Here is a 56,637-nt window from a genome sequence, read left to right as displayed (position 1 = left end):
GCTTGGCGCGGAAGCCCGCGTGCCCCAGCTCCTTCAGCCGCTCCTGGCGCTCGGCGAGGGTGAGGTCGGCCAGGTGGACCGGAGGCTGGCTGACCCGCGGCGACTTGAACTGCAGCAGGGGCCTGCCGTCGCTGGAGACGATCGGCTGCGAGCCCTCCACTTCGGGACGCACCTGCGGGCGCGGCGAGGAGGGGGCGAGGGCGGGGGTAACCGTAACGTCGGACATCCTTATCATTCTTTCACGGATGGTGCCAACGACCCAGCCGGAGAGCTGTCGCGTCCGACACGTCTCATGCGACGCCCCCGTGACACATTGGGTCGGCGCGGCACACTCTCTGGCGGCGGGCGCCGCGACGGTAATAGTGTGAAACCGCATGGCCCGCGCAGAGAACCACCGGAGCACCGGCATCTGCAGCGCCACCCCACCCGCTGACGAACGACGGAGAACACATTGAGCGCACAGATCGGTGTCACAGGCCTGGCAGTGATGGGGGCGAATCTCGCCCGGAACCTGGCCCGTAACGGCTACACCGTGGCCCTGCACAACAGGTCGGTGGAGAAGACGGACGCGCTGCTGCACAAGCACGGCGGGGACGGCGACTTCATCCGGACCGAGACCCTGCAGGAGCTCGTCGACTCCCTCGAGAAGCCCCGCCGGGTCCTGATCATGGTGAAGGCCGGCAAGCCCGTGGATTCGGTGATCGACCAGCTCACCCCGCTGCTGGAGCCGGGTGACATCGTGATCGACGGCGGCAATTCGCACTATGAGGACACGCGGCGGCGTGAGGCGGCCCTGTCCGAGCACGACCTGCACTTCGTCGGGGTGGGCGTCTCGGGAGGCGAGGAGGGCGCACTGCTGGGCCCGTCGATCATGCCCGGAGGTTCCCGGGAGTCCTACGACTCCCTCGGACCGATGCTGGAGAAGATCTCCGCGAAGTACGACGGCGAGCCGTGCTGCCGCTGGATCGGCACCGACGGGGCCGGGCACTTCGTGAAGATGGTGCACAACGGCATCGAGTACGCGGACATGCAGGTCATCGGCGAGGCCTTCGATCTGCTGCGCTCGGGTGCCGGGATCGAGCCGGCGGACCAGGCGAAGATCTTCACGGACTGGAACGCGGGCACGCTGTCCTCGTTCCTCATCGAGATCACCGCGGAGGTGCTCGGGCACACCGACGCACGCACCGGCAAGCCGTTCGTCGACGTCGTCGTCGATGCCGCCGGGCAGAAGGGGACAGGCCGCTGGACGGTGGTCTCCGCGCTGGAGTTGGGCAGCCCGACCTCGGGCATCGCGGAGTCGGTCTTCGCCCGTGCGCTGTCCTCGCAGCTCGAGCAGCGCCTGGAGGCGCAGGACGCCCTGCAGGGCCACGAGGCCACCGTCGAGGTGCCGGAGACGTTCGTGGAGGACGTACGGCTCGCCCTCTACGCGTCCAAGCTGGTCAGCTACGCCCAGGGCATCGACATGCTCACGGCGGCGGCGAAGGAGTACGGCTGGGAGCTCAATCTCGAGGAGATCGCATCGCTCTGGCGTGCCGGGTGCATCATCCGCGCGGAGCTGCTCGACGACATCATGAAGGCCTACGCCGTGGCCGACGAGCGCCCGGCGAATCTCCTGCTGGCCCCGGCGTTCACCGAGGCGATCGCGGGCGCGATCCCGGCGTGGCGCCGCGTGGTGGCCACAGCCGTGCAGCTGGGCATCCCGGTCCCGGTCTTCTCGGCCTCGCTGGCCTACTACGACGGGCTGCGCCGCAAGCGCCTCCCGGCAGCCCTCACGCAAGGCCTGCGCGACCTGTTCGGCGCCCACACCTACCACCGCGTCGACACCGACGGCACGTTCCACACGCTGTGGGGCGAGGACAAGTCCGAGATCGAAGCCGTCGACACCCACTGACGGACGCCGGACACACAGGAAGCCCCGGACCGAGGTCCGGGGCTTCTCTGTGTGTGTCGCCTGTCCCGTCCTAGATGTAGAGGGCGGGATCCACGTACTCGGCCGGATCCACGGCCGGCTGCGTCTCACGGCGGGAGTCGCGGTGGCGGAACGTCGCGGGGATGCCGGTCACGATCGAGTCCGGCGGCGTGTCCTTGACGACGACGGCATTCGCGCCCACCGCGCTCCCGGCGCCGATGGTGATCGGACCGAGCACCTTCGCTCCCGCGCCGATGGTCACGCGGTCACCGATCGTCGGATGGCGCTTGACCTTCTCGAGCGACCTGCCGCCCAGGGTCACCCCCTGGTAGAGCATGACGTCGTCGCCGATCTCCGCCGTGCTGCCGATCACGATCCCCATGCCGTGGTCGATGAAGAACCTGCGCCCGATGGTCGCCGCCGGGTGGATCTCGATCCCGGTCAGCGCCCGGGCCAGCTGCGACATGACCCGCGCGGGGAAACGCAGCCTCTCGTCACGCCACATGCGGTGGGTGAGCCGGTGGACCCAGATGGCGTGCAGCCCCGAGTACACGAGCGTGTTCTCCAGGGACCCACGGGCAGCCGGATCGTGGGTGCGCGCGGTGTCGAGGTCCTCACGCAGTCGTTCTAGGAAGCTCACCGGCTGTACCCTCTCGGGGGAATCGTCAGGAACGGGTCAGGGACGGGGCGGCGTCAGCCGCGGATGTCGTCGAAGAGCACCGTGGAGATGTAGCGCTCGCCGAAGTCGCAGACGACCGCCACGATGAGCTTACCGGCGTTCTCGGGTCGCTTCGCGAGTTCGAGCGCGGCCCACACGATGGCACCCGACGAGATGCCGCCCAGGATGCCCTCCTGGGTGCCGAGGGCGCGGGCCACGCGCACGGAGTCCTCGACGGTGGCGTCGATGACCTCGTCGTAGGCGTCGCGGTCGAGGTTCTCGGGGATGAAGTTGGCGCCGAGTCCCTGGATCTTGTGCGGACCGGGTGCGCCGCCGTTGAGGATGGGGGAGTCGGCCGGTTCGACGGCGACGATCCGCACACCGGGCTTGCGCTCCTTCAGCACCTGCCCGACGCCGGTGATGGTGCCACCCGTGCCGACGCCGGCCACGAAGATGTCCACCTCGCCATCCGTGTCCTCCCAGACCTCTTCGGCCGTGGTGGCCCGGTGGATCGCCGGGTTCGCAGCGTTCGCGAACTGCTGCGCCCAGATGGCGTTCTCCGTCGTCGCGACGATGTCCTTGGCACGCTCGACGGCGCCGCGCATGCCCTCGGAACCCGGCGTCAGGACGATCTCGGCGCCGTAGGCCCGCAGCATGACCCGACGTTCGGTGGACATGGTCTCCGGCATGGTCAGGAGGACCCGGTACCCGCGTGCCGCACCCACCATGGCCAGGGCGATCCCGGTGTTCCCGGAGGTGCCCTCGACGATCGTCCCGCCCGGGCGGAGCGCCCCGGCCTTCTCCGCCGCGTCGATGATGGCCACGCCGATGCGGTCCTTCACGCTGTTGGCGGGATTGTAGAACTCGAGCTTGACGGCGACCTGCGCGTCGAGGCCCTCGGTGAGGCGGTTGAGGCGGACGAGGGGCGTCCTGCCCACCAGCTGGGTGACGTCGTCGTAGATCTTTGCCATGGGGAGCCTGCCTGTTCGCAAGAGGTGGGAGTGATCGGGTCGGTCGTGGCAGGGCGGATGACCGCCCCCGGACCGACGGCGGTCAGCTTAACGGGTGGGCACCTGCCGACCTAGGCGGCGAGCCACTGGGCGTAATATTTGCGGGCCTTGGACAGCTTCGGATTGATGATCACCTGGCAGTAGCCCTGCTCGGGGTGCTTGGCGTAGTAGTCCTGGTGCCAGTCCTCCGCGACGTGGAACAGCGGGAGCCTGCTGACCTCGGTGACGATCGGGTTCTTCCAGTTCTCCTGGTTGCGGCGGATCGCGTCCTCGAACAGTGTTTTCTGCTCGGCGTCCTGGTAGTACATGACGCTGCGGTACTGCGTGCCGACGTCGTAGCCCTGCCGGTTCAGGGTGGTGGGGTCGTGGGACACGAAGAACATGTCCAGGATCACGTCCTCGGGGATGACGGACTCCTCGAACGTCACCGCGACCACCTCGGCATGCCCGGTCATCCCGGAGCAGACGGAATCGTAGTCGGGGTGCCTCGTGTGGCCGCCGGTGTAACCGGACACCACCTCGGTCACGCCGCGGGTCTTCTGGTAGAGGGCATCGAGGCACCAGAAACAGCCACCTCCGAGCACAAAAGTCTTCATGTCTGTGTCAATGCACGGTGCGCCCCGATGATTCCCGTCCGGAATCCGCCCCGGGCGAACCTTGGAGGCTTGGAGGGGCGGTCGGCGGCGGGTATTACTGGTGTCATGGAACAGAACGAGCAGAGGGCCGTTGCCGGCCTGTCGGGTCTCGCGGTGGCCACCCTGGAGGGTGGAGGATCCGGGCAGGCCGTCCGGGTCCCGACCGTGGGCGACGTCCTGGTGGCGATCGAGGAGTTGTGGCCGGAGAGCCTCGCCGAGGGCTGGGACGCCGTCGGACTCGTCGCGGGCCGGTCGGAGAACCCGGTGGGGAAGATTCTCTTCACGGTCGATCCCTCCGGTGCCGTCCTCGACGAGGCGCTGGAGTGGGGTGCGACGATGATCGTCTCCCATCACCCCCTGCTCCTGAAGCCCGTCTCCACCGTCGCGGCGTCGGGTTTCAAGGGTGACGTCGTCCACCGGCTGATCGAGGCGGGCTGCGCCCTCGTCACGGTCCACACCAACGGTGACAGCGCCGTCGGCGGTGTGTCCGACGTCCTCGCCGACGCCCTGGGTCTGCAGGACGTGAAGCCCCTCGCTCCTGCCGCGAACGGGCTGCCCGAGGAGGGGATCGGGCGGGTCGGCGACCTGGCGACGCCGGTGGCGCTCGGCGACTTCGCCGAGACCGTCTTCTCGATCATGCCCGCCGTCGCCGGGGGAGTGCGTGTCGCGGGCGACAAGGACGCCCTGGTGCGCCGGGTCGCCGTGTGCGGCGGGGCGGGTGACTCCCTGTTCGACCGCGTCCGCTCGAGCGACGCGGACGTCTACGTGACCGCGGACCTCCGTCACCACCCGGCCTCGGAGGTGCGGGAGGCGGCGGCCGGAGGAACGCCCTACCTGATCGACGTCTCGCACTTCGGCAGCGAGTGGCTGTGGCTCACGCCGGCGGCGGACGCCCTGGGGGCAGTGCTCGCCGACCAGGGATTCATCACCGACATCCGCGTCAGCGGGGTCAATACGGACCCCTGGGACTTCGTCCTGACCCCCGGCCACTGACCTGCCCCCGAGCCGCGGCTGACCGTCCGGGTCGTCGTGGTGGCCTAGGCTTGGACGACGCCCCTGCCCGCCCGTCGAGCCCCACCCGTCCTACCCTGGAGGTTAATCCGTGGCCAAGGCTGCACCCGAGGAACAACGTCGCCTGCTCGACCTGCAGGCCCTCGACTCGACCCTCAACAAGCTCTCCCGCCAGGCCGTCGCCGCCCGCGGGAACCCCGCGCTTGCCGCCGTCGCCGCGCGCGTGGCCGAGGTGGACGCCGAGCTTGTGCGGGCCGGCACCGCACTGGGGGACCTCGAGCGTGAACTGACACGCGCCGAGGACGAGGTGCAGTCCGTGGTGACCCGCCTCGAGCGTGACGAGAAGCGCCTCAACAGCGGGACCGGGACGTCGAAGGACCTCACGGCGCTGCAGCACGAGGTGGGCACGCTGACCAAGCGGCGGTCCGACCTCGAGGACATCGAACTGGACGTCATGGAACGCGTCGAGGCCGCCCGCGCCGCCCGCGCCGAGGTCGAGGAGCGCACGGACGCCGTCCGGGCCGAACTCCGCGGACTCGAGGAGGCACGCGATCTCGAACTCGCCGACATCGAGGTGCAGCGCGCCGACGTCCAGGCCCGCCGCAACGAACTGGCGTCCACCTTCGAGGCCGGACTCCTCGCCCTCTACGAGCGGATCCTCGTGAAGCGCGGTGTCGGTGCCGCGCGGCTCTTCCACGGCAAATCGGAGGGCTCGGGCATGCAGCTGAGCCCGGGCGACCTCCGCGACATCGCCGACTCGGCTCCCGACGACGTCGTGCTGTGCCCCGACTCGGGGTGCATCCTCGTCCGCTCGAGCGACTGGGGCACTGCGCAGCCGTGAACCACCAGCAACTGTTCGACCCTTATGAGAACGACACCCCCGAGCACGAGGATCCGGCGGACGGGCCGTCCCGCCTCGTCGTCGAGGCCGACGGCGGCTCCCGCGGCAATCCTGGGCACGCCGGGTACGGCGCCCTCGTCCGCGATCCCTCGACCGGGCGGATCCTCGTCGAGAAGGCCGCGTACATCGGAAAGGCCTCCAACAACGTGGCCGAGTATTCCGGCCTCGTGTCCGGGCTGGAGCTCGCCCGCGAGATCAACCCCCGGGCGACCGTCCACGTGAAGATGGACTCGAAGCTCGTCGTGGAGCAGATGTCGGGCCGGTGGCAGATCAAGCACGCCGACATGAAGGTGCTCGCAGCGAAGGCCCGCAAAGTCCTCGACCCTCGGCGCGTCACCTACGAGTGGATCCCGCGCGAGCGCAACAAGGACGCCGACCGGCTGTCCAACGAGGCGATGGACGCCGGCATGGCCGGCGTCCCGTGGAAGCCCCGCACCCCTGCAGCCCCGGCACCCGGTCAAGGTTCCGGGACAGGTGCCGGTTCCCCCGCCGGTGCGGCCGCCGGATCCCCGGCGGAGGCGCCGCGGCCGGCGGGCAGGCTCCACCACCTCGAGGTGTGGACCACGGACCTCCCGGCGGCGGAGGCGAGCCTGGGCTGGCTGCTCGAGCGGCTCGGCTTCCCGCGCAAGGAGTCCTGGAAGGACGGCGTCAGCTACGGGTCCGACGAGTTCTACCTCGTGCTGGAGAGCGGTCCGGACGTGGCGGACGGGCGTCACGAACGCCGTCGTCCCGGCGTGAACCATCTCGCCTTCCGCGCCGGCTCGCGCTCGGCCGTGGATCTGCTGGCGCGGCGCGCCGCGAGTCACGGCTGGTCCCTGCTCTTCGCGGACAGGCATCCCTTCGCGGGGGGACCGGAGCACTACGCCGCGTACCTCGAGAACGCCGAGGGGTTCGAGGTGGAGCTGGTCGCCGACTGACGACCGTCAGTCGAGCACGATGTCCAGCTGGGCCGGCTTCCTCGCCGTCGCAGGTCGGAGGTCGGCCGTCCACTTCTCACGGGCCGCTCCCAGCAGGGCTTCCGGGGTCGCCGGGGCCGCACCCCGCCGGGTAAGCAGGTGGCGCGCGAACTCCCCGCGCGTGTGCTTGGCGAAGTGGGACACCACCGTCCGCCTGCCGTCGCGCACCTGGAACACGTTGACGGCGGCGCTCTGCCGCGTCGGCGGGGTCCAGGCGGCCGCATAGGTGCTCGAGCGGCAGTCGACCACCAGGCCGGCGCCCGCACGATCCGCGAGGGGCTGGGTGAGGTGTTCCTTCCAGTAGGAGGCCAGGCGGCCCGTGCCCGGCAGGTCCACCGACATCGACAGGCGGTAGGCGGGGATCCGGTCGCCGAAGGCGATCGCGCCCCAGAGGCCCGACACCACGATGCACTGCTCCCGCGCGCGGCGCTTCTGTCCGGGCGTCAGCGAGGCGTAGCCGAGGGCGTCGTACAGGACCCCCGAGTAGACGTCGTGCGCCGGAGCAGCCGGCGCGACGTCGAGCACCAGATTCCGCTGCACGTCCTCGACGAGGGACGCGCCGACGCCGAGGACAGCGTGCGCGTCGTCGGCGCCGCTGGCGTCCTTCAGCGCTGCGAGCACGGCCCTGCGGGCCGGGTTGAGTGCGGGGAAGTGGAGGTCCTCGAGGTGGACGGGGGTGCCTCGACGGGCTGCGGACTTGCCTTCGGACGGGGGGAGCAGGATCAGCACCGATCAACCCTACCCAATGTGCGCGGCCCTCCCGTCGCCGTCCGGGCGGGCGCTTTCTCCGACTAGAATGGAGAACGGATGGGTCGACCAGGCGGCCGCGTTGGACGGGGCATCAGCCCGATCCACCGAGGAACGTCCGGGCTCCGCAGGGCAGGGTGGTGGGTAACGCCCACTCGGGGTAACCCGCAGGCCAGTGCCACAGAAAAGAGACCGCTTCCCGCTGCAGGCTTCGGCCCGCGACGGGCAGTAAGGGTGAAAAGGCGGTGTAAGAGACCACCAGCATGCCGGGTGACCGGCATGGCTCGGTAAACCCCACCCGGAGCAAGGCCAGACAGTGCGCGTCATCAGGGCTGCCCGCCCGAGTGCACGGGTAGGCCGCTGGAGGGCGTCGGCAACGGCGTTCGTAGATGGATGGCCGCCACTCGCGCGCCGGCAACGGCGCACGATGACAGAACCCGGCGTATCGGTCGACCCATCCCTCGGCCCAGGCCCGAAGCCGTCGGCGCGTCGTTCGTCATCGAACGGTGCCCGCCCGAATAGTCTGTGATCACCGTCGTGGGTCTCCTCGATGAGCACGACGGTACGGACGGGTCGGCCTACTGCTGGGGCTTGGGGCTGACCCGTTCACCTTCCCCTCACGCCGCGAGGAAGCACGCCCGGCCTGTAGGTTTAAGCGGTCCCCCGTACCCGGTCTCAAGAGGTAGGGGGACCGCCCGGCGTCTATAGCCGCCTCGGGAGCCGGTCGACCGCGATACTGCTGGGGGAACGATCGCGGGACCCACTCCCGATATTCATTCTCCGCTTCTCCCGTGGGGTCGGCAATCTGCGGGGTGCCTCTAAGCCAACGGAGAACGCGGGAACTTTCGCAGACGGTGCCGTAGGCAACGAATTATCGGACGGCACGCCGGGTCCGTCAAGACGCGGTGAAGTCGTTCGGGTCTTCCCCTCGAGGCGCCTCGGGCTCGTCCGCACGCTCGGCTAGGGTGATCGGATGAGCGCTGGGAGTACGGGGGAGGGGCACCTGCTGGCGCGCAACTCCAATTTCCGCTCCCTGATGATCTCGAGCACGGTCGGCGTCCTGGGGAATGCCGTCGCCGCGGTGGCGCTTCCCGTCATCGCCGCCGTGGAACTCGAGGCGAGCAACTTCGCGGTCGCCACGCTGGCCGGTATGACCTTCCTGCCCTGGCTCCTCTTCGGTCTGGTGATCGGCACCTGGGTGGACCGGTTGCCCCGCCGCCCCGTGATGCTGTGGGCGTTGGCCGTCCGCATCGCCACCCTCGCCCTCCTGCCGCTCGGCTTCTGGCTGGGCTTCCTCTCGACACCGCTCCTGTTCGGGGCGGCCTTCACCGCGGGGCTGGCCTCCGTGTTCTTCCAGCTCGCGGATGCCGCAATGGTGCAGCAGGCGGTGACGCCCGACGAGTTGATGGAAGGCAACGGCCTGATCACCGGAGCCGGGGCCGCGGCGGACGCCGCCGGCCGTTCCGTCGCCGGATGGCTCGCGGGAGCTGCGGGCGGATCCAATGCGCTGATCGTGCAGCTGGTGGCCTCGGTGGTGTCCCTCCTGGCTCTCCAGCGGCTCGACGTGAAGGAGATCGTGCAGCCGCAGAGCAGGCCGCACATCCTCCGCGAGATGCGGGACGGGCTGCGCTACACCTTCAGCACAGCTCCACTGCGCGCGATCCTGCTCAATGCGGCACTCTGGAACCTGGGCGGCAACATCGCGGCGTCGCTCCTGGTGGTGCTGGTCCTGAGGACGCTGGGGGAATCGGAGGTGTGGCTCGGGTTGCTGCTGGCGGCAGCCTCGGTGGGTGGCGCGATCGGCGGCACGACGGCGCATTGGATGGGGAAGCACTTCGGGTCCGGGCCGCTCTGGCGCTGGTCCATGGTGCCCGGGGTCTTCGGCTACGCCTCACTGCTGGTCCTCGCCCCCGGCTGGGGGATGCTCTGGGGAGTCATCGGCCTGTTCGTCATGGGCGCGAGCGTCGCGTGGAACATCGTGGTGGGCACGAGTTTCCGCCAGCGGGTGTGCCCGCCCGACATGATGGGGCGCCTCGGAGCGGCGTCGCGCATGGTGAGCTGGGGCATGCTCGCGCTCGCGAGCCTGCTGGCGGGCGTCCTCGCGGAGACGATCGGCATCCGCGAGGCGGTGCTCGTCGGCGTTGTCATCGCCTGCCTGGCGCCGCTCGTCGCCCTGCTCGGGCCGCTGCGCGGCATCCGGCGCCTCGAGGACCTCGTCGAGGTCCCCGCGCCCGGCCGGTTGAATGTCGCCGAGAACCTCTGACCACTGCCGGCCGAAGCCTTCGCGGCAGCGGTCGCGCACGTGTACCGCGGTCGCGCGTACCAGGCGCGTCCGGTGCTCCCAGGCCCTAGTGGCCGAAGGGATCCGGATCGACGCCGGGCATCCACGTCAGGCCCGGAACACCCCAGCCGTGGTTCTTCACGCTCTTGCGGGCCTTCCGCGACTGGCGCGCGTCGAGCCGGTCGACGTACAGCTTCCCGTCCAGGTGGTCGTACTCGTGCTGAAGGCAGCGGGCGAACCACCCCGTGGCCTCGAACTCGACGGCAGCGCCGTCGCCGTCGAAGCCCGTGATCCTCGCCCACTCGGCACGCTTGAGGGGGAACGCCTCCCCGGGGACGGACAGGCAGCCCTCCGACTCGTCGTCCGGGTCGGGAGCGGATCCGGGGACCTTGGAGGTGACGAGGGTGGGATTGACGAGCACGCCACGCGGCGCCACGTCGTCGTCGTTCTCCATGCCGTACACGAAGACCCGCAGTCCGACGCCGATCTGGGGCGCCGCGAGCCCCACGCCGTTCGCGGCGTCCATGGTCTCGAACATGTCGGCGATGAGCATGCGCAGCCCGTCGTCGAAGGAATCGACCGGCAGGGCCCGCCGGTGGAGGACGGGTTCCCCCGAGATCACGATGGGATGCACTGTCATGGGACCTACCTGTTCTGCGTGGGGCTGTCGGCGATCGACCGGCCGATGGATTCGCGCATGATCTCGCTGGTCCCGCCGAAGATGGTCAGCAGACGCGCGGCCAGGAAGGCCTGCGAGACCGGGTATTCGAGGATGTAGCCGTAGCCGCCGTGCAGCTGCAGGCAGCGGTCCGTGACGGCCTTCGCGCGTTCGCTCGCCCACAACTTGGCCTGCGCGGCGGCGGTAGGGGTCAGCGTGCCGGCGTTGAAGGCGAGGACCGCCTGATCGACGAAGGCCTCGGTCACCTCGATCTCGGTCAGGAGATCGGCGAGCACGTGCCGGATGGTCTGGAAGTCGAGCACGCGCTCCCCGAAGGCGCTGCGCTCGGTCACGTACCGCAGGGTCTGCTGGTAGGTGGCCCGCGCGAGGGCCGCAGCGGCGACGGCGATGCCGAGGCGGCCCTGGGGGATCTGCTCGAGGCTGTAGCGCAGGCCCTGGCCGACCTCGCCCACGAGGTCGGCCCCGGGTACCCGCACGTTGTCGAAGAACAGCTCGGCCGTGTCCGAGGCCCGCAGCCCCATCTTGTCGAGCTGGCGGCCGGGGGTGTAGCCCTCGCCGCGTCGCACCATGAACAGGGAGAAGGAGTCACTGGCCCCGCGGCCCGTGCTGCCGTCCGTGCGGGCGAGCACCAGCGAGGCGTCACCGCTGATGCCGTTGCCGATGAACACCTTCTGGCCCGTGATGAGCCAGTCGTCACCGTCGCGCACGGCGCGGGTGCGGATGCCCCGCAGGTCGCTGCCGGCTCCGGGCTCGGTCCAGGCGCAGGAGGTCACGATCTCGCCGGAGACCATGCCGGGCAGCCACCGCTGCTTGAGGTCCTCCGACCCGTGGGCCAGCAGGTGCGGGAGCACGAGGTCGTCGTGCAGGTGGAACGCGAGCCCGACGGCGAGGTGGTTGCTCCGTGCGAACTCCTCGTCCAGGACGGCGCGGAAGCGGTAGTCGGGCATCCCGGCTCCACCGAACTCCTCGGGGACCGCCAGTCCCAGCAGTCCCTGTTCGCCGGCGGCGGTCCACACCGACCGGTCCATCATGTGCTGCTGGTCCCACCCGGCGTAGTGGGGGGCGACGGCGCGCTCGTTGAACTCGCGGGCGACGTCGCGGAAGAGCTCGTGATCCTCGTCGAACACTGTGCGTTCCATGGTCTGGTCCTTCGGTGCTGTCAGCCGGCGGGCGCAGACCGAGGGCTGGCGTCCGGGGCTGGGCTTGATGGGGCCGCAAATGCGTATGCCGCCCCGGATGATCTCCGGGACGGCATCTGCGGCCGGGATGTCTCCCGGCATCTGAGGGTGAGTAACGGGGGTTGAACCCGCGACCTCCTGGACCACAACCAGGCGCTCTGCCAACTGAGCTATACCCACCATGCGCCTAGCCGGACAACCCGGGTCGAACTCGATCCGGGCCGCCTGCGACAGGCAGCGGATACAAGTTTACACACATTTCGGTGTGCTCCCGACAGGGCGTGCCTCAGGTCGCGACGGTACCCGCGACGGTGCCCGCGATGGCCTTGCTGGTGGCCGAGTCCGGCCCCGGGGAGGGCACGAAGACCGCGGCGCGGTAGTAGCGCAGCTCCGTGATCGAATCCTCGATGTCGCCCAGGGCCCGGTGCCCGCCCGTCTTCGCCGGTGACTGGAAGTAGGCGCGGGTGTACCAGCGGCGTGCGAGTTCCTTGATGGTGGACACGTCGATGACCCGGTAGTGCAGATGGTCGACGACGAGCGGCATGTCGCGGACGAGGAAGTTCCGGTCGGTGCCGACGGAGTTGCCCGCCAGCTGCGCCTTCCGCGGCTCCGGGACCCAGGTCCTGATGTACTCCAGGACCTGCTGCTCCGCCTCGCCCATGGTGATACCGCCGTCGAGCTCCTCGAGCAGTCCCGAGGTGGTGTGCATCTGCCGCACGAAGTCGCCCATGTGCGCGAGCGCGTCGGTGGGAGGCTTGATCACCACGTCCACGCCGTCGCCCAGGACATTGAGCTCGGAATCCGTCACGAGGACGGCCACTTCGATCAGGGCGTCGTTGACGAGGTCCAGCCCCGTCATCTCGCAGTCGATCCAGACGATGGGGTCATTCGATATCGGCATTCGACCAATGTACCGTCCGTCACCGACGGCGCCCTGCGTGAGCCCGGCACCCTGTCGGCGCGCCTGCGCGGACCGGCGCGTGCACTACCCGCGAAGGGGCCCGGTGCTAATATTCGAACAGTTCGCTCACGGCTGCGGGGAGATCTGGGTGACCCCGCCGCTTCCGGCACGGGCACCGCGGAGTCCGCCGTCAGGCCGCCCCGGCGGCCCGCGACGACGGGCGTGCGACGCCGACCCCCTGCTTGCCGACGATTGGAATCGCCCCGATGCCCGCCCAGGTCCCGCTCACGAAGGTCGAGACGCAGCCGGGCCCACACCGCCCCGACGTCGCGGTCGTGCAGGGGTTCATCGGTTCCCTGCTGATGTGGATGGGGTCCCTCGGCGTCGGCTGGCTGTCGCTCGCCTCCGCCGAGCTGAGGCGCAATCCCGTCATCATCTGGCTCCGCTTCGAGCCTGCCGGGGCCGTGCTGTCGGTGCTGCTCCTGGCGCTGGGCGGCATGCTCCTGATCCGGGCGTGGCTCCGCCTGGGCCAGAGACTGAACGGGTGGTCGGACGACACCAGGCCCTACCTGATGAAGGCGATCATCGCCTGGACCATCCCGCTCGCTGCCGCGCTGCCGCTGTTCAGCCGTGATGTCTTCGCGTACATCGCGCAGGGCCAGGTCATGGTCGCCAAGCTCAATCCGTACGTCGACGGCTACTCGCAGATCTCCAACTACCTGCAGATCGGGGCCGACGACCTCTGGGCGCAGAGCCCCACGCCCTACGGGCCGGTGTTCCTGTGGATCGAGGAGGCCATCGTCAGGATCACGGGCGGGCACCCCGACACCTCGATCATCCTCTTCAGGGTCGTCGCGCTCATCGGGGTGGCCCTGTGCGTGTACTACGTCCCCAAGCTGGCGGAGCTGCACTCCATCAACCCGAACCGCGCCCTGTGGCTGTCCGTCGCCAACCCGCTGTTCCTCGTCAACTTCGTGGCAGCCATCCACAACGACTCCCTGATGATCGGCCTCGCACTCGCCGGGCTGTACCTCGCCGCGACCCGGCGACCCGTCCTCGGGATCCTGCTCATCACCCTGTCGGTGGGCATCAAGCCGATCACCCTCATCTTCCTGCCGTTCATCGGACTGATGTGGGCGGGCAAGGGCGCCTCCTGGCCGCGGCGCTTCCTGTACTGGTTCCTCACCGCCGCCCTGTGCCTCGGGGTCCTGGCGGTCATGGGGTACATCAACACCTTCGGCTTCGGCTGGGTGGGGGCACTCAGCACGCCGGGCAGCGTGTGGATCTGGTACGCACCGGTCGGGTTCCTCGGCCTCGTCATCGCGACGCTCGGCGACGCCGTCGGGCTGAGCGGCTGGGACATCGCCAACGGCTTCCACACCCTCGCGCGCCTGGCGTCCCTGGCCATCATCGCGCTGCAGGTCTTCCGCGGCGACCACAGCCGCCTCGTGCGCCGGCTCGCGATCGCCTTCGCGGCGATCGTGCTGCTCTCGCCCATGATCCAGTCCTGGTACGTGGTGTGGCTCATCCCGCTCTTCGCCGTCACCGGTATCCGGGACGACTGGCAGGTGAAGTTCCTCTACTTCACGGTCGCCTTCTTCATGGTCTACGCGATCACCGACCAGCTGGACATCTTCCCGTACTTCGACTTCAGCCTCATGATGGCGCGTCAGGTGGCCGCCGTCGTCGCCCTCGGATTCGCGCTCTATCTCGTGTTCGTGGACCCGCGGACCAAGGTCCTGTTCCGCAGGCGATACCGTCCACTGGAGCCGGGGCAGCTGCACTGACCGGCCCCGCGAGGGTGCGAACGGGGCACTCATCAGCGAAACCGGACATGCGGGACGGGCGCCGAGCGGCGATACTGAGCAGATGATTGAAACAGGAACGACGACGTACACCGGCGAGTTCGAGATCACCGGCTGGGATGCCGAACCCTACACCGAGCCCGGGAGTACGGGTGAGCTCTCCCGGGTGCGCGCCGAGAAGGTCTTCGAGGGCGAGATCAGCGGGACGAGCACGGCCGAGCTCCTCATGGCCGGCAACGACATCGGTGCCGGCTACGTGGCGTCCGAACAGTTCGTCGGGACGGTCGGGGATCGCACCGGGTCGATGACCGTCCAGCACTGGGGGGTCGCCGAGGGAGCCGAGGCCGCGAGTTCGGGCCACATCATCCCCGGCTCCGGCACCGGGGGACTGCGCGGCATCTCGGGCAAGGCGGTCTACTCGCAGGACCCCGACGGGCAGCACCGCCTGGAACTGCGGGTGAGCTTCGCCGAGGAGTAGGCCGCCGGCGGGCGGTACCGATCGGTGGCAGGTGCCCATAGTAAACTGGGGGAACTGCCTCCGTAGCTCAGGGGATAGAGCAGGGGCCTTCTAATCCTCTGGTCGCAGGTTCGAATCCTGCCGGGGGCACCACACGAAGGGCCGGACGCCGGGCGTCCGGCCCTTCGGCGTCCGCGGCGGCCTCGAACCGGCCCTGCAGCTGCGGGCCGCCGCCGTCATGCAGAGCCGGGGCCACCTCCGCCTGTCGGCCCAGCGGTTGTCAACATAGCGTCCCCTCCCGCGATGCCGCCGCCGTATTCCGCCGAGACTGGCTGGAGGCCGGCACCCACCGCCGTCCTGGTGACCTAGGGAAGGACGAATCATGACTGACAGCATCACCGTGCGGGGCTACGTCGCCACGGAGGTACGGCTGACCTCGGCGCAGAGCGGGCTCGCGATCGCCGGCTTCCGCATGTGCACCACGGAGCGTCGCCTCGACCGGGAGACCAACACGTGGGTGGACGGGCACACCAACTGGTATTCGGTATCGCTGTTCCGCCAGCTCGCGACCAACGCCGGAGCCAGCCTCAAGAAGGGCGATCGCGTGATCGTCACGGGGCGGCTGAAGATCCGACCCTGGAGCACTGCGGACGGCCGGACCGGCACCTCCGTGGAGATCGACGCCGACACGGTGGGCCACGACCTGATGTGGGGTACGGCGAACTACAGAAGGACGACAGCCGACCGATCCGACGCCCACCCCGTGTCCGGCTTCGACGGGCACGGGGTGGGTGTCCCGGCCGACGACATGCCCGAGGGTGTGGACGCCGCAACGGGCGAGGTCTACGACACGGCGTCGGACTTCGGCTCGGTCGACAGCGAGGTCCTCGGCGAAGTACACGGCGAGGTCGATGGTGTGGACGATGGTGCCTCGATGGACGGTGCCTCGAACGGACACGGGACCGGACGCGACCACGTCCCGGAGGCGGAAGCCGTTCCCTTCTGAGCGGATGCAGGCTGGTTGCTGATGCGTCCGCGAGGGTGTAGTTCCGGTGCGTACGGTACGTCCTTCGAGTCCGGTGGGTCCGAGGAGTCCCGGGGGAGTTCAGGGCGTCCAGCACTTCCGGGGAGATCGAGCGGCGGGCCGCAACCGACGAGCGGCGTGATGACCGGGAGGGCACTCGGGCGCATGGCAGGATGGGCTCGTGATGACAGCAGCCCCGGCAACCCCGCACCGCCGGATCCACGGCCGGCGTCCCACCGCCACCGCTTCGATCCTGGCGACGGCCGCGGTGGCCGTCCTCGCCCTCGGGTCCTGCTCCGCCCCCTCGACGGAGGCGGGCCGCGGGACGTCCTCGAGCGCGACGGCTGACCAGGCCGCGGAGTCCCTTCCGCGCGACCAGGGCACGGCCGTTCCGGCACCGCCCGCCTCGACAGCCGACCCGGCAGCGCCGGGGACGGACATCGCGAGGGTCGCCGCTTCCGTCGAGGCCGCCGTACGGGCGCTCGCAGGCAGCCAGGAGTCGGTCACCAGCGACCAGGTCCGGGGTGCCGTGGCGCAGGGGTTCACCGATGCGGCTGCGGTACCGGAGTCGCTCGAGGTGTCGATCGACCGCACCCCGACAGGCCTGGACGTCGACGCGATCCAGGGCGCCGGTCTCCTGCAGGGGAGCTGCGTGTTCGTCGAAGTACGCGAGGGGACGGTCTCGGCGTCCGTGCTGCCGGTCCTGGCATCGGGGCGGTGTTTCGTCGGCGACCAGCGCTAGCGCTGTGACGTGCCGGTGACGATCGGCTGAGCTGGTCCCTCGGGGGAGGACGGGCCGCCGAGTGTGGAAACGCGGCGGGCAGCCACTAGCCTTGAGGGTATGGCGGAATTTATCTACACAATGACCAAGGCCCGCAAGGCCGTCGGCGACAAAGTCATCCTCAACGATGTCAGCATGTCGTTCTTCCCGGGAGCGAAGATCGGCGTCGTCGGCCCGAACGGGTCCGGCAAGTCCACCATCCTGAAGATCATGGCGGGCCTGGATACGCCCTCGAACGGTGAGGCCCGTCTGAGTGCCGGCTACAGCGTCGGTATCCTCCTGCAGGAACCGCCCCTGAACGAGGAGAAGACCGTCCTCGGCAACGTCCAGGAGGGCGTCGGGGAGATCTACGCCAAGATCCAGCGCTTCAACGAGATCTCCGAGGAGATGGCCAGCCCGGACGCCGACTTCGACACGCTGCTCGACGAGATGGGCAAGCTGCAGGAAGCGATCGATGCCGCTGACGCCTGGGACCTGGACTCCCAGCTCGAGCAGGCCATGGACGCCCTGAGATGCCCGCCGCCGGATGCCGACGTCACCGTCCTCTCCGGTGGAGAGCGACGCCGGGTGGCGCTCTGCAAGCTGCTGCTGCAGAAGCCCGATCTGCTGCTCCTCGACGAGCCCACCAACCACCTGGACGCCGAGAGCGTGCTCTGGCTCGAGCAGCATCTCTCGTCGTACGCCGGCGCAGTCCTCGCCGTGACCCACGACCGCTACTTCCTCGACCACGTGGCCGAGTGGATCGCCGAGGTGGACCGCGGCAACCTGTACCCCTACGAGGGCAACTACTCCACCTACCTGGAGAAGAAGCGCGCGCGCCTCGAGGTCCAGGGCAAGAAGGACCAGAAGCTCTCCAAGCGCCTCACCGAGGAACTGGAGTGGGTCCGCTCCAACGCCAAGGGACGCCAGACGAAGTCCAAGGCACGCCTGAACCGCTACGAGGAGATGGCTGCGGAGGCGGAGCGCACCAGGAAGCTCGACTTCGAGGAGATCCAGATCCCGCCGGGCCCCAGGCTCGGCAGCCAGGTCATCGAGGCCCACGACCTGCGCAAGGGCTACGACGAGCGCATCCTCATCGACGGGCTGTCCTTCTCCCTCCCGCGCAACGGCATCGTGGGCGTCATCGGCCCGAACGGCGTCGGCAAGACCACGCTGTTCAAGACCATCGTGGGCCTCGAGCCCCTCGACGGCGGAGAGCTGCGCATCGGCGACTCGGTGAAGATCTCCTACGTCGACCAGTCCCGAGGCGGCATCGACCCCAACAAGAGCCTCTGGGAGGTCGTGTCCGACGGCCTCGATTTCATCCAGGTGGGCCAGGTCGAGATGCCGTCGCGCGCCTATGTCTCGGCGTTCGGCTTCAAGGGACCGGACCAGCAGAAGAAGGCTGGGGTGCTCTCCGGCGGTGAGCGCAACCGCCTGAACCTCGCGATGACCCTGAAGCAGGGCGGCAACCTGCTGCTCCTCGACGAACCGACCAACGACCTCGACGTGGAGACGCTGTCGAGCCTGGAGAACGCCCTGCTGGAATTCCCGGGCTGCGCCGTCGTCGTCTCGCACGACCGGTGGTTCCTCGACCGGGTGGCCACGCACATCCTGTCCTACGAGGGCACCGAGGAGGACCCGGACAACTGGTACTGGTTCGAGGGCAACTTCGACGCGTACGAGCAGAACAAGGTGGAGCGCCTGGGCCCCGACGCCGCCAAACCGCACCGCGTCACGCACCGCCGCCTCACCCGCGACTAGCGGCAGGAGACCGGCCCCGGAGGTATCCCGGCCGGCGCGCGACACAGCAGAGGGACACGGCGGATGCCGTGTCCCTCTGCTGTGCGGTGTCCCGCAGTCCGGTCGTAGCCCGACCGCGTCACCCTTGCGTGGAAGCGCCCAGGACGTGCCGGCCGGATCAGGTCGACGGGATGCGGATCATGCCCTCCTGCGCGACGCTGGCCACGAGTTCGCCCGCCCGGTTGTAGATGCGCCCGGCGGCCAGGCCGCGTGCGCCGGAGGCGCTCGGCGAGCTCTGGACGTAGAGGAGCCACTCGTCCACGCGCACGGGACGATGCCACCACATGGCGTGGTCGAGGCTCGCGACGCTCATGCCCGGCTGGACCCAGCTGAGCCCGTGCGGCCGCAGGATCGATTCGAGGAGGGTGTAGTCGCTCGCGTAGGCCAGGGCCGCCCGATGGAGGTCGGGGTCGTCGGGCAGGGGTCCGAGGCTGCGCATCCAGACGGCGTTGCGGGGTTCGCGCGGGCCCTCGTTGGTGAGGTAGATCGGCGCATCCACATGCCGGATGTCGAACGGGCGCTCGAAGGCCCATGCCCTGGCCACCGGGTGGTCGAGCGAGCCGAGCAGGTCCGCGGTCGTCGGGAGGCTCTCCGGGTCCGGCATGCCCTCCGGCATGGTGTCCTGGTGGACGACGCCCTCATCGGGTTCCTGGAAAGACGCGATCATCGACAGGATGGGGACGCCGTTCTGGTAGGCATGCGTCCGGCGCGCGGAGAAGGATCGACCGTCCCGCAGCCGCTGCACACCGAAGGTGATCGGCTGCTCGGCGTCACCGGCGCGCAGGAAGTAGGCGTGCATCGAGTGGACGTCGCGGGAGGAGTCGACGGTGCGCATCGCCGCGATCAGTGACTGGGCGAGGACCTGCCCGCCGAACACGCGCCGGCCCGGCTGACGGGCGGAGGAACCCACGAAGATCTCCTCGTCAGTCTGCGCCCCTTCCGCGCTGCTGAGATCGAGCAGCCCGAGGAGCGTCTGCGTCGGATCGGTGGCGGGCTCGGCGGCAGCGGCAGGGGCCGCGTGCGGCTGGTCGGTCATGGGGTCCTCGCGGTGGTGTCGGCGGAGCGTCGGGTGGAAACGATTACCCCCGACACTAGACGGACGCGTCCGTCATGCTCAAAACCACCTTCCCGCGGCCACCGCGGGGACCCACTGCGCGCCGACAGGAGCCGCGGTGAAGGGCCGCTCGAATTGTTGAGAGGATTGCACCATGCCCCCCGTGAACACCTTCCCCCTCCACCTGCGCTTCGGCGACGAGGATTCGTACGGCCACGTCAACAACGTCCGCTTCCTGCAGTTCCTCGAGGACGCTCGCGTCCAGCTGATGAGCGAGGCGCACCCGGGCGGCTCCTTCCTCGAACTGGTCGATCCCGATCACTACGCCCTCGTGGGACGGCAGGAGATCGAGTACCGGGCGCCGCTGAACTTCAGCACGCAGCCCGCCGCCGTCGAGATCTGGGTCACCGCGGTCGGCGCGTCCAGCTTCGACCTCGGCTACGCCGTCCGCGACCGGATGGAGACCGAGGGAAGCACCACGACGGCGATCGCGGCGACCACCATGGTCCTGGTCAGCCGGAGCACGGGGCGGCCCGTCCGCCTCTCGGACACCCAGCGGGCCGTCCTCCTGTCATGGCAGGGTCCGGCCGTCCCGTTCCGCCGGTCCCGGGGCAGGTAGGCGCCGTGTCATCCGCGGAGCTGCGGTTCTCGGACACGCGGACGGTCGCAGATTTCAGGACCTTCACCGCCCGGGCGCGGGCGAACGACGACGGCGGGATGCGGGTCGTGGCGGTCGGCGCCGTCGCAGCGGCGTACGTCCGCGTCCTCGGCCCCACGGTGCTCGGCGAGCCGCTCCCGACCGTGCTCGGACTCAGGACGATGGCGCTCGAGGAGGAGGCGCACGTCGACGTCACGGTCTCCCTCGGGTCCGTCCTCGACAGACTCGCGCGCATGCCCTCCGATGCCGTGGTCTTCCCGGTGCCCGCCGTGACGGTCACCGAGACCTGGGCGGGGATCCTTCCGCCACGCTCCGGCTGGACCCGCGCCGGCCAGGTGCCCTGCGACGTCCTCGACCGCGCGGCGAAGGACGGGATCGGGGAGGTGGCGCGGACCCTGCCCGAGCGTCCCGGCGCGCCGCTCGTGAGCAGCACGCGGGCGGCGGTGTGGGGCCGGCCCCTCGACGGCGTCGCGGGGCCGGTGCCGGCGGGAGCCGCCTTCGGCGCCTACAGTCTGGGGTTCCTCGTGCCGGACGGTACGGCGACCGTCCACGTCAACGGGCGCTGGTCCCGTGTGAGCACGAGCCGCGGGCATGTGCTCGTGCGGGCGGCGGCCCTGCTCTGACCCGGCGCGGGACCGGCCGGCCTAGTCCGCGGCGTTGACCATCGAGTGCGCGGCGCGCTCGAGGTAGTCCCACAGTGTCGCCTCGTGCAGGGGTGCGAGCTGGAGGGTGTCCACGGCGGCGCGCATGTGCTGCAGCCAGTGGTCGCGCGCCAGCGGCCCGACGCGGAACGGCATGTGCCTCATCCGCAGCCGCGGATGCCCGCGCTGTTCGCCGTAGGTCCTGGGCCCGCCCCAGTACTGCTCGAGGAAGAGGAGCAGGCGCTCCTTGGCGGGCTCGAGGTCCTGCTCCGGGTACATGGGGCGCAGGACGTCGTCGTCCGCGACGCCGTCGTAGAACGAGTCCACGAGCTTCACGAACGTCTCGTGACCGCCCACGGTCTCGTAGAAGTTCTCCGTGTACTGGGGCTGGCTGAAACCCTGGCCGGCGGCGACGAGCCGCTCGACGGGCAGCGCCGACCGCGCTCCGGCCGACGGCGGGGACAGCTGCGTGGAGGACTGGTCCGGCCGGGCCGTCGGGGCTCCCGCCGCCGGCTCCTGGTCGGTTCCGGGGTGCTCCATGCCGGCGCGATCCTGCTCGCTCATGCCTGGCTCTCCGCAGCAGCGGAGGAGGGCTCGGGGGGAGGGGCGATGTAGTCGCCCTGTGAGCGGTTGCCCACCTTCGTGATGTCTCCGTTGCGGACGTACCAGACGGCCCCGTGCTCGTCGACCATGCGCGTGATCCTCAGGCCCAGCGACTGCACCACCCCCACGGTCTCGCCGATCTCGATCGTGTCCCCGATGCCGTACTGGTCCTCGATGGTGATGAAGAACCCGAGGAACGCATCGCGGATCACCTCGCGGGCGCCGAAACCGATGGCGATCCCGACGATCCCGACGCTGGCGAGGATGGGGCCGATGTTGAACCCGAGTGTCTCGATGACCATGAGGATCGCGATGACGGCGATCGTCCCGGCGGCGACGCTGGAGAGCAGGCCCCCGATCGTCTCGGCGCGCTGGACGCGCCGTGCGCTGTCGAACGGCCGCAGGGCGGGCTGGGCCCACTTGAAGTGCGGCTTCTTGAACACGCTGTAGCCGTTCTGGACGCGCGTGACGGATCGCGCGATCAGGTAGCGGACCACGAGCCACAGCAGGAGCGCGCCGATCAGGATGATCAGGGCGGCGATGACCTGGCCGCCGTAGCCGAGAGGGGTAAGGAATTCCATGTCGTCACTTTCATGCAGGCATCCGGGGGAGTCCACCCACGAGGGCGCAGGGGCGCGCGGGGATGCCTTAATAGGCTACAGCGGCGTACACGCCCCTGGACCTCCGGGGGTTCCTGCTCAGTCGGCGGGACCGGCCGAGGTGGGTTCATGACGGACGGGGAAGGCCAGCGACCGGGCGATGAAGCAGAGCCGGTTGGCCTCCGCGTGCAGGGAGTCCGCCAGGGCGGACTGGCCGGCGTCGGCCAGCTCGACGACGGGGCGCAGCACCATGCCGGTGAACTCGCCGCTGCCGTCAGGGTTGAGGTGCAGGGTTCCGGTCGCCGCGTCGCTGTACCCGGTGACGACCACTCCTGCCCTCACGGCGACGTGCAGGTAGGACAGCATGTGGCACTGCGCGACGGCTGTCAGCAGCAGCTGTTCCGGGTTCCACCGGTCCTTCGAGCCGTGGAACGTGGGGTCCGCGGTGCCGAGGAGGCGGCCCGGGCCCTCCACGTCCACCTCGTGGTCCCGGCTGTAGGACCGGTAGCCCGAGGTGCCCGTGCCGAGATTGCCCGTCCAGCGGATCCGCGCCGCGTAGGAGTGCTCCTGCAGGTTCATGCTCCGACCCTAGTGCGGTACGGGCGGGGAGCGGGGAGGACCCGCGGAGTCCTCCCCGCTCGCTTCCGCCTACCTGTCGGCGGCCTGCGCCTTCAGCGCGCGCACGATCCCGTCGCGGCTCTCGAGCACGAGCCGGCGAAGCGACGGCGCATCGGCGCCGAGTTCGGCGAGGAACGCATCGGTCCGGTCCAGGGTGTCCTGCGTCGTCAGGAGCGAGGGGTACAGGCCCACGACGATCTGCTGGGCGATCTCGTGCGTGCGGGTCGACCAGACCTCGCGCAGCGACGCGAAGTAGCGCTCGACGAACGGCTCCAGCAGCGCGCGGTCGTGCACCCTGGTGAAGCCCGCGATCATCGAGCGCTGCGTGGCGTTGGGGAGGTCCGTGGCATCCACGAGCGCCGCCCAGGCCGCTTCCTTCGCGTCCGCCGTCGGCAGTGCCGCCCTCGCGGCGGCTGCGGCGAGCTCGCCCGTCGCCGTCGAGTCCTGCACCAGTTCGGCGTCGATCTCGGCGGCGCCGGCACGGCCGCCCACCACGAGGCTGGTCAGCAGCTCCCACCGCAGGTCCTGGTCCACCGAGAGGCCCTCGGGGACGTTCCGGCCCGTCAGCATCGCCTCGACGACGTCCAGCTGTGCTGCGGTGCGCGCGTGCGCCGAGAACGCCTTCGTGAACTGCAGCTGGGCGTCCGACGCGGGGTCCGCGGCGAGGGCGAGCTCCAGCAGGCTGTCCGCGGCGGCATCGCCCATGGCCTCCCGGTCCGCGGGATCGACGTAGAACGCGAGGGTCGAGGCGAGCTGCCGGAGCAGGACCAGCACCACCGACGAGTCCGACTCCGCGCCGATGTTCCGCAGCACGAGTTCCACGTAGTCGCGGGCGGGCGTCTCGCCGTCACGGGCGGCGTCCCACGCGGAGGCGAGGACGAGCGTGCGGGGGAGCGAGTCGCGGAAGTCCTTGACGTGCCGCACCGAGGTCCGCAGGGACGCCGGGTCGAGGCGGATCTTCGCGTAGGCGAGGTCGTCGTCGTTGAGCAGCACCAGCGCGGGCCGCTTCCGTCCCACGAGGTCCGGCACGTCGGTGCGCTCGCCGTCGACGTCGAGCTCGAGGCGGTGCACGCGGACCAGCGCGCCGTCGTCGTCGTGGTCGTAGAAGCCCACCGCCAGGCGGTGCGGGCGGATGGTGGGGAACGCCTCGATCGCCGTCTGCAGGATCGTGAAGGAGGCGATGGTGCCGTCGTCGTCCGTGCCGATCTCGGGACGGAGCGTGTTGACGCCGGCCGTCTCGAGCCACAGGGCCGACCACTGCTTGAGGTCGCGGCCGCTGGCAGCCTCGAGTTCGGACAGGAGGTCCACGAGCTCGGTGTTCTTCCAGGAGTGCTTGGCGAAGTACTGGCGCACGCCCGCCATGAACTGGTCCTGCCCCACCCAGGCCACGAGCTGCTTGAGCACCGAGGCACCCTTGGCATAGGTGATGCCGTCGAAGTTGACCTGGACGTCCTCGAGGTCGTTGATCTCCGCCACGATGGGGTGCGTGGACGGCAGCTGGTCCTGGCGGTAGGCCCAGCCCTTCTCCAGGATCGCGAACGTCGTCCAGGCCTGCTCGAACTCCGTGGCCTCGGCGGCGGCGAGGGTGGACATGAACTCGGCGAAGGACTCGTTCAGCCAGAGGTCGTTCCACCAGCGCATGGTCACGAGGTCGCCGAACCACATGTGGGCGAGTTCGTGGAGGATCGTGATGGCGCGCCGCTCCACGGTGGCATCGGGCACGCGGGACCGGAAGACGTAGGTCTCCACGAAGGTGACCGCGCCGGCGTTCTCCATCGCGCCGGCGTTGAACTCGGGAACGAACAGCTGGTCGTACTTCTCGAACGGGTAGGGCGCGCCGAACTGCTCCTCGTAGAAGGCGAAGCCCTGCCGGGTGAGCGCGAAGATGTTCTCGGCGTCCATGTACTTCATGAGCGACTTCCGGGCGAAGACGCCGAGCGGGATGGTCCGCCCGTCGGAGCTCGTGAGCTCGCTGCGCACGGACTGGTACGGGCCCGCGATGAGCGCCGTGACGTAGGAGGACATGACCGGCGTCGGCTCGAAGTACCAGGTGGAGCTCTCCCCGCCGTCGGCGGCGGAGTCCGCCGGCACCGGTGCGGGCGTGGGGCTGTTGGAGATGACGTCCCAGTGCGACGGCGCCGTGACGCGGAAACGGAACGTGGCCTTCAGGTCCGGCTGTTCGAAGACCGCGAAGACACGGCGGGAGTCGGGGACCTCGAACTGTGTATAGAGGTACACCTCGCCGTCCACAGGATCGGTGAAGCGGTGCAGGCCCTCACCCGTGTTCATGTAGGGCATGTCCGCCTCGACCACGAGGGTGTTGCTCGCGGCCAGCGACGGCAGCTGGATGCGCACGCCGTCGGCGACCTCGGAGGCGTCCAGCCCGACGCCGTTCAGCTCGACGCGGTGGACGGTGTCCGTCACGGCGTCGATGAACGTGGAGGCACCCGGCTCGGCGTCGAAGGACACCACCGTCGTGGACCGGAAGACGCGCTCACCCCGCGTCAGGTCCAAGGTGACCTCGTAGGAGTGGACGGTGAGCAGATCGGCGCGCGTGCGTGCTTCATCGCGCGTCAGGTTCAGACCGGGCAAGGATCGCCTCCAGGGTGGGAATCGGGTTCCGCGCGTGTGATGGGGGTTACGCGCGCTTCGTATTCTCTCACTCCGTCCGGCGTCGCCGGGCGATCGGCCGCCGGCCGTCGGGCGCACTAGGCTGGAACCCGTCCTGCCCCGGGCCGGACAAACCCTGCATCATCCCAGTCGTCGCCGGCTCCTCCCGGCATCCTTGAAAGGAACAGATGTCCATGCGCGTCCACCTCGCCACAGACCACGCCGGCATGGAGCTGAGCGCCCACCTGCTCGCGCACCTCACGGCGGCCGGGCACGACGTCGTCGACCACGGTCCGACGGCGTACGACCCCGAGGACGACTACCCCTCCTTCTGCATCCACGCGGCGCAGGCCGTCGTGGCGGACCGGGCGGCCGGCACGGAGGCGCTCGGCATCGTGCTCGGCGGGTCCGGCAACGGCGAGCAGATCGCGGCGAACAAGGTGCCGGGGGTGCGCGCGGCCCTCGCCTGGAACCTGGACACGGCCCGGCTCGCGCGGCAGCACAACGATGCGAACGTGGTGGCCGTCGGCGGCCGCCAGCACTCCGTGGAGGAGGCCACGGCCCTGATCGAGGCGTTCCTCGCCGAGCCGTTCAGCGGCGCCGAGCGGCACAGCCGCCGCATCGCGCAGATAGCACGCTTCGAGGAGACCGGGACTCTTGCCTGAGGGCCACTCGGTTCACCGGCTGGCGAAGCAGTTCGGCTCCGTCTTCGCCGGCGAGCAGCTGGCCGTGTCCAGCCCCCAGGGCCGCTTCGCGGCGGGTGCCGCCCTGCTCGACGGCTGTACCCTGCTGAGCGCCCTCGCCCACGGCAAGCAGATGTTCCTGCGGTTCGACGGCGACCGCGTACTGCGCGTGCACCTCGGGCTCTACGGGGCATGGAGCTTCGGGGGCGACGCCACGTTCCGCGGCGCCTCGAGCATCGGGGCGCCACGCCGGGTGGGGGAGTCGGAGCAGCCGACCGGCGACGCCGGCGCTTCGACCTACGCAGGCCCGCCCGAGCCCGTCGGAGCGGTCCGGGTACGGCTCGTGTCACCCCACGGCTGGGCCGACCTGCGGGGACCGACGGCCTGCGAGGTCATCACGGCCGCCGAGGAGCAGGCAGCGCGGGCGAGGCTCGGCCCCGATCCGCTGCAGCCGGACTCCGACGCCACCGTCTTCGTCAGCAAGGTGACCTCCAGCATCACCCCGGTCGGCGTCCAGCTCATGAACCAGGCCGTGATCGCCGGGATCGGGAACATCTACCGCGCCGAGGTGCTGTTCCTGCAGGGGATCAACCCCTGGCGGCCGGGGAAGCAGCTGCGCGACGACGAGGCCGGCGGCATCTGGGCCGACACCGTGCGGCTGATGAAGGACGGTGTGCGCGAAGGACGCATCATCACGACCACGCCCGAGGCCCGGAACGGTCGGCCCAAGCGCTCGGCGCCGAACTACGTGTACAAGCGGACGGGGGAGCCGTGCCGCCGCTGCGGCACGCCCATCCTGACCGCGGAGATGGCCGCGCGGAACGTCTACTGGTGCCCGCAGTGCCAGGCGGACTGACCCGGCCGCTTAAAGCAGAACACCCGGACGCGTCGGTCCGGGTGGGGTCCCTGCCGAAGCCGGGAGGAGAGGGGCTGACGAGAATCGAACTCGCATCATCTGTTTGGAAGACAGAGGCTTTACCACTAAGCTACAGCCCCGCGGGAACACTATTAGGGCCCCGTGGAACGCCTACAACTACACCACAGCAGCCGCGTGATCGCCAAATGTGCGAGGTGCGCGCAAAGGTGCGTAGACTGACACTCGCACTTACGGGGTGTAGCTCAGCTTGGTAGAGCGCCTGCTTTGGGAGCAGGAAGTCGCAGGTTCAACTCCTGTCACCCCGACTCTGTCGTGTGATGAGGAAAGTGCCTCCGCTGCAGAACCAATCCCAATCATCTCAGGAGTCCTACGCTGTGAAGAGCGCTGTTGAAACCCTTTCCCCCACCCGGGTGAAGCTGAACGTCGAGGTCCCCTTCGAGGAACTGAAGCCCAGCATCGACGAGGCCTACAAGACCATCGCCACCCAGGTGCAGGTTCCCGGGTTCCGCAAGGGCAAGGTTCCCCAGCAGCTCATCGACCAGCGCGTGGGCCGCGGCTACGTGATCGAGACGGCCATCAACGACGGCCTGAACGGTTTCTACCAGAGCGCCGTGCAGGAGACCGGGATCCGTCCCCTCAGCCGCCCCGAGGTCGAGATCACCGAGGTCCCCGACCCCGCGAAGAAGGACGGCCAGCTCACCTTCAACGTCGAATTGGACATCCGTCCCGAGATCGAGCTGCCCGACTACAAGGGCCTCGAGGTCACCGTCGAGCCCGTCGAGGCGTCGGACGAGGACGTCCAGAAGGCCATGGACGAGCTGCGCGGGCGCTTCGGCACCCTCACCACCGTCGACCGCCCCGCCAAGGACGGCGACTTCCTCACGATCGACCTCACCGCGTCGGTGGACGGTGAAGAGGTCGATGCGGCCCAGGACCTGTCCTACCAGATCGGCTCCGGCACCATGCTCGAGGGCATGGACGAGGCAGTCACCGGTCTCTCCACGGATGAGGACGCCACCTTCGAGACCACGCTGGCCGGCGGCGAGCACGCCGGTGCTGCCGCCCAGGTCAAGGTCTCCGTGAAGGCCGTCAAGGAGCGCGAGCTCCCCGAGGTCGACGACGAGTTCGCCCAGCTCGCCAGCGAGTTCGACACCGCCGAGGAGCTGCGCGCCGATCTCGCGAAGCAGGCCTCCGAGTCCAAGCTCATGGACCAGGGCGTCGAGGCGCGGGACAAGGTGCTGGACAAGCTCGTCGAGCTCGTCGCCGTCCCGGTCCCAGAGAGCGTCATCGAGGAGCAGCTCGAGCAGCACTTCAACGGCGAGAACGCCCACAGTGCCGGTGAGGACCACGACACCGAGGAACACCGCGCCGAGATCCGCACCAACACCGAGCGCGCCTTCCAGAACGAGGTGATCCTCGACGCCGTCGCCGAGAAGGAGGAGGTGGGCGTCAGCCAGAGCGAGCTGATCGACTACATCGTCTCCACCGCCGGCCAGTACGGCATGGAGCCGAACCAGTTCGCCCAGATGCTCGATTCGAGCGGCCAGGTCCCGATGATCGTCGGTGAGGTGCGCCGCCGCAAGGCCCTCGCCAAGGTCCTCGAGTACGCGACGGTCACCGACACCACGGGCACCTCGATCGACCTGAGCGAGTTCGTCCGTCCTGCCGGTGACGAGGGCGAGACCTTCCAGGTCGACGACGCCGAGGTCGAGCAGGACATCGAGGCCACCGAGGCCACGGAGTCCGACGTCATGGCGGATGCCGCCGAGTCCGAGACTGCCGAGACGGAGGCCGGTGATCCCGAGGAGCTCGAGGCCGCCGAGGCGCCCAAGAAGAAGCGCGCGCCGCGGAAGAAGCCGGCGGCCGAGTAGCCCCCACCAGTGCGACCAGCGGTGCCGCAGCCTTCGGGCGGCGGCACCGCTGCCGCGTTAAGCGGCGTCCTCCCCCGATCCGGGGGTCCGCACGGACCCGTGATGGGCGGGCCGGCGACCGTGCGCCGTCAGCGAACAGTTCCGCGCGCGGGAGCAATTCGGCGAGTCAGCGGGTTAGTGTCCAAGAAGAGACAAAAGGACGGGTAGGCCGAAGAGGCATCCACCCGCCAGAGTGAGAGGTCAACGTCAATGGCAACCGAACCACGCACCCCGAGCATGGCAGGCCCCGATGCGGGCGGTCGTGACGAGTACATCTACAACCGGCTCCTCAAGGAGCGCATCATCTGGCTCGGTTCCGAGGTCCGCGACGACAACGCGAACATCATCTGCTCCCAGCTGCTCCTGCTGTCGGCCGAGGACCCCGAGCGCGACATCTACCTCTACATCAACTCTCCCGGCGGCTCGGTGACCGCGGGCATGGCCATCTACGACACCATGCAGTTCATCCCGAACGACGTCGTCACGGTGGCCACGGGCCTCGCCGCGTCGATGGGCCAGTTCCTGCTGTCCTCGGGCACGAAGGGCAAGCGCTACGCGACGCCCCACGCCCGCATCCTGATGCACCAGCCCTCGGGCGGCATCGGCGGAACGGCCACCGACATCCGCATCCAGGCGGAGCTCATCCTCCACATGAAGCGCGTCATGGCCGAACTGACGGCGGAGCAGACGGGCCAGTCCGTCGAGACGATCCTGAAGGACAACGACCGCGACAAGTGGTTCACCGCCCAGGAAGCCCTCGAGTACGGGTTCTTCGACCACATCTCCGCGAACTCCGGTTCCGTCGCAGGCGGCGGCGGCACCGAGCAGACCGCGTAGTCCGCGCAGCAGTCCACTCCTCACCAGTCGTCCTACAGGAGACACCATGAACCACGATTTCCAGGCAGCAGCGGGATCCACGGCGCGGAACCTTCCGACCAGCCGCTACATCCTGCCCCAGTTCGAAGAGCGCACGCCCTACGGCTTCAAGCGCCAGGACCCCTACACGAAGCTGTTCGAGGACCGCATCATCTTCCTCGGCACGCAGGTCGACGACGCCTCCGCGGATGACGTCATGGCCCAGCTGCTCGTCCTCGAGTCCACGGACCCCGAGCGCGACATCACGCTGTACATCAACTCGCCGGGCGGGTCCTTCACCGCCATGACGGCGATCTACGACACCATGCAGTTCATCCGGCCCGAGGTGCAGACTGTGTGCCTCGGCCAGGCCGCCAGTGCCGCCGCCGTCCTGCTCGCCGCCGGGGCGCCCGGCAAGCGCCTCGCACTGCCGAACGCACGGGTGCTGATCCACCAGCCGGCCCTCTCCGGCGGACAGGGCGGACAGGCGTCCGACCTCGAGATCCAGGCCAACGAGGTCATGCGCATGCGCACCTGGCTCGAGGACACCTTGGCCCTGCACTCGGGCCGCACCACGGAGCAGGTCAACCTCGACATCGAGCGCGACAAGATCCTCACCGCCGCCGACGCCGTCGAGTACGGCCTGGTGGACGAGGTCCTGAACTCCCGCAAGATCACCCCTCCGAAGATCAACACCCCGTAAGCCGGGGCAGGCGCATCCGCGGTTCCACCGACCATCGGATGCGCCGCCCGGCCCGGTCACCGCCCGTGGCGCCGCAAGGCACCACGGGCATTTTGATACTGGCTCCCGGGACCATGTGGCCTAGAGTGGTCATAGCAATCGTGTAATACCTAAGGGGATTGAACCATGGCTCGCATTGGTGAGAGCACCGATCTGCTCAAGTGCTCCTTCTGCGGAAAGAGCCAGAAGCAGGTCCGGAAGCTCATAGCCGGCCCCGGCGTGTACATCTGCGACGAGTGCATCGACCTGTGCAACGAGATCATCGAGGAGGAGCTCTCCGAGGTGGCGGATCTCGGCTCGTTCGAGCTGCCCAAGCCCCGCGAGATCTTCGACTTCCTCCAGGAGTACGTGGTGGGCCAGGAGCCGGCCAAGCGTTCGCTCGCGGTCGCCGTGTACAACCACTACAAGCGCATCCAGTCCGGCAACGGCCCCCGCGCCGCCGGGACCCTCGCCGACGCCGCCGAGGCCGAGGACGTGGAGATCGCGAAGTCGAACATCCTGCTCATCGGCCCTACGGGGTGCGGCAAGACCTACCTCGCGCAGACCCTGGCCCGCCGGCTGAACGTGCCGTTCGCCGTCGCGGACGCCACGGCCCTCACCGAGGCGGGCTACGTCGGCGAGGACGTCGAGAACATCCTCCTCAAGCTCATCCAGGCCGCCGACTACGACGTCAAGAAGGCCGAGCAGGGCATCATCTACATCGACGAGATCGACAAGATCTCCCGCAAGAGCGAGAACCCCTCGATCACCCGCGACGTGTCCGGTGAGGGCGTGCAGCAGGCACTCCTGAAGATCCTCGAGGGCACTGTCGCCTCCGTGCCTCCGCAGGGCGGACGCAAGCACCCTCATCAGGAATTCATCCAGATCGACACCACCAACGTGCTGTTCATCGTCGCGGGCGCCTTCGCCGGTCTCGAGGAGATCATCGGGTCGCGGGCCGGACGCAAGGGGATCGGCTTCGGTGCGCCGCTGAGCTCGCTGAAGAACGAGGAAGTCAGCTACGGGGACGTCATGCCGGAGGACCTGCTGAAGTTCGGGCTGATCCCCGAGTTCATCGGCCGCCTGCCGGTCATCACCACGGTCACGCACCTGGACCGTCCGGCGCTCATGCAGATCCTCACCGAGCCCAAGAACGCCCTCATGAAGCAGTACCAGAAGATGTTCCTGCTCGACGGCGTCGATCTCGTGTTCGAGCCCAAGGCCCTCGAGGCGATCGCCGACCTCGCCCTCGACCGGGGCACGGGGGCCCGCGGCCTTCGGGCGATCATGGAGGAGGTGCTCCTGCCGGTCATGTTCGACCTGCCCAGCCGGGAGGACATCGCCACCGTGGTCATCACCGACGACGTCGTCGGCCGGCGCGCGGAGCCCACCCTCATCTCGCACGAAGTGGTGGCCAAGCGCCGCAACAAGTCGGCCTGACCGGCCACACCGACGGGAAGGGCCCGACCGTATGGTCGGGCCCTTCCCGTCGGTGGACGTCCCTCACACGCGGGCGGCCACCTCGGCCCCGGCATCCGCGGCGGGGTAGGTCGGTGGGTGGACGGCGGCCATCTCCTCGAGGACGCGGACGACCTGGCAGCTGTAGCCGAATTCGTTGTCGTACCAGACGTAGAGGACGGCGTGGTGCCCGTCGGCGATGGTGGCCAGGGCGTCGACGATGCCGGCGCGGCGTGAGCCGACGAAGTCGGTGGAGACCACTTCGGGGCTGTCGATGTAGTCGATCTGCTTGCGCATGGTGGAGTGCAGGGACACCTCGCGCAGGTACTCGTTGATCTCGTCCTTGGTGGTGGGGTTCTCGAGGGTGAGGTTCAGGATGGCGATGGAGACATCCGGGGTGGGGACGCGGATGCTGCTGCCGGTGAGTCTGCCGGCCAGTTCGGGCAGGGCCTTGGCCACGGCGGTCGCGGCCCCGGTCTCGGTGAGGACCATGTTCAGGGCGGCGGAGCGGCCGCGGCGGTCGCCGCGGTGGAAGTTGTCGATGAGGTTCTGGTCGTTGGTGAAGGAGTGCACGGTCTCCACGTGCCCGTGGACGATGCCGTACCGGTCGTTGACGGCCTTCAGCACCGGGGTGATGGCGTTGGTGGTGCACGACGCGGCGGTGATGATCCGGTCGGTGTCCTCGATGGTGGTGTGGTTGATGCCGTGGACGATGTTCTTCAGGGTCCCCTTGCCGGGGGCGGTGAGCAGCACCCGGGCCACCCCTGTGCTTCGGAGGTGCTGGGACAGGCCTTCCTCGTCGCGCCAGCGGCCGGTGTTGTCGACCACGAGGGCGTCGGAGATGCCGTAGGCGGTGTAGTCGATGGTGGCGGGGTCGTCGGAGTAGATGACCTGGATGCGGTTGCCGTTGGCGGTGATGGTGTTCGTGGCCTCGTCGACCTGGATGGTGCCCTCGAAGGAGCCGTGCACGGAGTCCCGGCGCAGCAGGCTGGCGCGTTTGGTGAGGTCGTTGGCGGAGCCGCGGCGGACCACGACGGCGCGCAGCCGCAGCCCGTGGCCGCCGCCGGCCTTCTCGATGAGCAGGCGGGCCACGAGGCGCCCGATCCGCCCGAAGCCGTAGAGGACCACGTCGGTGCTGGTGCGCTCGTCGCGACCGCCCTGGCCCACGATCGCGGCGAGCTCGGCGCGCAGGAATTCCTCGAGGGTGCGCTCGTCGCCGGCCTCGACGGCGGTGTCGTAGGCGTTGCGCAGGCGTCCGACGTCGATCGCGGCGGCCCCGAGGTCCAGGCCCGCCAGCAGCTGCAGCACCGGGGCGGTGTCCTCGAGGTGGAGTTCCTTCGTGGTGATGCGGCGGGCGAAGCGGTGGGCCTTGAGGATGTTCATGGTGGACTTGTTGATCAGGCTGCGCCCGTGGATGCTCGTGACCACGTTGTTCTCGCGGTACAGGCGCCCGATGAGCGGGATCATCGCCTCGGCCAGCGCCTCACGTTCCAGCCACGTCTCATGCGACCCGGCATCAGTCCCGGTATCGGCTCCGGCGTGGTTCTCGGTCCTGTCGTACTGCAAGGCGGCGTCCTTTCGGGCACCGGGGCACCCCGGTGCGGACTCATCCAGCCGGGCGGCGACGCAGGGATAGCGCCAGGCAACAGCGACTGGTCGTGTCCCTTCATTAGACCGTCCCGCACTGCCCTGCACCAACTTCATGCTGAGTACGGCGGAATATGGAGCACGCGGCCCCGGTTGCATCGGAGAGACGACCCACCCACCACAAGGAGCACTGCATGAGCGAGTCCACCACCGTCGAGAAGGCCGATTTCTGGTTCGACCCCCTGTGCCCCTTCGCGTGGATCACCTCGCGCTGGATGGGGGAGGTGGAGCAGGTCCGGGACATCTCGGTGGACTGGCACGTCATGAGCCTGTCCGTCCTCAATGAGGGACGCGATCTGCCGGAGGACTACCAGGCCCTCATGGAGAAGGGCTGGGGGCCGGTCCGCGTCATCATCGCCGCGGCCGAGCAGCACGGCGAGGAGTACGTCAAGAAGCTGTACGACGCCATGGGCACGCGCATCCACATCGGTCAGAACAAGGACTTCGACGCGGTGATCCGCGAATCGCTCGACGAGGTGGGCCTGTCGGCCGAGCTGGCCCGGTACGCGCACTCGGACGAGTACGACACGCAGCTCCGTGCCTCCCACAAGGACGGCATCGACCGCGTCGGGGACGAGGTGGGGACGCCCGTCGTCGCCTTCAACGGCACGGCCTTCTTCGGGCCCGTCCTCACGAGGATCCCGCGCGGCGAGGATGCCGGTCGGATCTTCGACGGCGCCGTGCTGATGTCCGGCTTCCCGGAGTTCTTCGAGCTCAAGCGCTCCAGGACGTCCCGGCCCACGTTCGACTAGATCTGCCGGAACGTGAGCAGGGGACCTACCATCCGGTGGGTCCCCTGCTCGTGGTCGGGCCGGGAGCTACTCCGCGGGCTGCGGCACCAGCTCGACGTCGGAGACGGTCAGGACACCCTCGCCCTCGGCGAACCGGAGGTCCTTCGCGTTGCCCGCGGCCAGCAGGTCCGCGATGCCGGCCCTGACCTGCTCCACCTGGGCGGCAGGGGCGGTCACGACGGCCGTCTCCACCTCGGTGCGCTGCTTGACCTTGGCCTCGGACTTCGCCTTCCGGATGCCGCCGAGGGCCAGGGCCACCGAGGTCAGGACGCCGGCGTCGGACGAGTCGGGCAGCGCCGAGAGCGCGTCGGCACCCGGCCACGCGGCCTGGTGCACCGAGCCCTCCCGCCACCAGCTCCAGACCTCCTCGGTCGCGAACGGCAGGAACGGTGCGAAGAGGCGCAGCAGCGCGTCCAGCGTCGTCGCCAGCGTGATCTGGACCGACTGCGTCGCCGCATCCCCGGCGTCTCCGTACGCGCGATCCTTGACCAGTTCCACGTAGTCGTCCGTGAAGGTCCAGAAGAAGGACTCCGTGAGCTGGAGCGCCCGGGCGTAGTCGTACTTCTCGAACGCGGCCGACGCCTGCTCCGTCACGGTGCGCAGCTGCGCCAGCAGGGACAGGTCCAGCGCCTCCGTGACCCGTCCGAGCATGCCCTCCCCGACGGATCCCTCGGTGATACCGAGGTTCAGCACGAACTTCGAGGCGTTGAGCAGCTTGATCGCGAGCCGGCGCCCAATCTTCATCTGGTTCACCTCGTACGCGGTGTCCGCGCCGAGCTTCGCCGAGGCCGCCCAGTAGCGGACGGCGTCGGCGCCGAACTGCTCCAGCACGTCCGTGGGGACCACCACGTTGCCCTTGGACTTCGACATCTTCTTCCGGTCGGGGTCCAGGATCCAGCCGGAGAGGGCCGCGTGCTTCCACGGCACGGAGTCCTGCAGCGCGTCTGCGCGGACCGCGGTGGAGAACAGCCAGGTCCGGATGATGTCGTGCCCCTGGGGGCGCAGGTCGAACGGGAACACCTTCCCGAACAGGTCCTCGTCCCGCGCCCAGCCGCCGACGATCTGAGGGGTCAGGGACGACGTCGCCCACGTGTCGAGGACGTCGCTGTCGCCGATGAAGCCGCCGGGCCGGTTCCGGGCGGACTCCTCGAAGCCCGGGGCCGGATCGGCGGCGGGATCGACGGGCAGGGACTCGAGCGCGGGGAGGACGGGGTCCTCGTACTCCGGCTCGCCGTCGGCATCGAGGCGGTACCACACAGGCACGGGCACGCCGAAGAACCGCTGGCGGGAGACGAGCCAGTCACCGTTCAGGCCCTCGATCCAGTTCTCGTACCGCGAGCGCATGAAGGCCGGGTGGAAGTCGATCTCCCGGCCGCGCTGGATCAGGGCCTCGCGCTTGCCGGCGTCACGTCCGCCGTTGCGGATGTACCACTGGCGGCTGGTCACCACTTCGAGGGGCTTGTCGCCCTTCTCGTAGAAGTTGACCGGGTGCGTGATCTTCGTCGGTTCGCCGTCGAGGTCCCCGCTGTCGCGGAGCAGGGCGACGACGGCCTCCTTGGCGCTGAAGATCGTCTTGCCGGCGAGCTGCGCGTAGTTCCCGCGGGCGCGCTCGGTGGCGATCCACTCGGGTGTCTCGGAGCGGAGGCGTCCATCCCTGCCGACGACGGCGCGCGTGGGCAGTTGCAGCTCACGCCACCAGGTGACGTCGGTGAGGTCGCCGAAGGTGCAGATCATGGCGATACCGCTGCCCTTGTCGGGCTTGGCGAGCGGATGCGCCTTGATCTCCACCTCGACGTCGAACAGGGGGGAGGTGACCGTGGTCCCGAACAGCGGCCTGTACCGCTCGTCATCGGGGTGCGCGACGAGCGCGACGCAGGCGGGCAGCAGTTCGGGGCGGGTCGTCTCGATGTGGATCGGTGTGCCGTCGGGCGCGTGGAAGGCGATCCGGTGGTAGGCGCCGGGCTGCTCCCGGTCCTCGAGCTCGGCCTGGGCCACGGCGGTGCGGAACGTGACGTCCCACAGGGTCGGTGCCTCGGCGAGGTAGGCGTCCCCGGCCTTCAGGTTCTCGAGGAAGGCGCGCTGCGAGACGGCACGGGACGTGTCGTCGATGGTCCGGTAGGTGAGGTCCCAGTCGACCGACAGCCCGAGGGTGCTGAACAGGTTCTCGAAGACCTTCTCGTCCTCGACGGCCAGCTCCTCGCAGAGCTCGATGAAGTTCCGGCGCGAGACGGCATCGAAGTCGCGCTGGTTCCTGGCCGGTTCGGCCGGCGGCCGGTAGTCGGCGTCGTAGGCCACCGAGGGGTCGCAGCGGACGCCGTAGTAGTTCTGGACGCGGCGCTCCGTCGGCAGGCCGTTGTCGTCCCACCCCATCGGGTAGAAGACGTTCGCGCCGTTCATCCGCTTGAAGCGGGCCATCACGTCGGTCTGCGTGTAGGAGAACATGTGCCCCACGTGCAGGGAGCCCGACGCTGTGGGCGGGGGAGTGTCGATCGAGTAGACCTGCTCGCGTGTGGTGTCGCGCCGGAAGGTGTACGTGCCGTCCTCGCGCCACTGCCGGGACAGCCTCTCTTCGAGGCCCTCGAGGGCGGGCTTGTCGGGAACGGAAACGGGCTGGGGGGAGGGCGTGTCTGTGCCCTGGGTGGTGTCGGCCATCCCTCCATTGTTCCCTACGTTGCATCCCGCACTCTCCGCGGGACGGGGTCACGACACCCCCGGCCGTCTCAGGGCTCGGAGATGAGCGTGGCGCTCGGCCGCTCGAGCGATGGGGCCAGGGCCCTGATGACGATCGCGGCGCCGATCAGGGTGGTCCCCATCGGGATCAGCGCCCAGCGGACGAGCGTCATGACGATGTCCACGAGCCCGACGCCGATGGCTGCCGACGGCCCTGCTGATGCGGCGAGCAGACCGATCAGGTGCGGGAGCAGCACGAGGACGAAACCGCCCGCGATGACCAGCGTGATACCCCAACGGACACATCGTCGCGCTGTTGATTCCATGGTTCCCCCCGATGACGGACGACTGCGTGTCCGTGCAGTGTAATCGCGGCCGGGCGCCGACCGACGATTCCCGCGCCGCCGCTCGGGTTCCGGCCCCGCCGACCCCTCCTGGTCGCTGCTGCGTCAGGGTCGACAGCCGGCCCGGACGCCCGCGGCCCATGATCGCCGCCCCCTCGCTACAGTGGCTCCATGACCCCGACACCGCCCGCCACGCTCGGCGCCCCCGTGAATCCCGCCCCTCCTGCCCTGCGTGCGATCGTCACCGGGGCCAGCTCCGGGATCGGCGCAGCGACGGTGCGCGCCCTGCGCCGCGACGGGTGGGACGTCGTCGCCGCGGCCCGTCGCCTGGACCGCCTCACGGCGCTCGCGGACGAGACGGGCGCGACGCCGGTGGCCCTGGACGTCACCGACCAGGCGTCGGTGGACGCCTTCGCCGCCGAGGTCACGGCGGCAGGCCCGGTCCACGCCCTCGTCAACAACGCCGGCGGTGCCTTCGGCGCGGACCGCGTGGCGGACGCGGTCACGGCGGACTGGGAGTGGATGTACAACGTGAACGTGCTCGGCTCGATGCGCATGACGCGCGCCCTGCTGCCCGCACTGCGCGACGGCGGCCAGGGCAGTGTGCTGTTCCTGACCTCCACCGCCGCGCTCGCGGCCTACGAGGGCGGGGCCGGGTACTGCGGGGTGAAGGCGGCGCAGGAGTCGATGGCACGCTCGCTCCGGCTCGAGGAGGCCGAGAACAACATCCGGGTGATCGAGGTGTCCCCGGGCATGGTGCATACGGAGGAGTTCTCGCTCAACCGCCTCGGCGGGGACCAGGGGGCGGCCGACAGGATCTACGAGGGCGTCGGACACCCGCTGACCGCCGACGACGTCGCCGGCGCCGTGGCCTTCACCCTCAATGCGCCGCACCACCTGAACATCGACCAGCTCGTGCTGCGTCCGCTCGCGCAGGCCGCGAACCACAAGGTCCTGCGCGGCTGACACCCCGCTCGGATACGAGGGCGGAGCCTCAGGCCCGGGCCGTCACGCCGAGCCGTACGGAGTAGTTGTCCATGGTGCCGGGCAGCGGGTTGCCCGGATCGAGCGCCTGGCCCTCCTCGATGCGGAAGTCGTGCCCGTCGACCAGCGAGGCCAGGGCGGCGCTGGTCAGGAGCAGCACCAGCTGCTTCCCGGGGCAGACCACCGGTCCGCCGCTGAAGGGCACGAGCGGCCAGCCGTCGTCCTCGTCCGTCAGCCAGCGCTCCGGGGCGAAGTTGTGGGCGCTGCGCAGCGAGCGCTCGTCGCGGTGGAAGTACGGCGCGTAGATCAGGATCCCGCAGTCGGCCGGCATGAGTCCCTGCGCCCACTGGACGGGCTGCGTGGTCTGGCGGAGGATCATCGGGGTGGTCGGCCACAGGCGCAGCGCCTCGAGGACGCTCGCGCGCAGGTAGGGGAGGTGGCGCCGCCCCGAGGTGTCGGCGTCGATCTCGCGCCGCGCCGCCGCCATGGCCTCGGGGTGGGTCGCGAAGACGGTCAGGGCGCGGAAGACCGCCATCCCGGCGGGGTCGAAGGCGAACAGCCACTGCGGCACCTGGTGCGCGGGCTCGGCGTCGTCGCCCTTGGGGGCCGCCGCCATCACGGAGGCGAGGCTCCCCGGCTCGGCGTTCGCGAGTTCGTCGCTGATGCCCTTCAGGAACCGGGCCCGCGTCTTCCTCCGTACGGGCTTGAGGAAGGACCAGTTCCCGTCCTTGCGCAGCCGGATGATCATGGCCGTGAGGTTCTTGTCATCGCGGGCGTGGTCGCCGAAGACCACCCGCCGGACCACGCGGTACCAGGCGTCGAGGAAGTCGCCCCACGGGAGGGACCCGGTGCGCATCGCCTCGTCCAGCAGCCCCTGCATCTCCTCCTCCACCACGGGGACGAACGTGGCCGCCAGGTGGTGCACGGGGTGGTCCGTGTCGAGCACCTGCTCCTGGAGCGCGCGGCGCACCGTGCGGACGGGTCCCCGCGAGATCAGGGAGTTGTAGGGCTGGAAATGCGAGAGCGCGGCCTTCTTCTCGCTGCTGGCGGGGGAGAACGGCTCTGGCGAGCGCGCCAGCACGGTGTTCGCGTCCCCGGGGGCGAGCACCATCGCCTGCTTACGCACCGGCAGTTTCAGCATCAGGGGACCGTCGGGGTACCGGGCGTGTACCTTCTTGACGATGCCCACGGCCCTCGTGTCCAGATCCAGGCGCGCGGTCAGGCCCACCGCCCACGGCCGTCGGATGATGGGTCCCTTGGCGACGGTGGGCAGGAAGACGCCCATCAGCAGCCGCGCGGTGTCGAGCGCGGACGCGGTGGGGAGGCCGGTGGTGGGCATGCGGTATCCATCCTGTTGCGGTCGGGGACCCCTCCAGCCTGCCAAGCCCACGCCGCGACCACAACGCATTTCCGTACCGGTCACGGGCCCCGGTTCTGTGCAGCGGCGCTTTCGACAACGAATTGACCGCGGCGCTAGACTTGGCGTACAGGCTTCGACCCGGCGATCACCGGTGAGCCTCCGGAAGAAAGGCCGGCCTTCGCGGCGGCCCGTAGAACCGGACGGGACGGCCCGTCACAGCCGGGAAACGAGCGGCGGCCCCGCCCGCAGTGCCCGCGAGACGCGGCACGGCGGACGACGGCGGCAAGTGAGGTGGTACCGCGGGTCCAGTCCCCGGCAACCGGTCAGGCAACCGGTGGCAGGCGGAACGGATGCCCGTCCTCACGGCAGGATTCCTGCTCCACCCGACGCCGCCGTACACAGGATGAGAACCATGCCGCAGATCTACCCCAAAGCAGTGTCGCCCGACGATGCCGGTACCCCGGCCACGGGGACCAGTGCCTCCCCGCGCTTCCCCGAACTCGAGGAGCGCGTCCTGCGCTACTGGCAGCAGGACGGCACCTTCCAGGCGTCCATCGACAGCCGTGAGGCAGGAGCGGACGGCTCCAACGAGTTCGTGTTCTACGACGGTCCGCCGTTCGCCAACGGGCTGCCCCACTACGGGCACCTGCTCACCGGGTACGCCAAGGATCTCGTGGGGCGCTACCAGACGCAGCGCGGCCACCGGGTGGAGCGGCGCTTCGGCTGGGACACGCACGGGCTGCCCGCGGAGCTCGAGGCGATGAAGCAGCTCGGCATGACCGACAAGCAGCAGATCCTCGCCATGGGCATCGACAAGTTCAACGACGCCTCCCGCGCCTCCGTCATGAAGTACGCGGGGGAGTGGCGCGACTACGTCACCCGCCAGGCACGCTGGGTGGACTTCGACAACGACTACAAGACCCTCAACCCCGAGTACATGGAGTCCGTGCTCTGGGCCTTCAAGACCCTGCACGAGAAGGGCCTCACCTACAGCGGCTACCGCGTACTCCCGTACTGCTGGAACGACGAGACGCCGCTGTCCAACCACGAGCTGCGCATGGACGAGGACGTCTACCAGGACCGCCAGGACCAGACCGTCACGGTGACCTTCCCGATCCTCGCCGGCACCACGGGGCTGTCGAAGGAGCTCGCCGGCGTGCAGGCCCTCGCCTGGACGACCACGCCCTGGACCCTGCCCACCAACGCGGCGCTCGCGGTGGGGCCGGACATCACGTACGTGGTGGTGGAGGGCGAGCGTGACGGCGAGGCCGGCCGCTATCTCCTCGCGGAGGACCTGCTCGGCAACTACGCCAAGGACCTCGGCTTCGCCGACGCCGCAGCCGCCCGCGACGCCGTCACCTCCCGGCATCGCGGCTCCGAGCTGGAGGGCCTCACCTACGAGCCCCTGTGGGACTACCTCGCCGATCCCGAGGAGGGCGGGTACCGCAACGGGTTCCGGATCCTCGTGGCCGACTACGTCACGACGACGGACGGTACCGGGCTCGTGCACCAGGCACCGGCCTACGGCGAGGAGGACCAGAAGGTCTGCGAGGACGCCGGCATCCAGGTGATCCTCTCCGTCGACGAGGGCGCGAAGTTCCTGCCCCTGTTCGGTGCAGGGCCGCTCGCGGAGATCGTGGGCCTGCAGGTCTTCGACGCGAACCGGCACATCACCCGTGCGCTGAAGTCGGCGGGGCGCCTCGTGCGCCAGGCCAGCTACGTGCACAGCTACCCGCACTGCTGGCGGTGCCGCAACCCCCTCATCTACCGCGCCGTCTCCTCCTGGTACGTGGAGGTCACCAAGATCCGCGACCGCATGGTCGAGCTGAACCAGGACATCACCTGGATCCCCGGCAACGTCAAGGACGGCCAGTTCGGCAAGTGGCTCTCCAACGCACGCGACTGGTCCATCAGCCGCAACCGCTTCTGGGGCAGCCCCATCCCCGTGTGGGAGTCGGACGACCCCGAGTACCCGCGCACCGACGTGTACGGGTCGCTGGCCGAGCTGCAGGCCGACTTCGGACGCCTGCCCCTGAACAAGCAGGGCGAGGTGGACCTCCACCGGCCCTTCATCGACGAGCTCACACGCCCCAACCCGGACGACCCGACCGGGCGCTCCACCATGCGGCGGGTCGAGGACGTCCTCGACGTCTGGTTCGACTCCGGGTCCATGCCCTACGGCCAGGTGCACTACCCGTTCGAGAACGGGCAGTGGTTCGACACGCACAACCCGGCTGACTTCATCGTCGAGTACATCGGGCAGACCCGCGGCTGGTTCTACATGCTGCACATCCTGTCCACGGCCCTGTTCGACAGGCCCGCGTTCCGCAACGTCATCAGCCACGGGATCGTGCTCGGCTCCGACGGGCAGAAGATGTCCAAGAGCCTGCGCAACTACCCGGACGTCTCCGAGGTGTTCGACCGCGACGGCTCCGACGCGATGCGCTGGTTCCTCATGGCCTCCCCGATCCTCCGGGGCGGGAACCTCGTGGTGACCGAGCAGGGCATCCGGGACGGTGTCCGCCAGGTCATCCTGCCGCTGTGGAACGTCTGGCACTTCTTCAGCCTGTACACCAATGCGGCGAACGGCGGCGCGGGCTACGAGGCGAAGACCGTCACCCCGGAGGCGGCCGGGCAGCTGGCGGAGCCGATCGACCGCTACATCCTCGCGAACACCGGCAACCTGGTCCGGGACCTCACGGAGGCCCTGGACGCGTTCACCATCAGCGACGCGTGCGAGTCCCTGCGCCGCTACCTGGACACACTGACCAACTGGTACGTCCGGCGCAGCCGTCAGCGGTTCTTCGACGAGGACACCGACGCGTTCGACGTGCTCTACACCTGCCTCGAGGCGGTGTGCCGGGTCGCGGCCCCGCTGCTGCCCCTCGTCACCGAGGAGATCTGGCGCGGCCTCACCGGGGGCCGCTCCGTCCACCTCACCGACTGGCCCGACACGGCGTCGTTCCCGGCCGCCCCCGAGCTCGTGGAGCAGATGGACCGCACCCGGCAGATCTGCTCCGTGGGCTCCAGCCTGCGCAAGGCGGCGAACCTCCGGGTGCGCCTGCCCCTGCGCGAGCTGACCGTCGTCGCCCCCGGCGTCCAGGGCCTGTCCGGCCAGTTCCAGGCGATCATCGCCGACGAGCTGAACCTCAAGGGCGTCCGCCTCATCGATTCCGCCGACGCCGAGCCGGCCGAGTTCGGCATCACGCAGCGCCTCGTCGTGGATGCCCGCGCGGCCGGTCCGCGCCTCGGCAAGAACGTGCAGGCCGCCATCAAGGCCGCGAAGTCCGGGGACTGGTCGGTGGACGACGACGGTGGCGTCACCGCGGGCGGCCTCGCCCTCGAGCCGCACGAGTACACCCTGGACACCGTGGTGGAGGGCAACGACGCCGCGTCGAAGGCCGTCACCGTGCTGCCGGGCGGCGGGTTCCTCGTCCTCGACACCGAGGTCACCGCCGAACTCGCGGCCGAGGGCACCGCACGGGATGCCATCCGCGCCGTCCAGCAGGCGCGCCGGGATGCCGGCCTCGAGATCAGCGACCGCATCGTCACCACCATCCGTGTCGCCCCCCACCAGGTCGCCGCGCTCGAGGCGAACGCCGACCTGATCGGCGCGGAGACCCTGACCGTGGAGCTGCGCATCACCGCGGGCGAGGATGCGGACAGCGACTTCACCATCACCGTCGGAAAGCAGGAGCAGCAGCATGGATGAGATCAACGGCACCGGGGAAGCAGCAGCCGGTTCCGGGCTCGATGCCTTCTCGGTCGAGAGCGTGTACGCCGAGCTCCTCAGCCGCGCCCCGGAGAACAGGATGGAGCCGCGTATGGCCCCCCTGCACCGGGCCATGGAGATCCTCGGGGAACCGAACCGGGCGTTCCCGATCATCCACATCACCGGCACCAACGGCAAGACGTCAACGGCCCGGATGATCGAGAGCATCCTGCTGGCGCACGACCTGCGCACGGGCCGGTTCACGAGCCCGCACCTCTCGCGTGTGACCGAGCGGATCAGCATCGACGGCGAGCCCGTCGCGGACGAGACCTTCGTCCGCGTCTGGGACGAGATCAAGCCCTACCTCGACATCGTCGACGGCGAGCTCCTCGTCGCCGGTGAACCGCGCCTGACCTACTTCGAGTGCGTCACGATCCTCGCGTTCGCGATCTTCGCGGACGAGCCGATCGACGTCGGCGTGATCGAGGTAGGACTCGGGGGCATCACCGACGCCACGAACGTCGGCGACGGACAGGTGGCGGTCGTCACGCCCATCTCCCTCGACCACACCGAGCTCCTCGGTGACACCGAGGAGGACATCGCCCTGGAGAAGGCCGGCATCATCAAGCCCGGCGCCTTCCTCGTCAGTGCCATCCAGCCCCGCGACGCCGCGCAGGTGCTCCTGGAGCGGGCCCGCGAGGTCGGTGCGGAGTTCCGTTTCGAGGGCGTCGAGTTCGGGGTGGAGTCCCGCACGGTCGCCGTCGGCGGTCAGGTGGTGTCCATCACCGGCCTCGCGGGCCGCTACGGGGAGCTGCTGGTGCCCCTGCACGGGGAGCATCAGGCGGAGAACGCGGCCGTGGCCGTCGCCGCCGTCGAGGCGTTCCTCGGCGCGGGAGAGCGGGAACTGCAGACGGACCTCGTGCGCAACGGCCTGCGGGCCGTGACGTCCCCGGGCCGCCTCGAGGTGGTGCGCACCGCACCGAGCATCATCGTGGACGCCGCCCACAATCCAGCGGGCGCCCGCGCGGCCGCGAAGGGCGTCAGCGAGGCCTTCGACTTCAGCCGACTCGTGCTGGTGATCGGGGTCCTCGAGGACAAGGACGCCGCCGGGATCCTCGCCGAGCTCCACGAGGAGCTCGGCGGCATCCTAGAGGACGTCTGCCTGACCCAGTCCACCTCGCCCCGCTCCGTCCCCGCAGCCGACCTCCTGCAGGCCGCCCTTTCGGCGGGGTTCGCGGAGGAGAACATCAACATCGCCCCCGGCCTGGACGACGCCCTCGAGTGGGCCGTGATGAAAGCCGAGGAGAACAACGACCTCGCGGGAGGCGTCCTCGTGACCGGCTCCATCACCGTGGTCGGGGAAGCCCGCACGCTCCTAGGGAAGTAGGCAGAGCATGGCACGCATGACCAGGGCGCAGCGCGAGTGGCGGCCCGGGATGCCGAAGAAGCGCCGGTCCACGAAGATCCTGTTCGCCTCGACGGTCCTCGTGCTCGAGGGCTTCGTGGTCCTGTTCGCGACCCTCGCCGTCTTCGGGCTGCGCCGCGACGAGATCTCGCCCGCCGTCATCCTGACCTCCGGACTGATCCTCAGCGTCGTCCTCATCCTCACCTGCGCCGTCCTGACGAAGCGGTGGGGGATCGCGCTGGGGTGGATCCTGCAGCTCGTGATCATCGCGGGCGGGTTCCTCGAGCCGGCGATGTTCCTCGTCGGGACCGTCTTCGCCGTGACGTGGCTCTACGGCCTCCGCCAGGGCGCCCGGGTGGACCGCGAGAACGTGGAGCGGGACCGTCTGCAGGCGGAATGGGAGAAGGCGAACCCCGAGTAGCGGCGCCTTTAGTAGAGTCGGACGTGGAATCCATTCTCCGCGCCGTCCCGGACGGCGCCCACCCCAGGAGTACATCATGAGCGTCGAGCGCACCCTTGTCCTCGTCAAGCCCGACGGCGTGGCCCGCGGCCTGACCGGCACCATCCTGTCCCGCATCGAGGCGAAGGGCTACACCATCGCCGAACTCAAGCAGGTCCACGCGAGCCGGGAGCTGCTCGAGGAGCACTACTCGGAGCACGTCGGCAAGCCCTTCTTCGAGCCGCTCGTCGAGTTCATGCTCAGCGGGCCGATCGTCGCCGCGGTCTTCGAGGGCCAGCGCATCATCGAGGGCTTCCGCTCGCTCGCGGGCGCCACGGAGCCGACGACGGCGGCGCCGGGCACGATCCGCGGCGACTTCGGCCGTGACTGGGGTGTCAAGGTCCAGCAGAACCTCGTGCACGGATCGGATTCCGCGGAGTCCGCCGAGCGCGAGATCGGTATCTGGTTCGCCTGATCCCAGCGGGGTACGGTTGCTCCGCGTCGTGTGCCCGGGGCAACCGCCTTGGTAGGTTAGGGCGATGATGACCTACCAAAGACTGGGTTCCTCCGGGCTCAGCGTCTCCACCGTCGGGCTCGGCTGCAACAACCTGGGCAGGGCCGGCACCACCTCCGAATCCCAGGAGGGCACCGACGCCGTGGTGCATGCCGCGCTCGACGCCGGCATCACCCTCTTCGACGTCGCCGACATGTACGGCAAGGCACCCGGTGTCAGCGAGGTGCAGCTGGGCAAGGCGCTCGGCAGCCGTCGCGACGACGTGGTCCTCGCGACGAAGTTCGGTCTCGACATGAGCGGCGTCAACGGTCCCGACTGGGGCGCGCGGGGTTCCCGCCGCTACATCGTCCGCGCCGCCGAGGCGTCGCTGCGGCGGCTGGGGACGGACTGGATCGACCTTTACCAGTACCACGCACCGGACGCCCTGACGCCCATCGAGGAGACACTCGCGGCCCTGGACGACCTCGTGAGGAGTGGCAAGGTCCGCTACCTCGGGCACTCCAACTTCGCCGGCTGGCAGATCGCGGAGGCCGAGTTCACCGCGCGGAGCGGCGGCTACACGCCGTTCATCTCCGCCCAGAACCCCTACAGCCTGCTGGACCGGCACCTGGAGCGCGAGGTGGTCCCCGCGGTCGAGGCCTACGGGATCGGCGTCCTGCCGTACTTCCCGCTCGCCAACGGCCTCCTCACCGGCAAGTACCGCCGCGACGAGGTCCCCGCCGGCAGCCGTTTGACCCATTCGCGGAAGAACGTGCTGGAGACCGCGGACTGGGACCAGCTCGAGGCGTTCTCCGCATTCGCCCGTGAGCGAGACCTGACCGAGGTGCAGGTGGCGTTCTCCTGGCTCGCGGCCCAGCCCTCGGTCGGCTCCGTGATCGCCGGTGCCACCTCACCGGAGCAGGTGCGCCAGAACGCGCAGGCCGCCGCGTGGACGCCGTCGCACGAGGACCTCGCGGAACTCGACCGGATCTTCCCCCGGCCTGCTGCCTGAATCCGGACGCCGCACGGGAAAGGCCCCGACCGATCGGTCGGGGCCTTTCCCGTGCTGTGCGGTGCGCTGGATCAGCCCCGGTGGAACGTCTTCCCGAGGACGCGCTCGGACGCCCCGACGCGGTCGAGGTAGGGCGTGATGCCGCCGAGGTGCATGGGCCAGCCCGCCCCCATGATCATGCACAGGTCGATGTCCTCGGGAGCCGCGACGACCCCCTCGTCCAGCATGCGCCCGATCTCGTCCGCGAGGGCGTCCTGCGTGCGGCGCAGCACCTCGTCGGCGGTCGACGGCGTGCTCCCACGCTCCATCAGCGCGAGGGTCTGCTCGGGGACGGTCTCCGTGCCGTCGTCCTGCTTCTCCCACAGGCCCTTGACGCCGGCGTCGATCAGCTTCTGCTGGTTCGCCGAGACGTGGAAGCGGTTCCCGAACGCGGTGTGCAGCGACTCCTGCACGTGCTGGCCGACGGGCAGGCCCACCAGGGCGAGGAGCCTGAAGGGCGTCATGGGCAGTCCCATGGGCCGCAGCGCGTTGTCGGCGGTCGCGGCGTCCGTGCCCTCGTCGAACACGGCCGTGATCTCACCGAACATGCGGCCGAGGATGCGGTTCACCACGAAGGCGGGAGCGTCCTGCACCAGGACGGCATTCTTCTTCAGGCCCTTCGCGAGGACGAAGGCCGTGGCGAGCACGGTGTCGTCCGTCGTGGGCGCGCGGACCACCTCGAGCAACGGCATGGCGGCCACGGGGTTGAAGAAGTGGAAGCCGACCACGCGCTCAGGGTGCACCAGGTCCGCGGCCATCTGGGCCACGGACAGCGAGGACGTGTTCGTCGCGAGGACGCATTCGGGCGACACGACGGCCTCGACCTCCGCGAAGACCTGCTTCTTGACCGACAACTCCTCGAAGACGGCTTCGATCACGAAATCGGCGTCGGCGAACACATCCTTGGAGACGGACCCGGTGACGAGCGCCTTCGTCCGGTTCGCGGCGTCCTGCGACAGGCGCTTCCTGCCCAGCATCTTGTCGATCTCGGCGTGCACGTACGCGACGCCCTTGTCCACGCGAGCCTGGTCGATATCCGTCATGACCACCGGCACCTTGAGCTGGCGGGCGAACAGCAGGGCGAGCTGGCTCGCCATGAGCCCGGCGCCCACCACGCCGACCTTCGAAACCGGGCGGGCGAGCTTCCGGTCGGGAGCCCCTGCCGGACGCTTGCCGCGCTTCTGCACGAGGTCGAGGAAGGCGTACACGGTGGCGTGGAACTCGGGTGTCTGCATCAGTTCGGCCAGGGCCGCGCACTCGGCAGCGGCGGATTCCTCCTGCGTCCAGGTCAGGCCCGCCTCGAGGAGGTCCAGGACCCGCGAGGGTGCGGGAGCGGCGTTACCGGTCTTCGCCTCGACGAAGGCGCGTCCGGCGGCGACGGCGCCGGTCCATGCGGCGTCGTCGTAGTGTGCGAGTTCACTGCGCCGCCGTGCGACGACGTCGGCCTCACCGTCCCTGAGCACGCGGGCGGCCCAGAGGAGGGACTGCTCCACGAAGTCGGCGGGCTCGAACAGTGCGTCGGCGATGCCCAGCTGGTGGGCGGAGCTGCCGTCCAGGCTGCGGTTGTTGCTGAGGGGGTTCTCGATCATGACCTTGACGGCGTTCGCGGGCCCGATCAGGCGCGGGAGGCGGTAGACACCGCCCCAGCCCGGCACGAGGCCGATGAAGGCCTCGGGCAGTCCGATGCCGTTGGCGCCCGAGGACACGGTGCGGTAGTTCGCCGCGAGGGCGATCTCGAGTCCGCCGCCGAGCGCGACGCCGTTGATGAAGGCGAAGCTCGGTACGCCCATGTCGGCGAGGAGGTCGTACGCCTCGTGCCCGAGTTCGGCCATGAGGCGTCCGAGGTGCTCCGACTTCACGCTCTTGACCGTGCTGAGGTCCGCGCCGGCCACGAGGAAGTAGGGCTTGCCGGTCACGGCGACGGCGGCGATCTCGCCGCGCGCGGCGCGGTCCTTCAGACTCTCGAGGGTGCGGCCGAACTCGATCAGGGTGTTCGGTCCCAGGGTGGTGGGCTTGGCGTGGTCGAGGTCGTTGTCGAGCGTCACGAGCGCGAGGACGTCGCCGCCAGGGAGCGGGATGTCCTGGACGTAGGAGTGGGTGACGATCTCGGTGGGAACCAGTGCGGCCAGTTCGTCGTAGCGTTCGAAGCTCATGCTGCATCCTGTCCGTAGTTCGCGTGGTGGGGGTTCTCCCAGATCACGGTGGCACCCATCCCGAGCCCGATGCACATGGTGGTCATGCCGTAGCGGACGGCGGGGTCCTCCTCGAACTGGCGGGCGAGCTGGTTCATGAGCCGCACGCCCGAGGAGGCGAGCGGGTGCCCGACGGCGATGGCACCGCCGTAGCGGTTCACCCGGGGATCCTCGTCGTCGATCCCGAAGTGGTCGAGGAAGCTCAGCACCTGGACGGCGAAGGCCTCGTTGATCTCGAAGAGTCCGATGTCCCCGATGTCCAGGCCCGCCTGCCGCAGGGCCTTCTCCGTGGCCGGTACCGGACCGATGCCCATGACCTCGGGCTCCACTCCGGCGAAGGCGTAGGCGACCAGGCGCATGCGTACGGGCAGTCCGAGCTCGGCGGCGGCGTCGGCCGAGGCGAGCAGGGCCGCCGTCGCGCCGTCGTTGAGGCCGGCGGCGTTGCCGGCGGTGACCCGGCCGTGGGCGCGGAAGGGTGTGCGCAGGCTTCCGAGGTCCTCGACGGTGGTGCCGGGACGGGGCGGTTCATCGACGGTGTTCAGGGTCCAGCCGGCACCCGGCTTCCTGCCGGCGACGGGCACGAGGTCGGGCTGGATGCGTCCGGCCTCGTAGGCCGCGGCGAGCTTCTGCTGGCTGCGGACGGCGTAGGCGTCCGTGCGGTCCTTGGTGATCGCAGGGAAGCGGTCGTGCAGGTTCTCGGCGGTGTTGCCCATGTTCAGGGCGGCCGGGTCCACGATGCGCTCCGACTGGAAGCGGGGGTTGGGGTCCGCGTCGGCTCCCATGGGGTGGTTCCCCATGTGCTCCACCCCGCCGGCGATGACGACGTCGTACGCGCCGAAGGCGATGCCCGACGCCGTGGTGGTCACCGCGGTCATCGCGCCGGCGCACATGCGGTCGATCGCGAAGCCGGGGACGGTCCGGGGGAGCCCGGCGAGGAGGGCGGCGGTCCGGCCGATGGTGAGTCCCTGGTCGCCCGTCTGCGTGGTCGCGGCGATGGCGACGTCGTCGACGCGCTCGGGCGGCAGCGAGGGGTTCCGGCGCAGCAGGTCGCGGATGCACTTCACCACGAGGTCGTCGGCCCGCATACCGGCGTAGATGCCCTTGTCACCCGCCTTGCCGAAGGGGGTACGTACTCCGTCGACGAAGACGACGTCGCGGACGGCGCGCGAGGCACTCCGCGTCGACGTGGTCCCGGTTTGTAGGCTCACCTGTTGCTCCTCTTCGAGATGTTGATCCGCGATTATGTTACTGGTCGGTAACATAGCGTGCAAGCGGTCGGTCCGAGGAGAGGTCGGGTCAGCCGGCGGACGCTTCCTGGTCGGCCTGCCGGCCCTTGGCAGCGAGGGGATCCGGGTCGAGGAAGGCCACCGTGATGATGGCCGCGACCTGCTCGATCTGCCACGGACGCGCGCCGAGCTCGGCCAGGGCCGCAGAGACGGACTCGAGCGAGAGGTCGGCGGGAGGCCGCCACGCGATGCGGCGCAGGTAGTCCGGGGTCAGCAGGTTCTCGACCGGCATGCCGAGCGTCTCGGCGCGGTGGGCCACCCTGGGACGCGCGGTCTGCAGGCGCGCGGCGGCCTCGGGGTCCTTCTCGGGCCAGACCCGCGGAGGTGGCGGGGCGTTCGTGGAGATGTGCAGCGGCGGGAGGTCGGTCACCTTCTTGGCCTCGCTGATGCACTTGAGCCAGCGCGGGGCCTCCTTCTGGGCCGCGCGGCCATGGAAGCCCTTCGTCGCCAGCAGCTGCGGGACCGTGGCAGGCATCGCCTTGGCGGCCGCGATGATGGCCGAGTCCGGGATGAGGCGCCCCGGCGCCACGTCGCGGCGCTGCGCGAGGTCCTCGCGCTCGGACCAGAGCTGCCGGACGGCCGCGAGCTGCCGCCGGTCCCGCAGCTGGTGCAGGCCGGAGGTGCGGCGCCACGGGTCGACGCGCGGCTCGGCCGGCGGGGTCCGGCGGATGTGTTCGAACTCCTCCTCGGCGATCGCGAGCTTCCCGTCCTGCTGCAGCAGGTCGGCCAGCTTGTCCCGCAGCTCGGTCAGGACCTCGACGTCGAGCGCGGCATAGCGGAGCCATGGCTCGGGGAGCGGGCGCTTGGACCAGTCCGCGGCCGAGTGCTCCTTGGCGAGGCTGAAGCCGAGCTGCGACTCGATCACGGCGGCGAGGCCCACGCGGGGCAGTCCCGCGAGGCGTGCGGCCAGTTCCGTGTCGAAGAGCCGGTCCGGCCACATGCCCAGTTCCGCCAGGCAGGGCAGGTCCTGGCTCGCGGCATGCAGGATCCACTCGACGCCGTCGAGGGCGTCGTCGATGCTGCGCAGGTCGTCGAACGGCTCGGGGTCGATGAGCCAGGTGCCGGCGCCCTCACGGCGGATCTGCACGAGGAACGCGCGCTGACCGTAGCGGAAGCCGGAGGCCCGTTCGGCGTCGACTCCTGCGGGCCCGGTTCCGGCGGCGAGTGCGGCCGCGGCCCGCTCGAGCCCGGCCGGGGTGTCGATGACGAAGGGGACGCCGTCGCGCGGCTCGGTCAGGAGGGGGAGGTCCTGGGGTCCGGGATCGACGGCGACGTCGGCTGCATCGGTGCTGTCCGTCTGCTCGGACGTGGAGGAAGTCATGATGGTTCCAGTTTAGCCCCGCGGGTCCCGGCACTCCGAAGCGGTTGGTGGGCGGCCGTCGTCCCTGGTCGACGGGTGCCGGCCGGCGTGTCGAGGTGCACTCCGGAGTCCTGGGGCGGAGCTGCGACCTCAGGGGGACGACAGCGAGGCAGGCGCTTCAGGACCTGCGGTGGGGCAGGTGGGCGACGCCTGCGGGCAGGGGAGGCAGTCCGGCGAACGTGCACACCATGTCGGACCAGGCCTCGAGGTGGCGGCGGACATCCGAGGTCTCGGGCGTCCACGACGCCCGGAGTTCGATGTCGATGGTGTCCGGGCGGTCGTCGAGGGTCCCGTAGCTCTCGGACAGGATCCTCGTGGCGGTGCCGCCCGTGCTGTGGTGCCGCGCGCCGTGGCTCTCGAGGGCCTCCACCAGCCATGTCCATGCGACGGACCCCAGCAGGGCGTCGTTGCCCATGTCGGGTTCGAGCTGTGCACGGATGTATGTCACGATGCGGAACCGGCCGTTCCAGACCTCGGAACCCTCGGGGTCGTAGAGGAGGATGAAGCGGCCCGTGGCGAGCTCCTCGGGCTCGGACGCCGCGAGGAACGTGCGCGCGGGCCCGTGCAGCGGCAGCGGCGCGGCTTCGAAGACCTCGGCGCCGAGGGCCACCGCGAACGGGGCGAGCCGGGAGGGAGCGGGGATCTCCTCGAGCCTGATCTCGCTGCGGCGGACGGCCTTCCGGAGACCGGACAGGGCATCGAGGAATTCCGTGGGAAGCTGAGGCGCGCCGCCGAGAGAATTCACCTCCGCAGGCTATGCCCTCGGGGGATCGGTTCCGCGGCGACGCGCCGGTGTGATTGTGCCGACGCGCCGGTGGACGGGTCCGCTCGGCTGCCGTTCGCGGCGTGTCCCCGTGCTGTTCAGCGACTGGGCACCCCCTGCTTCCGGGAAGGAGTCCGTCAGGCGGAGACCTCCCGGCGGATGGCCGCGACGAAGGCGTCCACGTCCTCCTCCGTGGTGTCGAACGAGCACATCCAGCGGACCTCACCGGTGGCCTGGTCCCAGTCGTAGAAGCGGAAGCTCTCCCGGATGCGATCGGCGGCTCCGGGGGGCAGGAGGGCGAAGACGGCGTTCGCGGTGGTCTCCTGCGTGAGGGTCACCCCGGGGATGCCGCGGACGCCCTCGGTGAGGCGCGCGGCCATGGCATTGGCGTGCGATGCCGAGCGCAGCCAGAGATCGCCCTCGAGCAGGGCGATGAGCTGGGCCGAGACGAAGCGCATCTTGGAGGCCAGCTGCATGTTGAGCTTGCGCAGGTAGTCGAGCCCGGTGGACGCCTCCTGGTCGAGCACGACGACGCACTCGCCGAACATGAGGCCGTTCTTCGTCCCGCCGAAGGACAGGATGTCCACGCCGGCATCGCGCGTGAATGCCCGCAGCGGCTGCCCCAGGGCTGCGGCGGCGTTCGCGAGGCGTGCGCCGTCCATGTGGACGCGCATTCCGCGCGTGTGGCAGTGGTCGGCGATGGCCCTGATCTCGGCCACCGAGTAAAGCGTACCGAGCTCCGTGGTCTGCGTGATCGAGACGGCCAGGGGCTGCGCGCGGTGCTGGTCGCCCCACCCCCAGGCCTCCCGGTCGATGAGTTCGGGGGTCAGCTTGCCGTCCGGGGTGGGCACGGACAGCAGCTTGATGCCGCCGACCCGCTCGGGTGCCGCGTTCTCGTCGACGTTGATGTGCGCCGTCTGCGGGCAGATCACGGCCCCCCAGCGCGGGAGGATGGACTGCAGCGACAGCACGTTGGCGCCCGTGCCGTTGAAGACCGGGTAGATGGAGATCCCCTCGCCGAAGTGGTGCTCCATCACCTCCTGCAGCCGCGCGGTGTACTCGTCCTCGCCGTAGGCGACCTGATGACCCTCGTTGGCCGCCGCGAGCGCCGCGAGGACCTCCGGGTGCACGCCCGAGTAGTTGTCGGACGCGAAACTGCGCCGCGTGCGGTCGTGCAGGGGTGCGGGGACGGTGGCTGGGCTCATGGTGTCGGTCACCGTCCCATTATCCCCGAGCGGCACCTATGCCCCGACGGCGTCGATGCGGGCACCGTTGACCTCGGTGGCCGCCGCGCCGGGCAGGGACGCCAGGACCCGGGCGAGGTCCTCGACGTGCGTGAAGCCGGGGAACCTCCGCTCGGGGTGCTGCTGCCGCAGGGCGTCGTCGACGAGTGCCTTGACGACGACGGCCGTCGCGGCCGCCCCGGTGCCGTCCCCGGCGAAGCCATGGGCCACGGCCTGCAGCCAGGCGTCCACGGACGCCTTCACGGCGGCGTAGGAGGCGTTGCCCGCGGTCGGCGCGGCGACCGCCGTCGCACTCACGGCGGCGAGCCGTCCTCCGCGCTCGGACAGCTGGTCGTAGAACGCCCGGCTGGTGTTGAACAGCGTGAGGAACACCGACCGGTGGAGGGCCTCGTAGTCCGCCGTCGTCTGCGTGGTGATGCCCCGACCGCCCCGCCAGCCGCCCACGAGGTGGAACAGGGCATCGGTACCCCCGTGGTCGGCGAGCACGCGCTCGGCGAGCCCGCCGACGGCCGACTCGTCCGTGAGGTCGCACACCTGCCGGTCCACACCCTCGAGCCCCTCGAACGCCACCGCGAGTCGCCCGGCGTCGGAGCCGACGGCCACGACGCCCAGACCGTCCGCGAGGAGCCGACGGGTGAGGGCGATGCCGGACGCACTCGTGGCACCGGCCACGACGGCCGTCCGGGCACCGGGTGCTGCGCTCATGCGGCGTCCGCGGTGATTCCGGCGGTGGACTCGATGACCGGCTTCATCTTGCGCTCCAGGGCCTCGAAGAACATCGACAGCGGGAACTCGTCGTCGAGCACGGCGTCGGTGAGGGCGCGCGGCGGCCCCAGGAGCTCGAGGGCGTCGGGTCCCTTGGCCCAGACGGAGGCCGGGTGCGGGGTGACCGTCGCGGAGACGAGCTCGTACGCGGCGAGCCAGTGCGCGATCTTCGGCCGGTCGATGGAGCGCCAGTACAGCTGCTCGATCTGCTCGCCGAGGGCCATGACGACATCGGCGGCCTCGTCCCAGTCGATGGTGAGCTTGGTGTCCGTCCAGTGCAGGACCCGGTGCTGGTGCATCCAGGCGAACAGGAGCTGGCCGCCGAGGCCGTCGTAGTTGCGCACGCGGCTGCCGGTGATGCTGAAGCGGAAGATGCGGTCGAAGATGACGGCGTACTGCACGAGTTTCGCGTGCCTGCGTGCCTCGGGGGAGGCGTCGTCGTCGCGTTCGATCCGGACGGACTCGCGGAAGGCCGTGAGATCGCACCGCAGCTCCTCGAGCGAGTACAGGAAGAACGGCATGCGCTGCTTGATCATGAACGGATCGAACGGCAGGTCGCCGCGCATGTGGGTGCGGTCGTGGATGAGGTCCCACATCACGAAGGTCTCCTCCGTGAGCTTCTGGTCGTCGAGGAGTTCCAGGGCGTCCTCGGGCAGGTCGAGGCGCGTGATCTCCGCGGCTGCCCGGACGACGCGGCGGAAGCGGGCCGCCTCGCGGTCGGCGAAGATGGCGCCCCAGGTGAAGGTGGGTGTGGAGCTGACGGCGACCGTCTCGGGGAAGAGCACGGCGGAGTTGGTGTTGTAGCCCTCCGTGAAGTCGAGGAACCGGATGGGGACGAACAGTGCATTGGAGTAGGCGCCGGCTTCCAGCTCGCCGACGAACTCCGGCCAGAGGACCTCGATGAGCACGGCTTCGACGAGGCGGCTGGTGCTGCCGTTCTGGGTGTACATGGGGAAGACCACGAGGTGCCGCAGGCCGTCGACCCGGTCCAGCTGGGGCTGGAAGGCCAGCAGCGGCTCGAGGAAGTCCGGGACGGAGAAGCCGCTCGACCGCCAGGCGTCGAAGGCCGTGACGGTGCGGTCGAGATAGTCGGCGTCGTGCGGGAACAGGGGGGCGAGCTCCTGTACGGCGGCGGTGATGGCGGCGGTGTACGTCGCGGCGGCAGCGTGGTCCTGGGGGTCCGGGATGGATCCGTCCTTGACCTGCAGGAGGCGCAGGTGCTGCACCGCGGTCTTCAGTGCGTGCCAGGCGGCCGTCTCCTGCGGGGTGCTGTCCAGTGGTGCGAGGGGGGTGAGGGTCATTGCTCCTGCTTCCGGGATGTGCGGCGGTCCATTTGTCGCGAGCGTAGCAACATGAACAGCTTCGCTTACACGTGAGGGCACCGTAGGACAGCAAAGCTTATGCTCATGGACCTGCACGCCGACCCCAGGGCCAGCCGGGCTTAGCCCCGAGGAGCCCGGGGACGCACGAAGGCCGGCCCGTGGGCCGGCCTTCGTGTTGATCCGTGCGGTCGCCCGTCGGTCATCCGGCGGGTACCAGCTTCATGGAGATGGAGTTGATGCAGAAGCGCTGGTCGGTGGGGGTGTCGAAGCCCTCGCCCTTGAAGAGGTGTCCGAGGTGCGAGTCGCAGCGGGCGCAGCGCACCTCGATGCGCTCCATGCCCAGGGAGCGGTCGTGCAGGTAACGGACCTTGTCCTCGGCGAGCGGGGCCCAGAAGGAGGGCCAGCCGCAGTGCGAGTCGAACTTCTCGTTACTCGTGAACAGTTCGGCGCCGCATGCGCGGCACTCGTAGGTCCCCGCCGTCTTCGCGTCGTAGTACTCCCCGGTGTACGGGCGCTCCGTGCCGGCCTTGCGCAGCACCTGGAACTCCTGCGGCGTCAGCTCCTGACGCCATTCGTCGTCGGACTTCTCGATCTCGGGCCGGAAGGTATCGCGTTCGGTAGTCATAGTGCGTGCAACGTCTACGAGTCGCCAATAAATCCCGAGCCGGAGTACAGGTGCAGGACGGGGATGCCCAGCTTGTCCTGCGCCCTGTTGGCCCAATCGGTGTGGAAGGTGTCGGCCATCGCATGCGGCCGCGTGATGACGACGGCCTGGGAGGCCGCGGTGTCCGCGGCCTCCTGCACGAG

At 69.7% G+C, this 56,637-nt stretch carries 51 protein-coding genes, 4 tRNA genes and 1 other RNA gene (2 of these 56 cut by a window edge); 28 read left to right on the top strand and 28 right to left on the bottom strand.

What is annotated here, in order from left to right:
* Positions 1-226 carry the 5' portion of a 23S rRNA (adenine(2503)-C(2))-methyltransferase RlmN gene (gene rlmN, locus ACX80N_RS06185; RefSeq protein WP_459338690.1) on the bottom strand. The gene continues 998 nt to the left of window position 1, outside the view, so only the first 226 of its 1,224 coding nucleotides appear in the window; its start codon is at positions 224-226; its stop codon lies beyond the left edge, outside the window.
* 225 nt (positions 227-451) lie between these two features.
* On the opposite strand from rlmN, the gene gndA reads away from it, so the two are divergent.
* Positions 452-1,891 carry an NADP-dependent phosphogluconate dehydrogenase gene (gene gndA / locus ACX80N_RS06180; RefSeq protein WP_459338689.1) on the top strand — a complete coding sequence of 480 codons (1,440 nt, stop codon included), beginning with the start codon at positions 452-454 and terminating at the stop codon, positions 1,889-1,891.
* A gap of 70 nt (positions 1,892-1,961) precedes the next feature.
* On the opposite strand, the gene epsC is transcribed toward gndA, so the two are convergent.
* From epsC to msrA, 3 genes are all read right to left on the bottom strand, one after another.
* Positions 1,962-2,549 (bottom strand): serine O-acetyltransferase EpsC, encoded by a 588-nt coding sequence (gene epsC, locus ACX80N_RS06175; protein ID WP_459338688.1) that lies wholly within the window; start codon positions 2,547-2,549, stop codon positions 1,962-1,964.
* A 53-nt stretch (positions 2,550-2,602) separates the two neighbouring features.
* Complete coding sequence (gene cysK, locus ACX80N_RS06170) at positions 2,603-3,538, bottom strand: cysteine synthase A (protein WP_105030825.1); 936 nt, start codon at positions 3,536-3,538, stop codon at positions 2,603-2,605.
* Between the two features lie 110 nt (positions 3,539-3,648).
* The gene (msrA, locus tag ACX80N_RS06165; RefSeq protein ID WP_105030824.1) at positions 3,649-4,173 is read right to left on the bottom strand and encodes a peptide-methionine (S)-S-oxide reductase MsrA; all 525 of its coding nucleotides are present in this window, start codon (positions 4,171-4,173) and stop codon (positions 3,649-3,651) included.
* 105 nt (positions 4,174-4,278) lie between these two features.
* On the opposite strand from msrA, the gene ACX80N_RS06160 reads away from it, so the two are divergent.
* The 3 genes from ACX80N_RS06160 (at position 4,279) to ACX80N_RS06150 (ending at position 7,041) form a co-directional block, all read left to right on the top strand.
* The gene (locus ACX80N_RS06160) at positions 4,279-5,205 is read left to right on the top strand and encodes a Nif3-like dinuclear metal center hexameric protein (protein WP_459338687.1); all 927 of its coding nucleotides are present in this window, start codon (positions 4,279-4,281) and stop codon (positions 5,203-5,205) included.
* A 109-nt stretch (positions 5,206-5,314) separates the two neighbouring features.
* Positions 5,315-6,064, top strand: a complete 750-nt coding sequence (locus tag ACX80N_RS06155; protein WP_459338686.1) for a zinc ribbon domain-containing protein — start codon at positions 5,315-5,317, stop codon at positions 6,062-6,064.
* Positions 6,061-7,041 (top strand): reverse transcriptase-like protein, encoded by a 981-nt coding sequence (locus tag ACX80N_RS06150; protein ID WP_459338685.1) that lies wholly within the window; start codon positions 6,061-6,063, stop codon positions 7,039-7,041. Before ACX80N_RS06155 ends, ACX80N_RS06150 begins: the two co-directional genes overlap by 4 nt.
* A 6-nt stretch (positions 7,042-7,047) precedes the next feature.
* On the opposite strand, the gene ACX80N_RS06145 is transcribed toward ACX80N_RS06150, so the two are convergent.
* Positions 7,048-7,809 (bottom strand): YaaA family protein, encoded by a 762-nt coding sequence (locus ACX80N_RS06145; RefSeq protein ID WP_459338684.1) that lies wholly within the window; start codon positions 7,807-7,809, stop codon positions 7,048-7,050.
* 79 nt (positions 7,810-7,888) lie between these two features.
* On the opposite strand from ACX80N_RS06145, the gene rnpB reads away from it, so the two are divergent.
* Both rnpB and ACX80N_RS06135 read left to right on the top strand, forming a co-directional pair.
* An RNA gene (gene rnpB, locus ACX80N_RS06140) (RNase P RNA component class A) lies at positions 7,889-8,288 on the top strand.
* A 512-nt stretch (positions 8,289-8,800) separates the two neighbouring features.
* Entirely contained in the window at positions 8,801-10,090 is a 1,290-nt protein-coding gene (locus ACX80N_RS06135) for an MFS transporter (RefSeq protein WP_459338683.1), read from the top strand.
* Between the two features lie 85 nt (positions 10,091-10,175).
* Here ACX80N_RS06135 and def read toward each other — a convergent pair whose 3' ends face one another.
* From def to orn, 4 genes are all read right to left on the bottom strand, one after another.
* Positions 10,176-10,748 (bottom strand): peptide deformylase, encoded by a 573-nt coding sequence (gene def, locus ACX80N_RS06130; protein ID WP_459338682.1) that lies wholly within the window; start codon positions 10,746-10,748, stop codon positions 10,176-10,178.
* Positions 10,749-10,753: 5 nt separating this feature from the next.
* Complete coding sequence (locus ACX80N_RS06125; RefSeq protein ID WP_459338681.1) at positions 10,754-11,926, bottom strand: acyl-CoA dehydrogenase family protein; 1,173 nt, start codon at positions 11,924-11,926, stop codon at positions 10,754-10,756.
* Between the two features lie 146 nt (positions 11,927-12,072).
* Positions 12,073-12,145: transfer RNA gene (locus ACX80N_RS06120), tRNA-His, on the bottom strand.
* Between the two features lie 106 nt (positions 12,146-12,251).
* Entirely contained in the window at positions 12,252-12,866 is a 615-nt protein-coding gene (orn, locus tag ACX80N_RS06115; RefSeq protein ID WP_459338680.1) for an oligoribonuclease, read from the bottom strand.
* 266 nt (positions 12,867-13,132) lie between these two features.
* On the opposite strand from orn, the gene mptB reads away from it, so the two are divergent.
* The 6 genes from mptB (at position 13,133) to ettA (ending at position 18,676) form a co-directional block, all read left to right on the top strand.
* Positions 13,133-14,653 (top strand): polyprenol phosphomannose-dependent alpha 1,6 mannosyltransferase MptB, encoded by a 1,521-nt coding sequence (mptB, locus tag ACX80N_RS06110; protein WP_105030816.1) that lies wholly within the window; start codon positions 13,133-13,135, stop codon positions 14,651-14,653.
* Positions 14,654-14,735: 82 nt separating this feature from the next.
* A complete protein-coding gene (locus tag ACX80N_RS06105) occupies positions 14,736-15,149 on the top strand; it encodes a DUF3224 domain-containing protein (RefSeq protein ID WP_459338679.1) in 414 nt (137 codons plus the stop codon).
* A 56-nt stretch (positions 15,150-15,205) separates the two neighbouring features.
* Positions 15,206-15,281, top strand: a tRNA-Arg gene (locus tag ACX80N_RS06100).
* Positions 15,282-15,510: 229 nt separating this feature from the next.
* Positions 15,511-16,134 carry a single-stranded DNA-binding protein gene (gene ssb / locus ACX80N_RS06095; protein ID WP_105030814.1) on the top strand — a complete coding sequence of 208 codons (624 nt, stop codon included), beginning with the start codon at positions 15,511-15,513 and terminating at the stop codon, positions 16,132-16,134.
* A gap of 202 nt (positions 16,135-16,336) precedes the next feature.
* Positions 16,337-16,894 (top strand): DUF6993 domain-containing protein, encoded by a 558-nt coding sequence (locus tag ACX80N_RS06090; protein WP_459338761.1) that lies wholly within the window; start codon positions 16,337-16,339, stop codon positions 16,892-16,894.
* 99 nt (positions 16,895-16,993) lie between these two features.
* Positions 16,994-18,676 carry an energy-dependent translational throttle protein EttA gene (gene ettA, locus ACX80N_RS06085; RefSeq protein ID WP_459338678.1) on the top strand — a complete coding sequence of 561 codons (1,683 nt, stop codon included), beginning with the start codon at positions 16,994-16,996 and terminating at the stop codon, positions 18,674-18,676.
* A 157-nt stretch (positions 18,677-18,833) separates the two neighbouring features.
* Here the strand turns inward: ettA and ACX80N_RS06080 are convergent, their stop codons facing one another.
* Entirely contained in the window at positions 18,834-19,751 is a 918-nt protein-coding gene (locus ACX80N_RS06080) for an acyl-CoA thioesterase (protein ID WP_459338677.1), read from the bottom strand.
* Between the two features lie 172 nt (positions 19,752-19,923).
* On the opposite strand from ACX80N_RS06080, the gene ACX80N_RS06075 reads away from it, so the two are divergent.
* A complete protein-coding gene (locus ACX80N_RS06075) occupies positions 19,924-20,388 on the top strand; it encodes an acyl-CoA thioesterase (RefSeq protein WP_459338676.1) in 465 nt (154 codons plus the stop codon).
* A complete protein-coding gene (locus ACX80N_RS06070) occupies positions 20,343-21,050 on the top strand; it encodes a hypothetical protein (protein WP_459338675.1) in 708 nt (235 codons plus the stop codon). The genes ACX80N_RS06075 and ACX80N_RS06070 overlap by 46 nt, the downstream gene beginning before the upstream one ends.
* Positions 21,051-21,071: 21 nt before the next feature.
* Here the strand turns inward: ACX80N_RS06070 and ACX80N_RS06065 are convergent, their stop codons facing one another.
* The 4 genes from ACX80N_RS06065 to pepN all read right to left on the bottom strand — a co-directional run bounded on the left by ACX80N_RS06065 (position 21,072) and on the right by pepN (position 25,471).
* On the bottom strand, positions 21,072-21,632 hold the full coding sequence (locus ACX80N_RS06065) for a globin (RefSeq protein WP_459338674.1): 561 nt from the start codon (positions 21,630-21,632) through the stop codon (positions 21,072-21,074).
* Positions 21,629-22,252, bottom strand: a complete 624-nt coding sequence (locus ACX80N_RS06060) for a mechanosensitive ion channel family protein (RefSeq protein ID WP_105030808.1) — start codon at positions 22,250-22,252, stop codon at positions 21,629-21,631. Before ACX80N_RS06060 ends, ACX80N_RS06065 begins: the two co-directional genes overlap by 4 nt.
* A 117-nt stretch (positions 22,253-22,369) precedes the next feature.
* Entirely contained in the window at positions 22,370-22,849 is a 480-nt protein-coding gene (locus tag ACX80N_RS06055) for an OsmC family protein (protein WP_105030807.1), read from the bottom strand.
* A 69-nt stretch (positions 22,850-22,918) separates the two neighbouring features.
* Positions 22,919-25,471 (bottom strand): aminopeptidase N, encoded by a 2,553-nt coding sequence (gene pepN, locus ACX80N_RS06050; RefSeq protein ID WP_459338760.1) that lies wholly within the window; start codon positions 25,469-25,471, stop codon positions 22,919-22,921.
* A gap of 221 nt (positions 25,472-25,692) precedes the next feature.
* Between pepN and ACX80N_RS06045 the strand changes: the two genes are divergently transcribed.
* Both ACX80N_RS06045 and ACX80N_RS06040 read left to right on the top strand, forming a co-directional pair.
* Positions 25,693-26,163: a ribose-5-phosphate isomerase gene (locus ACX80N_RS06045; RefSeq protein WP_459338759.1), complete on the top strand. Its 471-nt coding sequence runs from the start codon at positions 25,693-25,695 to the stop codon at positions 26,161-26,163.
* Positions 26,156-27,037, top strand: a complete 882-nt coding sequence (locus ACX80N_RS06040) for an Fpg/Nei family DNA glycosylase (protein ID WP_459338673.1) — start codon at positions 26,156-26,158, stop codon at positions 27,035-27,037. Before ACX80N_RS06045 ends, ACX80N_RS06040 begins: the two co-directional genes overlap by 8 nt.
* Before the next feature lie 69 nt (positions 27,038-27,106).
* Here ACX80N_RS06040 and ACX80N_RS06035 read toward each other — a convergent pair.
* A tRNA-Gly gene (locus ACX80N_RS06035) sits at positions 27,107-27,177 on the bottom strand.
* 112 nt (positions 27,178-27,289) lie between these two features.
* Here ACX80N_RS06035 and ACX80N_RS06030 point away from each other — a divergent pair.
* The 5 genes from ACX80N_RS06030 to clpX all read left to right on the top strand — a co-directional run bounded on the left by ACX80N_RS06030 (position 27,290) and on the right by clpX (position 31,984).
* Positions 27,290-27,363, top strand: a tRNA-Pro gene (locus ACX80N_RS06030).
* Between the two features lie 69 nt (positions 27,364-27,432).
* Positions 27,433-28,929: a trigger factor gene (gene tig, locus ACX80N_RS06025; protein ID WP_459338672.1), complete on the top strand. Its 1,497-nt coding sequence runs from the start codon at positions 27,433-27,435 to the stop codon at positions 28,927-28,929.
* Between the two features lie 249 nt (positions 28,930-29,178).
* A complete protein-coding gene (locus ACX80N_RS06020) occupies positions 29,179-29,805 on the top strand; it encodes an ATP-dependent Clp protease proteolytic subunit (RefSeq protein WP_276308002.1) in 627 nt (208 codons plus the stop codon).
* 46 nt (positions 29,806-29,851) lie between these two features.
* Positions 29,852-30,526 (top strand): ATP-dependent Clp protease proteolytic subunit, encoded by a 675-nt coding sequence (locus ACX80N_RS06015; protein WP_105030804.1) that lies wholly within the window; start codon positions 29,852-29,854, stop codon positions 30,524-30,526.
* A gap of 165 nt (positions 30,527-30,691) precedes the next feature.
* Positions 30,692-31,984, top strand: coding sequence for an ATP-dependent Clp protease ATP-binding subunit ClpX (gene clpX, locus ACX80N_RS06010; protein WP_105030803.1), 1,293 nt, complete (start codon positions 30,692-30,694; stop codon positions 31,982-31,984).
* A 63-nt stretch (positions 31,985-32,047) separates the two neighbouring features.
* Here clpX and ACX80N_RS06005 read toward each other — a convergent pair whose 3' ends face one another.
* Positions 32,048-33,568, bottom strand: a complete 1,521-nt coding sequence (locus tag ACX80N_RS06005; protein ID WP_459338671.1) for a glyceraldehyde-3-phosphate dehydrogenase — start codon at positions 33,566-33,568, stop codon at positions 32,048-32,050.
* 215 nt (positions 33,569-33,783) lie between these two features.
* On the opposite strand from ACX80N_RS06005, the gene ACX80N_RS06000 reads away from it, so the two are divergent.
* Positions 33,784-34,401 carry a mycothiol-dependent nitroreductase Rv2466c family protein gene (locus ACX80N_RS06000; protein ID WP_459338670.1) on the top strand — a complete coding sequence of 206 codons (618 nt, stop codon included), beginning with the start codon at positions 33,784-33,786 and terminating at the stop codon, positions 34,399-34,401.
* Between the two features lie 66 nt (positions 34,402-34,467).
* On the opposite strand, the gene valS is transcribed toward ACX80N_RS06000, so the two are convergent.
* Positions 34,468-37,092, bottom strand: coding sequence for a valine--tRNA ligase (gene valS, locus ACX80N_RS05995; protein ID WP_459338669.1), 2,625 nt, complete (start codon positions 37,090-37,092; stop codon positions 34,468-34,470).
* 68 nt (positions 37,093-37,160) lie between these two features.
* Positions 37,161-37,436, bottom strand: a complete 276-nt coding sequence (locus tag ACX80N_RS05990; RefSeq protein WP_459338668.1) for a hypothetical protein — start codon at positions 37,434-37,436, stop codon at positions 37,161-37,163.
* Between the two features lie 189 nt (positions 37,437-37,625).
* Here ACX80N_RS05990 and ACX80N_RS05985 point away from each other — a divergent pair, with 189 nt between their 5' ends.
* Entirely contained in the window at positions 37,626-38,420 is a 795-nt protein-coding gene (locus ACX80N_RS05985; RefSeq protein WP_105030093.1) for an SDR family oxidoreductase, read from the top strand.
* Positions 38,421-38,448: 28 nt separating this feature from the next.
* On the opposite strand, the gene ACX80N_RS05980 is transcribed toward ACX80N_RS05985, so the two are convergent.
* A complete protein-coding gene (locus ACX80N_RS05980; RefSeq protein ID WP_459338667.1) occupies positions 38,449-39,777 on the bottom strand; it encodes a cytochrome P450 in 1,329 nt (442 codons plus the stop codon).
* Between the two features lie 424 nt (positions 39,778-40,201).
* Here ACX80N_RS05980 and ileS point away from each other — a divergent pair, with 424 nt between their 5' ends.
* From ileS to ACX80N_RS05955, 5 genes are all read left to right on the top strand, one after another.
* Positions 40,202-43,510, top strand: coding sequence for an isoleucine--tRNA ligase (ileS, locus tag ACX80N_RS05975; RefSeq protein ID WP_459338666.1), 3,309 nt, complete (start codon positions 40,202-40,204; stop codon positions 43,508-43,510).
* The gene (locus tag ACX80N_RS05970) at positions 43,503-44,897 is read left to right on the top strand and encodes a bifunctional folylpolyglutamate synthase/dihydrofolate synthase (RefSeq protein WP_459338665.1); all 1,395 of its coding nucleotides are present in this window, start codon (positions 43,503-43,505) and stop codon (positions 44,895-44,897) included. The genes ileS and ACX80N_RS05970 overlap by 8 nt, the downstream gene beginning before the upstream one ends.
* A gap of 7 nt (positions 44,898-44,904) precedes the next feature.
* Positions 44,905-45,336 carry a DUF4233 domain-containing protein gene (locus ACX80N_RS05965; protein WP_459338664.1) on the top strand — a complete coding sequence of 144 codons (432 nt, stop codon included), beginning with the start codon at positions 44,905-44,907 and terminating at the stop codon, positions 45,334-45,336.
* Between the two features lie 76 nt (positions 45,337-45,412).
* Positions 45,413-45,829 (top strand): nucleoside-diphosphate kinase, encoded by a 417-nt coding sequence (ndk, locus tag ACX80N_RS05960; RefSeq protein WP_459338663.1) that lies wholly within the window; start codon positions 45,413-45,415, stop codon positions 45,827-45,829.
* 64 nt (positions 45,830-45,893) lie between these two features.
* Positions 45,894-46,859, top strand: coding sequence for an aldo/keto reductase (locus ACX80N_RS05955; protein ID WP_459338662.1), 966 nt, complete (start codon positions 45,894-45,896; stop codon positions 46,857-46,859).
* A gap of 71 nt (positions 46,860-46,930) precedes the next feature.
* Here the strand turns inward: ACX80N_RS05955 and ACX80N_RS05950 are convergent, their stop codons facing one another.
* From ACX80N_RS05950 to ACX80N_RS05910, 9 genes are all read right to left on the bottom strand, one after another.
* Positions 46,931-49,051, bottom strand: coding sequence for a 3-hydroxyacyl-CoA dehydrogenase NAD-binding domain-containing protein (locus ACX80N_RS05950; RefSeq protein WP_459338661.1), 2,121 nt, complete (start codon positions 49,049-49,051; stop codon positions 46,931-46,933).
* Positions 49,048-50,298, bottom strand: a complete 1,251-nt coding sequence (locus tag ACX80N_RS05945) for a thiolase family protein (protein WP_459338660.1) — start codon at positions 50,296-50,298, stop codon at positions 49,048-49,050. Before ACX80N_RS05945 ends, ACX80N_RS05950 begins: the two co-directional genes overlap by 4 nt.
* A gap of 88 nt (positions 50,299-50,386) precedes the next feature.
* Entirely contained in the window at positions 50,387-51,697 is a 1,311-nt protein-coding gene (locus ACX80N_RS05940) for an HRDC domain-containing protein (RefSeq protein ID WP_105030102.1), read from the bottom strand.
* A 157-nt stretch (positions 51,698-51,854) separates the two neighbouring features.
* On the bottom strand, positions 51,855-52,481 hold the full coding sequence (locus ACX80N_RS05935; protein WP_105030103.1) for a DUF3000 domain-containing protein: 627 nt from the start codon (positions 52,479-52,481) through the stop codon (positions 51,855-51,857).
* Positions 52,482-52,636: 155 nt separating this feature from the next.
* A complete protein-coding gene (locus ACX80N_RS05930; protein ID WP_459338758.1) occupies positions 52,637-53,704 on the bottom strand; it encodes a threonine aldolase family protein in 1,068 nt (355 codons plus the stop codon).
* A 36-nt stretch (positions 53,705-53,740) separates the two neighbouring features.
* Entirely contained in the window at positions 53,741-54,448 is a 708-nt protein-coding gene (locus ACX80N_RS05925) for an SDR family NAD(P)-dependent oxidoreductase (RefSeq protein WP_459338659.1), read from the bottom strand.
* On the bottom strand, positions 54,445-55,809 hold the full coding sequence (locus ACX80N_RS05920) for a DUF6421 family protein (RefSeq protein ID WP_459338658.1): 1,365 nt from the start codon (positions 55,807-55,809) through the stop codon (positions 54,445-54,447). The genes ACX80N_RS05925 and ACX80N_RS05920 overlap by 4 nt, the downstream gene beginning before the upstream one ends.
* Positions 55,810-56,029: 220 nt before the next feature.
* Entirely contained in the window at positions 56,030-56,455 is a 426-nt protein-coding gene (gene msrB / locus ACX80N_RS05915) for a peptide-methionine (R)-S-oxide reductase MsrB (RefSeq protein ID WP_459338657.1), read from the bottom strand.
* Between the two features lie 14 nt (positions 56,456-56,469).
* Positions 56,470-56,637, bottom strand: the 3' portion of a protein-coding gene (locus ACX80N_RS05910) for a hypothetical protein (RefSeq protein WP_459338656.1). Its footprint extends 318 nt past the window's final position; the window shows 168 of its 486 coding nt (coding positions 319-486); its start codon lies beyond the right edge, outside the window; it ends in the stop codon at positions 56,470-56,472.

It is taken from the genome of Arthrobacter sp. MDT2-16 (assembly GCF_054510925.1).
Note: the sequence above shows the minus strand (reverse complement) of the source record. Positions and strands in the feature narration are given on the sequence as shown.

Bases quoted from the DNA above. Each gene is read 5' to 3' on its own strand.
- cysK (WP_105030825.1), bottom strand. From the start codon at position 3,538: ATGGCAAAGATCTACGACGACGTCACCCAGCTGGTGGGCAGGACGCCC.
- msrA (WP_105030824.1), bottom strand. From the start codon at position 4,173: ATGAAGACTTTTGTGCTCGGAGGTGGCTGTTTCTGGTGCCTCGATGCC.
- ACX80N_RS06160 (WP_459338687.1), top strand. From the start codon at position 4,279: ATGGAACAGAACGAGCAGAGGGCCGTTGCCGGCCTGTCGGGTCTCGCG.
- ACX80N_RS06135 (WP_459338683.1), top strand. From the start codon at position 8,801: ATGAGCGCTGGGAGTACGGGGGAGGGGCACCTGCTGGCGCGCAACTCC.
- def (WP_459338682.1), bottom strand. From the start codon at position 10,748: ATGACAGTGCATCCCATCGTGATCTCGGGGGAACCCGTCCTCCACCGG.
- ACX80N_RS06125 (WP_459338681.1), bottom strand. From the start codon at position 11,926: ATGGAACGCACAGTGTTCGACGAGGATCACGAGCTCTTCCGCGACGTC.
- orn (WP_459338680.1), bottom strand. From the start codon at position 12,866: ATGCCGATATCGAATGACCCCATCGTCTGGATCGACTGCGAGATGACG.
- mptB (WP_105030816.1), top strand. From the start codon at position 13,133: ATGCCCGCCCAGGTCCCGCTCACGAAGGTCGAGACGCAGCCGGGCCCA.
- ACX80N_RS06105 (WP_459338679.1), top strand. From the start codon at position 14,736: ATGATTGAAACAGGAACGACGACGTACACCGGCGAGTTCGAGATCACC.
- ssb (WP_105030814.1), top strand. From the start codon at position 15,511: ATGACTGACAGCATCACCGTGCGGGGCTACGTCGCCACGGAGGTACGG.
- ACX80N_RS06090 (WP_459338761.1), top strand. From the start codon at position 16,337: ATGACAGCAGCCCCGGCAACCCCGCACCGCCGGATCCACGGCCGGCGT.
- ettA (WP_459338678.1), top strand. From the start codon at position 16,994: ATGGCGGAATTTATCTACACAATGACCAAGGCCCGCAAGGCCGTCGGC.
- ACX80N_RS06080 (WP_459338677.1), bottom strand. From the start codon at position 19,751: ATGACCGACCAGCCGCACGCGGCCCCTGCCGCTGCCGCCGAGCCCGCC.
- ACX80N_RS06075 (WP_459338676.1), top strand. From the start codon at position 19,924: ATGCCCCCCGTGAACACCTTCCCCCTCCACCTGCGCTTCGGCGACGAG.
- ACX80N_RS06070 (WP_459338675.1), top strand. From the start codon at position 20,343: ATGGCAGGGTCCGGCCGTCCCGTTCCGCCGGTCCCGGGGCAGGTAGGC.
- ACX80N_RS06065 (WP_459338674.1), bottom strand. From the start codon at position 21,632: ATGAGCGAGCAGGATCGCGCCGGCATGGAGCACCCCGGAACCGACCAG.
- ACX80N_RS06060 (WP_105030808.1), bottom strand. From the start codon at position 22,252: ATGGAATTCCTTACCCCTCTCGGCTACGGCGGCCAGGTCATCGCCGCC.
- ACX80N_RS06055 (WP_105030807.1), bottom strand. From the start codon at position 22,849: ATGAACCTGCAGGAGCACTCCTACGCGGCGCGGATCCGCTGGACGGGC.
- ACX80N_RS06045 (WP_459338759.1), top strand. From the start codon at position 25,693: ATGCGCGTCCACCTCGCCACAGACCACGCCGGCATGGAGCTGAGCGCC.
- ACX80N_RS06020 (WP_276308002.1), top strand. From the start codon at position 29,179: ATGGCAACCGAACCACGCACCCCGAGCATGGCAGGCCCCGATGCGGGC.
- ACX80N_RS06015 (WP_105030804.1), top strand. From the start codon at position 29,852: ATGAACCACGATTTCCAGGCAGCAGCGGGATCCACGGCGCGGAACCTT.
- clpX (WP_105030803.1), top strand. From the start codon at position 30,692: ATGGCTCGCATTGGTGAGAGCACCGATCTGCTCAAGTGCTCCTTCTGC.
- ACX80N_RS06000 (WP_459338670.1), top strand. From the start codon at position 33,784: ATGAGCGAGTCCACCACCGTCGAGAAGGCCGATTTCTGGTTCGACCCC.
- valS (WP_459338669.1), bottom strand. From the start codon at position 37,092: ATGGCCGACACCACCCAGGGCACAGACACGCCCTCCCCCCAGCCCGTT.
- ACX80N_RS05990 (WP_459338668.1), bottom strand. From the start codon at position 37,436: ATGGAATCAACAGCGCGACGATGTGTCCGTTGGGGTATCACGCTGGTC.
- ACX80N_RS05985 (WP_105030093.1), top strand. From the start codon at position 37,626: ATGACCCCGACACCGCCCGCCACGCTCGGCGCCCCCGTGAATCCCGCC.
- ACX80N_RS05980 (WP_459338667.1), bottom strand. From the start codon at position 39,777: ATGCCCACCACCGGCCTCCCCACCGCGTCCGCGCTCGACACCGCGCGG.
- ileS (WP_459338666.1), top strand. From the start codon at position 40,202: ATGAGAACCATGCCGCAGATCTACCCCAAAGCAGTGTCGCCCGACGAT.
- ACX80N_RS05970 (WP_459338665.1), top strand. From the start codon at position 43,503: ATGGATGAGATCAACGGCACCGGGGAAGCAGCAGCCGGTTCCGGGCTC.
- ACX80N_RS05965 (WP_459338664.1), top strand. From the start codon at position 44,905: ATGGCACGCATGACCAGGGCGCAGCGCGAGTGGCGGCCCGGGATGCCG.
- ndk (WP_459338663.1), top strand. From the start codon at position 45,413: ATGAGCGTCGAGCGCACCCTTGTCCTCGTCAAGCCCGACGGCGTGGCC.
- ACX80N_RS05955 (WP_459338662.1), top strand. From the start codon at position 45,894: ATGATGACCTACCAAAGACTGGGTTCCTCCGGGCTCAGCGTCTCCACC.
- ACX80N_RS05950 (WP_459338661.1), bottom strand. From the start codon at position 49,051: ATGAGCTTCGAACGCTACGACGAACTGGCCGCACTGGTTCCCACCGAG.
- ACX80N_RS05940 (WP_105030102.1), bottom strand. From the start codon at position 51,697: ATGACTTCCTCCACGTCCGAGCAGACGGACAGCACCGATGCAGCCGAC.
- ACX80N_RS05930 (WP_459338758.1), bottom strand. From the start codon at position 53,704: ATGAGCCCAGCCACCGTCCCCGCACCCCTGCACGACCGCACGCGGCGC.
- ACX80N_RS05925 (WP_459338659.1), bottom strand. From the start codon at position 54,448: ATGAGCGCAGCACCCGGTGCCCGGACGGCCGTCGTGGCCGGTGCCACG.
- ACX80N_RS05920 (WP_459338658.1), bottom strand. From the start codon at position 55,809: ATGACCCTCACCCCCCTCGCACCACTGGACAGCACCCCGCAGGAGACG.
- msrB (WP_459338657.1), bottom strand. From the start codon at position 56,455: ATGACTACCGAACGCGATACCTTCCGGCCCGAGATCGAGAAGTCCGAC.